50 protein-coding genes and 1 other RNA gene (2 of these 51 cut by a window edge) are annotated in these 57,554 nt (G+C 63.8%); 30 read left to right on the top strand and 21 right to left on the bottom strand.

Annotation, left to right across the window (positions count from 1 at the left end; genetic code table 11):
- The 4 genes from ABQZ00_RS21240 to zwf form a co-directional block, all read left to right on the top strand.
- Positions 1-2,591: the 3' portion of an ankyrin repeat domain-containing protein gene (locus ABQZ00_RS21240; RefSeq protein ID WP_323538990.1), read on the top strand. 730 nt of this gene lie to the left of the window's left edge; 2,591 of the gene's 3,321 nt are visible here — the last part of the coding sequence; its start codon lies beyond the left edge, outside the window; its stop codon occupies positions 2,589-2,591.
- 26 nt (positions 2,592-2,617) lie between these two features.
- Positions 2,618-2,947 (top strand): low molecular weight protein tyrosine phosphatase family protein, encoded by a 330-nt coding sequence (locus ABQZ00_RS21235; RefSeq protein ID WP_323538989.1) that lies wholly within the window; start codon positions 2,618-2,620, stop codon positions 2,945-2,947.
- Between the two features lie 63 nt (positions 2,948-3,010).
- Positions 3,011-4,810 carry a glycoside hydrolase family 15 protein gene (locus tag ABQZ00_RS21230; RefSeq protein WP_323538988.1) on the top strand — a complete coding sequence of 600 codons (1,800 nt, stop codon included), beginning with the start codon at positions 3,011-3,013 and terminating at the stop codon, positions 4,808-4,810.
- Positions 4,807-6,630 carry a glucose-6-phosphate dehydrogenase gene (gene zwf, locus ABQZ00_RS21225; protein WP_323538987.1) on the top strand — a complete coding sequence of 608 codons (1,824 nt, stop codon included), beginning with the start codon at positions 4,807-4,809 and terminating at the stop codon, positions 6,628-6,630. Before ABQZ00_RS21230 ends, zwf begins: the two co-directional genes overlap by 4 nt.
- 193 nt (positions 6,631-6,823) lie before the next feature.
- Here the strand turns inward: zwf and ABQZ00_RS21220 are convergent, their stop codons facing one another.
- The 3 genes from ABQZ00_RS21220 to ABQZ00_RS21210 form a co-directional block, all read right to left on the bottom strand.
- The gene (locus ABQZ00_RS21220; protein ID WP_323538986.1) at positions 6,824-8,635 is read right to left on the bottom strand and encodes a monovalent cation:proton antiporter-2 (CPA2) family protein; all 1,812 of its coding nucleotides are present in this window, start codon (positions 8,633-8,635) and stop codon (positions 6,824-6,826) included.
- A 24-nt stretch (positions 8,636-8,659) separates the two neighbouring features.
- Positions 8,660-8,797: a hypothetical protein gene (locus ABQZ00_RS21215; RefSeq protein ID WP_323538985.1), complete on the bottom strand. Its 138-nt coding sequence runs from the start codon at positions 8,795-8,797 to the stop codon at positions 8,660-8,662.
- Positions 8,798-9,042: 245 nt separating this feature from the next.
- Positions 9,043-9,870 (bottom strand): carbonic anhydrase, encoded by an 828-nt coding sequence (locus ABQZ00_RS21210; protein ID WP_323538984.1) that lies wholly within the window; start codon positions 9,868-9,870, stop codon positions 9,043-9,045.
- 573 nt (positions 9,871-10,443) lie between these two features.
- Here ABQZ00_RS21210 and mgtE point away from each other — a divergent pair.
- The 20 genes from mgtE to ABQZ00_RS21110 all read left to right on the top strand — a co-directional run bounded on the left by mgtE (position 10,444) and on the right by ABQZ00_RS21110 (position 35,002).
- The gene (gene mgtE, locus ABQZ00_RS21205) at positions 10,444-11,811 is read left to right on the top strand and encodes a magnesium transporter (protein ID WP_323538983.1); all 1,368 of its coding nucleotides are present in this window, start codon (positions 10,444-10,446) and stop codon (positions 11,809-11,811) included.
- Between the two features lie 290 nt (positions 11,812-12,101).
- Positions 12,102-14,795, top strand: coding sequence for a bifunctional acetate--CoA ligase family protein/GNAT family N-acetyltransferase (locus tag ABQZ00_RS21200; protein ID WP_323518131.1), 2,694 nt, complete (start codon positions 12,102-12,104; stop codon positions 14,793-14,795).
- 355 nt (positions 14,796-15,150) lie between these two features.
- The gene (locus ABQZ00_RS21195; protein WP_115514222.1) at positions 15,151-16,188 is read left to right on the top strand and encodes a DUF475 domain-containing protein; all 1,038 of its coding nucleotides are present in this window, start codon (positions 15,151-15,153) and stop codon (positions 16,186-16,188) included.
- Positions 16,189-16,358: 170 nt separating this feature from the next.
- Positions 16,359-16,994: a vWA domain-containing protein gene (locus tag ABQZ00_RS21190; RefSeq protein WP_115554883.1), complete on the top strand. Its 636-nt coding sequence runs from the start codon at positions 16,359-16,361 to the stop codon at positions 16,992-16,994.
- 48 nt (positions 16,995-17,042) lie between these two features.
- Positions 17,043-18,098, top strand: coding sequence for a TerY-C metal binding domain-containing protein (locus tag ABQZ00_RS21185; protein WP_115514221.1), 1,056 nt, complete (start codon positions 17,043-17,045; stop codon positions 18,096-18,098).
- A 3-nt stretch (positions 18,099-18,101) separates the two neighbouring features.
- Complete coding sequence (locus ABQZ00_RS21180; protein WP_323538982.1) at positions 18,102-19,739, top strand: protein phosphatase 2C domain-containing protein; 1,638 nt, start codon at positions 18,102-18,104, stop codon at positions 19,737-19,739.
- Positions 19,736-21,268, top strand: a complete 1,533-nt coding sequence (locus tag ABQZ00_RS21175; protein ID WP_323518129.1) for a helix-hairpin-helix domain-containing protein — start codon at positions 19,736-19,738, stop codon at positions 21,266-21,268. The genes ABQZ00_RS21180 and ABQZ00_RS21175 overlap by 4 nt, the downstream gene beginning before the upstream one ends.
- Positions 21,269-21,358: 90 nt before the next feature.
- On the top strand, positions 21,359-22,561 hold the full coding sequence (locus tag ABQZ00_RS21170) for a TerD family protein (RefSeq protein WP_323538981.1): 1,203 nt from the start codon (positions 21,359-21,361) through the stop codon (positions 22,559-22,561).
- A gap of 109 nt (positions 22,562-22,670) precedes the next feature.
- On the top strand, positions 22,671-23,249 hold the full coding sequence (locus ABQZ00_RS21165; protein ID WP_115514217.1) for a TerD family protein: 579 nt from the start codon (positions 22,671-22,673) through the stop codon (positions 23,247-23,249).
- A 125-nt stretch (positions 23,250-23,374) separates the two neighbouring features.
- On the top strand, positions 23,375-23,956 hold the full coding sequence (locus ABQZ00_RS21160; protein ID WP_115514216.1) for a TerD family protein: 582 nt from the start codon (positions 23,375-23,377) through the stop codon (positions 23,954-23,956).
- Between the two features lie 101 nt (positions 23,957-24,057).
- Positions 24,058-25,116, top strand: coding sequence for an ATP-grasp domain-containing protein (locus ABQZ00_RS21155; RefSeq protein ID WP_323538980.1), 1,059 nt, complete (start codon positions 24,058-24,060; stop codon positions 25,114-25,116).
- Complete coding sequence (locus ABQZ00_RS21150; RefSeq protein WP_323538979.1) at positions 25,113-26,282, top strand: phosphoribosyltransferase domain-containing protein; 1,170 nt, start codon at positions 25,113-25,115, stop codon at positions 26,280-26,282. Before ABQZ00_RS21155 ends, ABQZ00_RS21150 begins: the two co-directional genes overlap by 4 nt.
- Positions 26,283-27,038: an HAD family hydrolase gene (locus ABQZ00_RS21145; RefSeq protein WP_323526172.1), complete on the top strand. Its 756-nt coding sequence runs from the start codon at positions 26,283-26,285 to the stop codon at positions 27,036-27,038.
- Positions 27,035-28,129, top strand: a complete 1,095-nt coding sequence (locus ABQZ00_RS21140) for a cysteine protease StiP domain-containing protein (protein ID WP_323538978.1) — start codon at positions 27,035-27,037, stop codon at positions 28,127-28,129. Before ABQZ00_RS21145 ends, ABQZ00_RS21140 begins: the two co-directional genes overlap by 4 nt.
- Positions 28,122-28,997, top strand: coding sequence for an HpcH/HpaI aldolase/citrate lyase family protein (locus ABQZ00_RS21135; RefSeq protein ID WP_323538977.1), 876 nt, complete (start codon positions 28,122-28,124; stop codon positions 28,995-28,997). The genes ABQZ00_RS21140 and ABQZ00_RS21135 overlap by 8 nt, the downstream gene beginning before the upstream one ends.
- A gap of 697 nt (positions 28,998-29,694) precedes the next feature.
- Positions 29,695-32,193, top strand: a complete 2,499-nt coding sequence (locus tag ABQZ00_RS21130) for a ribonucleoside-diphosphate reductase subunit alpha (protein ID WP_055847057.1) — start codon at positions 29,695-29,697, stop codon at positions 32,191-32,193.
- Positions 32,194-32,369: 176 nt separating this feature from the next.
- Complete coding sequence (locus ABQZ00_RS21125) at positions 32,370-33,413, top strand: ribonucleotide-diphosphate reductase subunit beta (protein ID WP_115514209.1); 1,044 nt, start codon at positions 32,370-32,372, stop codon at positions 33,411-33,413.
- Between the two features lie 89 nt (positions 33,414-33,502).
- Positions 33,503-33,988, top strand: coding sequence for a flavodoxin (locus ABQZ00_RS21120; RefSeq protein ID WP_323538976.1), 486 nt, complete (start codon positions 33,503-33,505; stop codon positions 33,986-33,988).
- On the top strand, positions 33,960-34,286 hold the full coding sequence (locus ABQZ00_RS21115; protein ID WP_323538975.1) for a thioredoxin family protein: 327 nt from the start codon (positions 33,960-33,962) through the stop codon (positions 34,284-34,286). The genes ABQZ00_RS21120 and ABQZ00_RS21115 overlap by 29 nt, the downstream gene beginning before the upstream one ends.
- Positions 34,287-34,591: 305 nt before the next feature.
- Complete coding sequence (locus ABQZ00_RS21110) at positions 34,592-35,002, top strand: acyl-CoA thioesterase (RefSeq protein ID WP_323538974.1); 411 nt, start codon at positions 34,592-34,594, stop codon at positions 35,000-35,002.
- Positions 35,003-35,137: 135 nt separating this feature from the next.
- Here ABQZ00_RS21110 and ABQZ00_RS21105 read toward each other — a convergent pair whose 3' ends face one another.
- The 4 genes from ABQZ00_RS21105 to ABQZ00_RS21090 all read right to left on the bottom strand — a co-directional run bounded on the left by ABQZ00_RS21105 (position 35,138) and on the right by ABQZ00_RS21090 (position 38,920).
- Positions 35,138-35,653, bottom strand: a complete 516-nt coding sequence (locus ABQZ00_RS21105; protein ID WP_055847079.1) for a hypothetical protein — start codon at positions 35,651-35,653, stop codon at positions 35,138-35,140.
- 392 nt (positions 35,654-36,045) lie between these two features.
- Complete coding sequence (gene panE, locus ABQZ00_RS21100; RefSeq protein ID WP_323538973.1) at positions 36,046-36,984, bottom strand: 2-dehydropantoate 2-reductase; 939 nt, start codon at positions 36,982-36,984, stop codon at positions 36,046-36,048.
- A 128-nt stretch (positions 36,985-37,112) separates the two neighbouring features.
- On the bottom strand, positions 37,113-37,925 hold the full coding sequence (locus ABQZ00_RS21095) for an ABC transporter permease (RefSeq protein WP_323538972.1): 813 nt from the start codon (positions 37,923-37,925) through the stop codon (positions 37,113-37,115).
- Positions 37,922-38,920, bottom strand: coding sequence for an ABC transporter ATP-binding protein (locus tag ABQZ00_RS21090; protein WP_115529432.1), 999 nt, complete (start codon positions 38,918-38,920; stop codon positions 37,922-37,924). The genes ABQZ00_RS21095 and ABQZ00_RS21090 overlap by 4 nt, the downstream gene beginning before the upstream one ends.
- Before the next feature lie 35 nt (positions 38,921-38,955).
- On the opposite strand from ABQZ00_RS21090, the gene ABQZ00_RS21085 reads away from it, so the two are divergent.
- A complete protein-coding gene (locus ABQZ00_RS21085) occupies positions 38,956-39,783 on the top strand; it encodes a ferredoxin--NADP reductase (RefSeq protein ID WP_323538971.1) in 828 nt (275 codons plus the stop codon).
- Between the two features lie 87 nt (positions 39,784-39,870).
- Here the strand turns inward: ABQZ00_RS21085 and dmeF are convergent, their stop codons facing one another.
- Positions 39,871-40,866, bottom strand: coding sequence for a CDF family Co(II)/Ni(II) efflux transporter DmeF (dmeF, locus tag ABQZ00_RS21080; protein WP_323538970.1), 996 nt, complete (start codon positions 40,864-40,866; stop codon positions 39,871-39,873).
- A 65-nt stretch (positions 40,867-40,931) separates the two neighbouring features.
- Between dmeF and ABQZ00_RS21075 the strand changes: the two genes are divergently transcribed.
- Positions 40,932-41,204, top strand: a complete 273-nt coding sequence (locus ABQZ00_RS21075) for a metal/formaldehyde-sensitive transcriptional repressor (protein ID WP_055847097.1) — start codon at positions 40,932-40,934, stop codon at positions 41,202-41,204.
- Positions 41,205-41,325: 121 nt separating this feature from the next.
- Here ABQZ00_RS21075 and ABQZ00_RS21070 read toward each other — a convergent pair whose 3' ends face one another.
- The 5 genes from ABQZ00_RS21070 to ABQZ00_RS21050 form a co-directional block, all read right to left on the bottom strand.
- On the bottom strand, positions 41,326-42,885 hold the full coding sequence (locus tag ABQZ00_RS21070) for a GH39 family glycosyl hydrolase (protein WP_323538969.1): 1,560 nt from the start codon (positions 42,883-42,885) through the stop codon (positions 41,326-41,328).
- A gap of 372 nt (positions 42,886-43,257) precedes the next feature.
- A non-coding RNA gene (locus ABQZ00_RS21065) (sX9 sRNA) lies at positions 43,258-43,331 on the bottom strand.
- Between the two features lie 218 nt (positions 43,332-43,549).
- Positions 43,550-43,960 (bottom strand): nuclear transport factor 2 family protein, encoded by a 411-nt coding sequence (locus ABQZ00_RS21060; RefSeq protein ID WP_311239340.1) that lies wholly within the window; start codon positions 43,958-43,960, stop codon positions 43,550-43,552.
- Positions 43,961-43,964: 4 nt separating this feature from the next.
- Positions 43,965-44,957, bottom strand: coding sequence for an MBL fold metallo-hydrolase (locus ABQZ00_RS21055; RefSeq protein WP_323538968.1), 993 nt, complete (start codon positions 44,955-44,957; stop codon positions 43,965-43,967).
- Positions 44,899-45,537 carry a DsbA family protein gene (locus ABQZ00_RS21050; RefSeq protein WP_323538967.1) on the bottom strand — a complete coding sequence of 213 codons (639 nt, stop codon included), beginning with the start codon at positions 45,535-45,537 and terminating at the stop codon, positions 44,899-44,901. Before ABQZ00_RS21050 ends, ABQZ00_RS21055 begins: the two co-directional genes overlap by 59 nt.
- Before the next feature lie 81 nt (positions 45,538-45,618).
- Here ABQZ00_RS21050 and ABQZ00_RS21045 point away from each other — a divergent pair, with 81 nt between their 5' ends.
- Positions 45,619-46,563: a LysR family transcriptional regulator gene (locus ABQZ00_RS21045; RefSeq protein WP_323538966.1), complete on the top strand. Its 945-nt coding sequence runs from the start codon at positions 45,619-45,621 to the stop codon at positions 46,561-46,563.
- Here ABQZ00_RS21045 and ABQZ00_RS21040 read toward each other — a convergent pair.
- The 8 genes from ABQZ00_RS21040 to ABQZ00_RS21005 form a co-directional block, all read right to left on the bottom strand.
- Positions 46,550-47,605 (bottom strand): LLM class flavin-dependent oxidoreductase, encoded by a 1,056-nt coding sequence (locus ABQZ00_RS21040; RefSeq protein ID WP_323538965.1) that lies wholly within the window; start codon positions 47,603-47,605, stop codon positions 46,550-46,552. The genes ABQZ00_RS21045 and ABQZ00_RS21040 overlap by 14 nt on opposite strands.
- 515 nt (positions 47,606-48,120) lie before the next feature.
- Positions 48,121-48,732 (bottom strand): FMN-dependent NADH-azoreductase, encoded by a 612-nt coding sequence (locus ABQZ00_RS21035; RefSeq protein ID WP_349777724.1) that lies wholly within the window; start codon positions 48,730-48,732, stop codon positions 48,121-48,123.
- 247 nt (positions 48,733-48,979) lie between these two features.
- Complete coding sequence (locus ABQZ00_RS21030; protein ID WP_323538963.1) at positions 48,980-49,909, bottom strand: amidohydrolase family protein; 930 nt, start codon at positions 49,907-49,909, stop codon at positions 48,980-48,982.
- A gap of 107 nt (positions 49,910-50,016) precedes the next feature.
- A complete protein-coding gene (locus ABQZ00_RS21025; RefSeq protein ID WP_323538962.1) occupies positions 50,017-50,763 on the bottom strand; it encodes an SDR family NAD(P)-dependent oxidoreductase in 747 nt (248 codons plus the stop codon).
- 74 nt (positions 50,764-50,837) lie between these two features.
- Entirely contained in the window at positions 50,838-52,304 is a 1,467-nt protein-coding gene (locus ABQZ00_RS21020; protein WP_323538961.1) for an aldehyde dehydrogenase family protein, read from the bottom strand.
- Between the two features lie 107 nt (positions 52,305-52,411).
- The gene (locus ABQZ00_RS21015; RefSeq protein ID WP_323538960.1) at positions 52,412-53,179 is read right to left on the bottom strand and encodes an SDR family oxidoreductase; all 768 of its coding nucleotides are present in this window, start codon (positions 53,177-53,179) and stop codon (positions 52,412-52,414) included.
- Positions 53,180-53,341: 162 nt separating this feature from the next.
- On the bottom strand, positions 53,342-53,764 hold the full coding sequence (locus ABQZ00_RS21010; RefSeq protein WP_115514197.1) for a nuclear transport factor 2 family protein: 423 nt from the start codon (positions 53,762-53,764) through the stop codon (positions 53,342-53,344).
- A gap of 28 nt (positions 53,765-53,792) precedes the next feature.
- Positions 53,793-55,388: a GMC family oxidoreductase gene (locus tag ABQZ00_RS21005; RefSeq protein ID WP_323538959.1), complete on the bottom strand. Its 1,596-nt coding sequence runs from the start codon at positions 55,386-55,388 to the stop codon at positions 53,793-53,795.
- Positions 55,389-55,523: 135 nt separating this feature from the next.
- On the opposite strand from ABQZ00_RS21005, the gene ABQZ00_RS21000 reads away from it, so the two are divergent.
- The 3 genes from ABQZ00_RS21000 to ABQZ00_RS20990 form a co-directional block, all read left to right on the top strand.
- Positions 55,524-56,450, top strand: coding sequence for a LysR family transcriptional regulator (locus ABQZ00_RS21000; protein ID WP_323538958.1), 927 nt, complete (start codon positions 55,524-55,526; stop codon positions 56,448-56,450).
- Between the two features lie 125 nt (positions 56,451-56,575).
- A complete protein-coding gene (locus ABQZ00_RS20995; protein ID WP_115529422.1) occupies positions 56,576-57,022 on the top strand; it encodes an Rrf2 family transcriptional regulator in 447 nt (148 codons plus the stop codon).
- Positions 57,023-57,168: 146 nt separating this feature from the next.
- Positions 57,169-57,554: the 5' portion of an NADPH-dependent F420 reductase gene (locus ABQZ00_RS20990; protein WP_323538957.1), read on the top strand. It continues 259 nt past the right edge of the window; 386 of the gene's 645 nt are visible here — the first part of the coding sequence; its start codon is at positions 57,169-57,171; the stop codon falls past the right edge of the window.

Below are 57,554 nucleotides of genomic sequence, written 5' to 3'. Positions count from 1 at the left end.
CGCGTAGCGGCCGGGTGGATCGCGCGCTGCAATTGCTGGAGGCCGGCGCCGACCCGCAGGCGATGCCGCTGCCGGAATGGCGCGACCAACGCAGCCTGCCCGCGCTGGCAGCGGTGCTGCCGGATCTGCGCCTGTTGCGCGAGCTGATCGTGCGCCGCGTGGACGTCAACCAGCCGCATCGCGGCATGACGCCGCTGCTGGCCGCCACCCGCGACAGCTGGCATGGCCGCCCGGATGCGGTGATGACGCTGCTGGCCAACGGTGCCGACCCGCGCTCCACCGACAACGACGGCAATACGCCGCTGCATCACGCGGTGCGCAGTTCCGACCCCGGCGTGGCCGCATTGCTGCGCGATGCCGCCGCCGACCTGGACGCGCTCAACAACGAAGGTCATTCGCCGCTGGCGATGGCGTGCCAGGTCGGCAATTGGCGGCTGGCGAAATTTCTGCTGGAACGCGGCGCCCATTCCGAACCGGACGGTGGCGCGCCGGTGTTGCTGGCCGCAGCCGGCACCGAAGAAGACGACCCGGCCGGCGTGCAGTTGCTGCTCAAGCACAAGGCGCGCGTGGATGCGCGCGACCGCCAGCGCCGCAGTGCCTTGCACGAAGCCGCGCTAGCCGGTCATGGCGACATCGTCGAGGCGCTGTTGTCGGCCGGCGCCAATCTGGAAGCGCGCGATCTGCTCGGCCGCACGCCGTGGCTGGATGCCGCGCGTCAGGCGCGCAGCGCGGTGCTCGAACGCCTGGTCGCGCGCAAGGCCGATGTGCTGGCCATCGACGGCGACGGCCGCAACGCGGTGATGCTGGCCTGCGCCGCCGACAGCGTGTCGCCGGCGCTGATCCGCCGCCTGCTCGATCTGCAGGTGCCGGCCGACAGCGTCGATGTGCATGGCCGTCGCGCCGTGGACGTGGCCGCCGAAGCCGGGCGTTGGGCGATCGTGCAATTGCTCGACCCCAACTATCCCTTGCCGGCTGCCGTCAGCGATGCGCATGGCGACACCCCCGGCGTGGCGGTGCTGCCCGATCGCCCGCCGCTGGTGCTGCTGCGCGAAGGCTTGCAGTTCGGCCAACGCGATGGCCTGGACGCGCTGGCGCGACTGTGCGGCCCGGAAGAACTTGGCGGCCTGCTGCACGACGCGCATCTGGCGCTCAACGCCGATGCGGTGGACTGGCTGCTGCGTCACGGCGCCGATGCCGAAGTGCGCGATGCCTGCGGCGACGTGCCGATGTTTGCGCTGCTCTCGCGTGGCGTGGAGGCGGTGCCGGCGCTGCAGGTGCTGCTGCGTCACGGCGTGTCGCCGGCCGGTGCAGGTGGCCTGACCCGGCTGCTCAGCGCCTGCGTGCAGCACGATGCGGCATCGCGCGGGCTGGAACAGTTCGCAGTGGAATTGCTCGAACGCGGCGCCGACCCGTTTGCGCCGTCGGCGGCTGGCGATCCGCCGTTGTCGCTGGCCGTGCGGCTGGGCTGGCTGCGCCTGCAGCAGTGGCTGCTGGAACACGGCGTGGACCGCGAAGCGCGCGACAGCCACGGCATGACCGCGCTGCATCTGGCCACCGCGCTGGGCCGCGATGCCTCGCTGAAATTGCTGGTCAAGCAGGGCGCCTCGCCGGAAGCACGCGCTGCCGACGGGCAGACCCCGCTGGGCGTGGCGCTATCGATCGGCCGGCGCGATCTGGCCGACTGGCTGGACTGGCGGATCTGGTCGCTGCCACGCCGTACGCTGCGCGAAGCGGACGTGCCCGCGGCCGCGATGACTGGCGATACCGATGCGGTGCGACGCCTGATCGACCTCGGCCTGCCGGTGGATGCCGTCGATGCCCAAGGCTGCACCGCGCTGCTGCGTGCGGCCGGTGGCGGCCACCTGGGCGTGGTTGCGCATCTGCTCGGCCGCGGTGCCGACCCGCAGCGCGCAGCCAACAGCGGCGCCACGCCGTTGTCGGCCGCGGTGAGCATGCGCCAGACCGATATCGTCGCCGCCCTGCTGCAGGCCGGCGCGCAGATCGAACATCGCCTGCCCGGTGGCGTGACCGTGCTGATGCTGGCGTGCGCACTCGGCTTGCCGGATATCGTGGCGCGTCTGCTCACGGCCGCAGCCAACGTGCATGCCACCGACGATCAAGGGCTGGCGCCGCTGCATTGCGCGGCGCTGTACGGTTTCACCGCGCGCGACACCACCCGCCTGCTGGCGCTGCTGGACACCTTGTTGCTGGCCGGCGCCGACCCGGACGCGCTCGCCGGTGGGCGGGTCAGCCCGTTGCTGTTGTTGTTGGGCGCGCGCGCCGAACCGGGCACCGCCTGCGACGAAAAGGTGGTGCTGGCCGGGGTCGAACGCCTGCTCGACGAAGACGTCTCGCTGGATGTGGCAGACCAACGCGGCTTCGGCCCGCTGCATCTGGCCGCACTGCATGGCTTGCCGCTGCTGGTGCAGCGCCTGCTGCGCGCTGGTGCCGATGCCGACCGTCGCGATGCGCTCAACCGCACCCCGCGCGAGATCGCCATCATGCGCGGCTTCATCGATGTGGCCGGCCAGTTCGAACCCGCGTTGCCGGGCGTCTCTTCGATGGCGCGCTTCCTGCGCGAAGGCCGCTGAGCCAGCGCGGCGGCACACCGCTGCGGGTGCTGTTCGTATGCAGCCGCAACCGGCTGCGCAGTCCCACCGCCGAGCGCGTGTTCGCCGACTGGCCGGGCGTGCAGACCCAATCGGCCGGGCTGGCCGCAGATGCGCAGGTGCAGGTCACGCCCGAGTTGCTGCAGGAGTCCGACCTGGTGCTGGTGATGGAGCGCCGCCACCTGCAGTTGCTGCGCAAACGCTTCGCCGCGCATCTACTCCATTGCCGCGTGGTGTCGTTGCAGATTCCCGACGACTACACCTATATGGATCCGGCACTGATCCGTCGGCTGGAACACACGGTGCCACCGTTGCTGCGTTTGCCCGCGTATTCGTAACCCGATCCCGACACCGCGCATGTAAGACTGCGGATTCTTTCGCTGGAAGGAAACGCCCACACGATGAGCGTGCGTATCGAGGACCACGCCATGCTGGGCAACTGCCACAGCGCGGCCCTGGTCGACCATCGCGGCACCATCGACTGGCTATGTCTGCCACGCTTCGATTCCGATGCGGTTTTCGCATCGCTGCTGGGCGACGAGCAACACGGGCAATGGGCGTTGTCGCCCGCCGCCGCATTCCGCAGCGAACGCGCTTACGAAGACGACAGTCTGGTGTTGTGCACGCGCATGAGCACCGACACCGGCACGGTGGAACTGGTCGACTTCATGGTCGCCACCGACAAAGGCGACAGCCACCAGCATCTGGTGCGCATCGTGCGCTGCGTGCAGGGCGTGATGCCCATGCACATGCGCCTGACGTTCCGTTTCAACTACGGCCGCACCGTGCCGTGGGTGACCGGCATCGACGGCGGCATTCGCGCGATCGCCGGCCCCGACCAGCTCGCGTTGCGCTCGCCGCAGGAACTGCATGGCGAAGACCTGGGCACCGAAGCCGACTTCACGTTGCGCGAAGGCGAAAGCACCTGGTTTCTGCTCAGTCACGGCGCCTCGCATCAGCCCACGCCGCCGGCGATCGATCCGGAGCAGGCGCTGCAACGCACGACCGCGTTCTGGCATGGCTGGGCACGTCGCTGCACCGATGTCGGCCCGTGGACCAAGCAGGTGCGTCGCTCGCTGGTGGTGTTGAAAGGGCTCAGCTATCTGCCCACCGGCGGCATCGTGGCCGCGCCCACCGCCTCGTTACCGGAGCATCTGGGTGGCACGCGCAACTGGGATTACCGCTACTGCTGGTTGCGCGATTCGGTGTTTACGCTGATCGCGTTGCTGCAAGCCGGCTATCGCGATGAGGCTGCGGCGTTTCGCGACTGGGTCCAGCGCACCATCGCCGGGTCGCCGGATCAATTACAGGCGCTGTATGGCATCGGCGGCGAGCGCCGATTGCAGGAATGGGAAGCGCACTGGCTGCCCGGCTACGAAAATTCCGTTCCGGTGCGCATCGGTAACGGTGCGGTGGATCAATTTCAGCTCGATGTGTACGGCGAGCTGATCGGCGCCTTTCATTACGCACGCGAAAAAGGCGTGGCGCCGCCTGCCGATGACGATGGGTCGTCGGCGTCCTTGCTGGAAAAGATTCTCGACACGCTGGAAACCCTGTGGCGCCAACCGGACGAAGGCATCTGGGAAATCCGCGACGAGCGCCGGCATTTCGTGCATTCCAAAGTGATGGCGTGGCTGGCATTCGATTGCGGCAGTCGCGATGGCATCACCAATGCCGATGCCGACAAGCGCGCGCACTGGGGCCGGCTCGCTGAAGAGATCCGCGCCGAAGTACTGGAAAAAGGCGTGCATCCAGATGGCCACTTCGTGCAGAGCTACGGCTCTGATCGTCTGGATGCATCGCTGTTGCTGATTCCCATTGTCGGCTTTCTGCCGCCGGACGATCCGCGCATCGCCGCCACCGCCGATGCGATCGCGCGCGAGCTCACCATCGATGGCTTGGTCGAGCGCTATCGCGCCGACGACAGCGCCGATGGCCTGCCGGCAGGCGAGGGCACCTTCCTGGCCTGTAGTTTCTGGCTGGTGGAAAACTTTGCGTTGATCGGTCGCACCGATGAGGCGCGCGCACTGCTCGAGCGTTTGCTCGGGCTGTGCAACGACGTTGGCCTGCTCGCAGAAGAATACGACCCGCGCGGCAAACGCATGCTTGGCAACTTCCCGCAAGGTTATTCCCACGTGGCCCTGGTCAATGCGGCATTGCGCCTGCACGGACGCATGGGCGAAAAGGAAACACATCCATGAACGAACAAGCCACAACCCCGCCGTGCATCATCGTGGTCTTCGGCGCCCGCGGCGATCTGACCAAGCGGTTGGTGATGCCTGCGCTGTACAACCTGCGCCGCGCCGGTGCATTGGGCGAGGAATTCGCCATCGTCGGCATGGACCATGGCGACATCAGCGAACGCGCGTGGCGCAGCAACATGGGGCAGTCGATGACGCAGCTGCTGAGCAGCCGCGATGCCGAATTCCAGACCGACGAATTCGACACCGACACCTGGGACTGGCTGCGCGAGCGCATGCATTACCTGCGCGGCGACTTTACCGACCTTGGCGCGTATCAGGCGCTGGACGGCGTGCTGGAGAAACTGCACAAGCGGTATGGCACGCAAGGCAATGTGCTGTTCTATCTCGCCACCGCCGCGCGCTTTTTCGAGCCGGTGCTGTTGAATCTCGGCGAAGCCGGCCTGGTCAAACAGCGCGAAAATCAGGGCTGGCGCCGCGTCATCGTGGAAAAACCGTTCGGCCACGATCTGCCCAGCGCCAAGCATCTCAATGCCACCGTGGCCAAGGTGCTGCATGAGGATCAGGTGTTCCGCATCGATCATTTCCTGGGCAAGGAAACCGTGCAGAACATTCTTGCGTTCCGTTTTGCCAATGGTTTGTTCGAGCCGGTGTGGAACCGCGACCGTATCGATCACGTGCAGATCACCGCCGCCGAAACCATCGGCGTGGAAGGGCGCGGGCGCTTCTACGATCCCACCGGCTGCTTGCGCGACATGGTGCCCAATCATCTGTTCCAGTTGCTGGCGATGATTGCGATGGAACCGCCAGCCGCATTCACCACCGAGGCGATGCATCGCCGCCGCGCCGAAGTGATCGAAGCCGTGCGCCCGATCAAGCCGGAAGACGTGGTGCGTGGTCAATACGCGTCCGGCGCGGTCAATCGCAGCGCCGTGCCCGGCTATCGCGAAGAAGACACCGTGCCGGACGACTCGGAAACCGAAACCTATGTGGCGATGAAGCTGCAGGTCGATACCTGGCGCTGGGCCGGCGTGCCGTTTTATTTGCGCACCGGCAAGCGTCTGCGCGAGCGCACCACCGAGATCGCCATCCGCTTCAAACCCGCGCCGTTGGCACCGTTTCGCAGCACCGAAGTCGGCGGCTACGGCCCCGACTGGCTGGTGCTGCATATTCAACCTGATGAAGGCATTTCTCTGCAGTTCGACGTCAAGCGCCCGGGCGCGCAGGTGGCACTGGCGCCGGTGCGTATGGACTTTCGCTACCGCGACTGGTTCCCCAAGGAATACACCGTGGGTTACGAGCGTCTGCTGCAGGACTGCATGAACGGCGAAGCCGGTCTGTTCCAGGACGCGGCGATGGTGGAAGGCGCCTGGCGCATCGTGCAGCCGATCCTGGATGCCTGGAAACAACCGGCCAGCGACTTCCCCAACTACGCCGCCGGCAGCGCCGGCCCCTCGGCCGCCGACGCGTTGCTGGCCATGAACGGCGGACACGCCTGGCGCGCACTCACCCCAGGCCGCAAACCGCCGCCGCGCCGCCCGCCGGAAGTGCGTGCGGGTGCTGCGACACCGGTGAAGAAAGCCGCCAAGAAGGCCGCGAAAAAGGCGAGCAAGGCGCCAGCCAAACGCGCATCTGCATCTTCAACAAAACCTGTGCGGGCGAGCGAAGCAGCGTCTGCCAAGCCTGCAAAGAAGACGCCAGCCAAGCGCGTGAGCAAGCAGGTGCCGAAGGTCGCGAAAACCGTCAGCAAGGCAGCAGTCAGTCAGGTTGCAGCGAAGAAGTCGGCTGGTAAAACCGCAGCGCGCAAACCGCGCGGCTGAGCAACGCGATCGACAGACGGCCGCTGCAGTCATGCAGCGGCTGTATGCGTCGTCAACATGCAACATAAGAATTGCTGCAGTCGTGCGCGGAGTACCTCCACACGATCTCGCGCGAGGCGCGCTACGGGATTGCCGGTAACGCCTCGTCGCGCGCAGGCACGCTCCCACACAAGCTCAACGATCCTACACAAGCTCAGCGATCGTGCGTCGTCGGTTCCGGCTCAGCATCCACATCCGCCTTGACGTCGGCTTCGAACAGGCGCATCAGGTCTTCGCGCGCATCGCGCGAGGTCTGCAGCACTTTGGCTTCGTCGTCGTAGACCAGGTGTTGCGCACGCATCAGGTCTTCGTCGTGCTTGCGGAAGCGCTCGATGTGTTCGCGCGCGAGCGCATCGCCCACGCCGAGGGAGGTCAGCACGCGTCCGCCCAGTTCCAGGCTGGAGGCGAATACCTCGCGGAATGGTTCGGCGCCCAGGTCCATCAGTTTCCAGGCGTGTTGGCGGTTACGCGCGCGTGCCAGCACGGTGGCCTGCGGGTAGAGGCGGCGGATCAGCCGCACCGTCTTGATGTTGGTTTCCGGGTCGTCCACCGCGATCACGAACACCTTGATGCGATCGGCGCCGGCGGCGCGTAGCAGGTCCGGCCGGGTCGGGTCGCCGTAATACAGTTCGCCGCCGAAGCGACGGATATCCTCCACCGTGTCGGGGTTGTGCTCCAGCGCCACAAACGGCACATGGCGCGAGGTAAGCAGGCGGGCCACCACCTGGCCAAAACGGCCCACGCCGGCGATCAGCACCTGCGGCGACTGCGCATCGATGGTGTCGAAGGGCCGCTCGGACTTGGGCACCTGCACCCGCAACGGTCCATTGAGCAGGCGCTGCATCCCGAGCAGCAGCAGCGGCGTCAGCGCCATGGAGACACCGACGATGGCCACCAGGCGATCGTGATTGGCCGGATCCAGCAGGCCCACGCGATCGGCCTCGTTGAACACCACAAACGCGAATTCGCCGCCCAGCCACAACACGCTGCCCAGCATCAGGCTGCTGCGTAGCGGCAGCTTGGCGACGCTGCCGATACCGACCAGCAGCGAGAACTTCACCACCAACAAGATCGCCACGCCGGCGGCGATCAACCCCGGTTCGGCGACCACGCGATTGAGGTCGATGCCCATGCCCACCGAAATGAAGAACAAGCCCAGCAGCAAGCCTTCGAACGGTTCGATCTGCGATTCGAGTTCGTGGCGGAATTCCGAATCGGCCAGCAGCACGCCGGCGATGAAGGCCCCCAGGCTGGCGCTCAGCCCGGCTTCCTGCATGATCCAGGCGGTACCCAGTACCACCAGCAACGCGCTGGCGGTGAATACCTCCGGCATGCGGGTGCGCGCCACTACGTTGAACAGATAGCGCAACACAAAGCGCCCGCACAGGATCACCAGCGCCAATGCGGCCATCGCCTTGGCCACATCGGGCCAGGCGAGAGTGGCGTTCTTGCTGCCACCGAGCAGCGGGATGGCGGCCAGCAACGGGATCGCGATCAGATCCTGAAACAGCAGGATGGCGAAGGCCAGTCGCCCGTAATCGCTGCCCAGCGCCTTGCGTTCGGCCAGCAGCTGCAGGCCCACCGCAGTGGACGACAACGCCAGCGCCACGCCGACGATGAGCGATGTTTTCCAGCCCAGGTTGCCCAGCATCAGCAGGCCGCCCAGGATCATGGCCGTCACCACCACCTGGGTGGCGCCGGCGCCGAACACCGAATGGCGCATTACTTTCAGGCGGGCCGGCGAGAGCTCCAGGCCGATCACGAATAGCAGCATCACCACGCCGATCTCGGCCGCGCCGCTGATGCGCTCGGCATCCTGCACTACGCCCACACCATCCGGGCCTAGCACCACGCCGGCGACCAGATAGGCCAGCACCGCGCCAAGGCCAAAGCGCTTGAACACCGGTACCGCCACGATGGCGGCCAGCATCAGGACCAGAGCCAGTTCCAGGCCACCGCTATGCATGCACGTTCTCCGTTGAGGTGCGCATTATGCCGCCCGCAGCAGCCGGCCAGCTTGCACCAACGTGCCGGAGTCGCCGCCGATGCGCATCGCATGCCACGCGCGGTGCGGTGCGGTGACGTCCGGCAGCGCCATGCAACCGGCCACGCCGGCACGCGCGGCCATGCGGCGACCGCAGCGCCCAGCATCCGCCAGGCGGAGCTGGTGTGCTGGATGCTCTGAGATCGCATCCTCGAAGCGAGTAAGACCCGCTAGTGCGCCTGCGATAGCAGGACGCCGAGCAGCCTGCGCAGGGCCACTGCGCAGCCGCCAACGGCGTGCGGCCGGTGCGCTGTGCGGCATGCACGACGCATCTCATTGCGCCGTTCATCCCTGCCTTGTGGCCGCGCGCTGCGCTCGGTTGGCTGCGTTCAGTGGCTCTTGAGCAGGAAGCGTCGATCCAGCGGCTGCAGCGGACGAGCGTTGAATGGGTAGACGCGCTCGAAGGCGTTGATCTGCTCTTCGGAAACCTGCACCGGCTGCTCGAGCACCACCCAGTCCACCGTTTCGCTGCACGGCGGGGTGGTCAGCGAGCCTTCGTAGCGATAGAAGCGGCGTTGCTGCTTGGGCGGAAGGAAATCGCTGGCCCGCACCGAGGCGTTGGCGACCTGCCGGGTCTGGTTCTTGTCTTTGGGCATGGCATCCAGCACCCGCTGGAAGGCAGGATTGGCCTTGCCGGTTTCGAAGAAGATCGCCAGCACGCCCAGGGTTCCATCCGGGCCCTGGTGCACGATGTGCGCCTCCATCGGGAAGCGCCGTCCGTTCAACAGGTGCTCGCTCGGGTGATGGAAATGCAGCTGCAACGCGGTGTACTGCTTGCCGCCGATGACCATGGTGCCGCCGTCATGTAACTCCAGCTGGATGGAATGACCGGTGTTGCGCACCGCCAGCGGCACGGCGCTGTAGTCCAGCTCCAGCTTACCGAGGTTGGCGTCGAGCGCGCCTTTCAGATCGATCGGGCTGTTCTGTTGGCCGTTGCCGCACAGCACGTTTTCCTTGGCCAGTTCGGCCCAGTGCTCGGCGCCCTCCGGACCGGTATAGCCCCACTCATGTCCGACGTGTTGGGGGGTCTCGTGCGCCTCCACGGGGGACGTTGCAGGCAGCGTGGTTTGCGCCATGCCGACCGTGACCCAGCCCGCGGCGGCACACAGGCACACCGGGCGGAGACGGCGTAACAAAAACGACATAGAAGACGGCATTGGTGATTCCTGAGCAGCGACGGGAGCGGAGGGACGCGATGGCGCGCGCCCTTCCACGAAAATGTGCGGTGGGTTGGCTGTGCCAAGAAGCGGACTGTACCGATTGCTGTGCCGCACACCACAGGTTTGCGACGGCCGGTGGATTCGCTCCGACCAGCACGATCTCTTGGCGCGGCTGGGCGCATCGCGGCGACAGGGGTGCAGGTGAATGCCTGCACCCCGCGCGGAGGTGCCACGCCGATGCCACCTCCGCGTGCTCGCCTCTTGCGCAGCGTCAGTCGCGCGTTGTCGGCGGGGTGAGCGGCATGGCCTGCGCCAGCGACGTGCAGTGCAGGCTCGGCATGCTGGACGCCCGGTGAAGCGGGGCGGCTGCGAAGGATTGACCAAGCGAGCGCAGGCGCGCAGACTGCGCCGCGCCGCCGCCCGGATCACCGGTCGGTGCGCACCTTTCGGAGCCTTTACTCATGTCCAGCGACAGTCACCCTAGACCCGGGTCGATGACCCAGCTGGCGCGCGCCTGAGGCTCAGGTTCGCCGGCTGTCATCGACGACGGTCGTCACCAGGCGAACCACCATGTACAACGAAACCCTGCGCCTTGCCCAAGGCGTCGATGCCTTGATCGCACCTCTGGCCGAGCTCAACACGGCCGATGCGGTGGAATATCTCAACACGCTCGATCGCGACGATGCGGCACATGTGCTGGCCGCGTTGCCGCCGCCGCGTGCGGTGAAGTTGCTCGAACAACCCGAGCTGCGCGATGCCAGCGCACTGGTCGCCCTGCTGCCAGCCGAGCAGGCCGCATCGCTGCTCGGGCAGATGGCTGACGACCGCGCCACCGATATCTTCCATGGCCTGGATGCCGAGCAGCGCCAGCCGCTGCTGTGGTTGCTCAGTGCCGAAGCGCGGCTGTCGATCCAGGCGCTGATGCGCTACCCGCCCAACACTGCCGGTGCGTTGATGACCACCGAATTCGTGGCGGTGTCGTCCGACTGGACAGTGGGCCGCACCTTGCAGCACATCCGCGAAGTGGAGCGCAGCCGCGAGACCGTCTACGCCATCTATCTGCTCGACCCGCAGACCCGCGTGCTGCAGCAGGTGGTCACCATGCGCCGGCTGATCACCGGCGCGCCGGAGGCACCGATCCTGGACGTGGCGCAGGTCAATCCGCCGGTCACCGTGGACCCGGCGCTGGACCAGGAAGAAGTGGCGCGCCTGATCCGCCGCCACGACCTGCTCGCGATCCCGGTGGTGGATGCGCGCGGGCATGTGCTGGGCATCGTCACCGTGGACGATGTGCTCGACGCATTGATCGCCGAATCCACCGAAGACGTACACAAGTTCGGCGGCATGGAAGCGCTGGACAAGCCCTACATGCACATTGGGTTTGGCCAGATGATCAAGAAGCGCGCCGGTTGGTTGAGCGTGCTGTTTCTGGGCGAAATGCTCACCGCCAGCGCCATGCAGCACTTCGAGGACGAGTTGTCCAAGGCGGTGGTGCTGACCTTGTTCATTCCGTTGATCATGAGCTCGGGCGGCAACTCCGGTTCGCAGGCCACTTCGCTGCTGATCCGTTCGCTGGCGCTGCGCGAAATCCGCCTGGGCGACTGGTGGAAAGTGGCGCTGCGCGAGCTGCCCACCGGGCTGACCCTGGGCGCGATTCTGGGCGTGCTGGCGATCGTGCGCATCGCCATCTGGCAAACCGCCGGCCTGTACGACTATGGCCCGCACTGGCAGATGGTGGCGTTGACCATCGGTGCGGCGCTGATCGGCATCGTCACCTTCGGCTCGCTGTCCGGTTCGATGCTGCCATTCGTGCTGCAACGCTTCGGCTTCGACCCGGCCAGCGCCTCGGCACCGTTCGTGGCCACGCTGGTGGATGTCACCGGGCTGGTGATTTATTTCAGCATTGCGGCGGCGATCTTGAGCGGCACGTTGTTGTAAGACAGGGCGATACAGGCCTGGCGAGCAGTCGCCAGGCCTGTCTCTATGTGGGACGTGTCTAGGTGGACCCAGAGGGTGATGTCTGCGCGCTGCGCGCACGGATATCGATGACTTCGTCCCTGGCGCATCAGATCAGCAGCATGGCGGATCGCCGGATGTGGCAACGCCTGTAGCGCACCCCCGGTTGCGGTAGGTCCCTAGGCTTGGCACACGCGTGCTGCACAGCACGCCCATGCCTGGATCCATCAGTGCGTGTACCGTAGCGCGATGGCAGTGTTCTCCCCCGCACAATGAGTACCTATCACCTGCAACAGGTCTTCCGCCCCAGCACCGTTGCGGTGGTGGGTGGCAGTCCGCGCGATCGCTCGGCCGGGCGGGCGGTGGTGCGCAATCTGCGCGCGGCCGGCTTCCCCGGGCAGATCGGTTGGGTGAGCCCGCGCTATAGCGAGATCGATGGCGTGCGCACGGTGGCGCGCTTGACCGATCTGCCGTGGGTGCCGGACCTGGTAGTGATCACCGCGCCGGCGCGCATCGTGCCGCGCATCGTCTCCATCGCGGCGCGGCGCGGGGTGGCAGCAGCGATCATCCTCACCGCCGGTTTGGGCCGTGGTCCTGGCTCGCCGGCCGCACGCATGGAAGCGGCCGCCCGCGCCAAGGGCATGCGCATCCTCGGCCCGCATTGCCTGGGCGTGATCGCCCCGCATGCGCGGCTCAATGCCAGCATCGCCGCGCACTGCCCACAGGCCGGCGATCTGGCGCTGATCTCCGAATCCAGCGCCATTGCCGCTGCCTTGGTGGAGTGGGGCGTGGCGCGTTCGGTCGGGTTCTCGGCGGTGGTGTCGCTGGGCGATACGCTGGATGTGGACTTCGGCGATCTGCTCGATTACTTCGCCACCGACTACCGCACCCGCGCGATCCTGCTCTACGTCGAACGCATCGGCGATGCGCGCAAGTTCATGTCGGCCGCGCGTGCGGCCGCACGCGCCAAGCCGGTGGTGGTGGTCAAATCCGGCCGGCAGTTCCGCATCAATCCCAATGCCGATACCCACGCGCAGGCGCTGGCCGGCTCGGATGCGGTGTATGGCGCCGCGTTCGCGCGTGCCGGGTTGCTGCGCGTCGGCGCATTGGACGAGTTGTTCGCCGCGGCCGAAACGCTGGGCCGGCTCGGCAGCTTCCCGGGCCGGCGTCTGGCCATCCTGAGCAATGGCGGCGGGGTGGGGCAGCTGGCGGTGGACCAGTTGGTGCTGCGTGGCGGCACGTTGGCCGAGTTGTCGGCCAAGACCCTGGAGCGGCTGGACCAGTCGCTGCCGGAAGGGTGGTCGCGCAGCAACCCGGTGGACATCATTGTCGACGCCGATGGCGCGCGCTATGCCGCGGCGATCGAAGCGCTGCTGGACGACCCCGAAAACGACGCGCTGCTGGTGGTCAACGTGCCCACCGCATTCACTTCCTCGGCCGACGCGGCCAAGGCGCTGACCCGCGCGCTGGAGCAACGCAACCGCTATCAGCGCGACAAGCCGGTGTTCGCGGTGTGGCTGGGCCAGGACGACGCGGCGATCGCCGCGCTCAACGCCGCGCGCGTGCCCACCTACGCCACCGAATCGGATGCGGTGCGCGGCTTCACCCACCTGGTGCGTTACCGCGAGGCGCAGGCGGCGCTGATGGAAACCCCGCCCAGCCTGCCGGAAGATTTCGTGGTGGATGCCGGCATCGCGCGTGCGGTGGTCGATGAAGCCTTGGCTGCGGGCCGGCGTTGGCTGGACCCGGTGGCCACCAATCGGCTGCTGGCCGCCTACGGCATCCCGATCGTGCCGTTGCAGGTGGCCACCACCGCCAACGAGGCCGCCTTGCTGGCCGACCCGCTGCTGGCAATGGGGCGCACGGTCACCTTGAAGGTGTTGTCTGGCGACATCGCGCACAAGTCCGACGTGGATGGCGTGCGCCTGAACCTGTCCAGCGTGGCGGCGGTGCGCGAGGCGGCGGCCGGCATCCTGGCGCGTGCCCGCGCCGCGCTACCGAACGCGGTCATCGAAGGGGTGATCGTGCAGCCCACCGTGCTGCGGCCCAAGGCGCGCGAGTTGATCGCCGGCATTGCCGACGACCCAGTGTTTGGCCCGGCGATCGTGTTCGGCCGTGGCGGTACCGCAGTGGAGGTGATCAACGACCGCGAACTCGCGTTGCCACCGCTGGATTTGCGCCTGGCCCACGAGCTGATCGGCCGCACCCGCGTCTCGCGCATCCTCAAGGCCTACCGCGACGTGCCGGCCGCCGACGAGCGCGCCGTGGCGCTGGTGCTGGTCAAGCTGGCGCAGCTGGCGGCCGACATCCCGGAAATTACCGAGCTGGATATCAACCCGCTACTGGCCGACCGCGATGGCGTGATCGCGCTGGACGCCCGCGTGGCGGTGGCGCCGGCGCGCAAGTTGCATAAGGGCCGCGGCCATCCGCGTTTTGCGATCTTCCCGTACCCGAAGGAATGGGAGCGCCAGATCGCGCTTGGCGATGGCACCCACGCGCTGGTGCGCCCGGTACGCCCGGAAGACGATGCGCTGTTCCGCGCCTTCTTTGCGCGGGTCACCGACGAAGACCTGCGGTTGCGGTTCTTCCAGTCGGTCAAGCATTTCAGCCACGAATTCATCGCCCGCCTGACCCAGCTCGATTACGCGCGCTCGATCGCGCTGGTGGCCATCGACCCCAAGACCGGCGACATGCTTGGCGCGGTGCGCCTGCATGCCGACGCCGATTACGAGCGTGGCGAGTACGGCATCCTGATCCGCTCCGACCTCAAGGGCCACGGCATCGGCTGGCAGCTGATGCGCATCATGATCGAGTACGCACGCTGGCTGGGCCTGAAGCAGATCGAAGGCCAGGTGCTGCGCGAGAACCGCACCATGCTGGCGATGTGCCAGAGCCTGGGCTTTGGCGTACGCCCGGATCCGGACGATGCGACCCTGATGGCGGTGACACTGCCGGTGGCCGGCTGAGGCGCGGGCAGCGGGCGGAGCCTTGCTGGTACTGGGCTGGGAATGGCCGTAGACTCCTGCTGCACGGGATTCCACCCGCAGCCGATTCCGATTTCATGGACGATGTCATGTTGGAAGGCGATGATCGGTCGACGCGCTTCACCCTTGCCGCAGTGCCAGATGTGCACGCGCACGGCGTCATCGGAGCGCGATTTGCCGCCACACGACGGTCGGAGCCAGACAGTGGTGTGGCGCGACGCGTTGGCAGATGGCCTTCCCCCCCTTTTTTGCTCGCTCCGTCCTGAAACGCGTAGGTATTGCCTGCGTACCAAGGTCGTGACCGCTCGTTTTCGTCTCAGCACTATCGGGAGTTTCAATGTTTCGTGATTTTAGAATGTCGTTTGTCATCACCGCGCTCTGTCTGGGCGTCGCGGCGTGGTGGGGCCATAACTCGAGCATGGGGATGTGGCAGGCGTTGTGGCTGTGCGCCGTGCTGAGCGTGCTCGAAGTCTCGCTGTCCTTCGACAATGCGGTGGTTAACGCCGGTGTGCTCAAGCACATGAGCGAATTCTGGCGGAAGCTGTTTTTGACCGTCGGCATCCTGATTGCCGTGTTCGGCATGCGCCTGGTGTTTCCCATCGTGATCGTGTCGGTGGCGACCGGCATGGGCTTGATGCCGGTGATCGATCTGGCGCTCAACGAGCCGGACAAATACAGCCAGGTCCTGACCGACCACTATCCGTCCATTGCGGCGTTCGGTGGCATGTTCCTGCTGCTGGTATTCCTCAACTTCCTGTTCGATCGCGACCGCGAGCTGCACTGGTTGGGTCCGGTTGAGCGGCTGGTCGGCAAGCTGGGCAAGGCGGACGCCATGGCCGTCATCGTCGCCGTCGCCGTGCTGCTGGGGACCAAGCTGTTCCTGCCGCAGGACATCTTCCAGAGCGTGCTGTTTGCCGGCATGGGCGGCATCCTGCTGTACCTGCTGGTCGATAGCGTGGATGCGCTGTTCGAATCCGAAGAGGACGAAAACGGGGTCAGCGTCGCCAAGCGCTCGGGCGTGGCTGCGTTCTTGTACCTGGAAGTGCTGGATGCGTCCTTCTCCTTCGATGGCGTGATCGGCGCGTTCGCGATTACCCGTGACGTGGTCATCATCATGCTGGGCCTGGCGATCGGCGCGATGTTCGTGCGCTCGATGACGGTCTATCTGGTGCACAAGGGCACGTTGGACGAGTTCGTATTCCTGGAGCACGGCGCGCACTACGCTATCGGCGTGCTGGCGATCATCATGCTCATCGGCACGGTGCAGCATGTGCCGGAAGTGCTGACCGGCCTGATCGGTGTGGCTTTCATCGCAGCATCGGTGTGGTCATCGATCCGCTACCGCAAGCGGCATCTGGCTGGCGACAGCGCGTAGCCGACTGTCGTTCGCTGCGTTCGGCAGGGAACGACGCTGGTACGGCCAGGTCCACAGCGTCGCGCGACGCCGGCCTGGCCGGCAGCGCGCTGCGCCTGCCGCATGTCTGGCCAGCGTGTCTGACACGATAAAGCCGCCTTTTCCCCGCATTTCCTTTATCAGGTGAAGTCATGCGTCGTTTGCCCGTCTATCTATTGCTCGATACCTCCGGATCCATGCGCGGCGAGCCGATCGCTGCGGTCAATGTCGGGCTGCGTGCCCTGGTGACCTCGCTGCGGCAGGATCCATCGGCCCTGGAGAGCGTGCACATCTGCTTGATGACCTTCGACGCGGACGTGAAGACCATCCTGCCGCTGACGCCGCTGGACCAGTTGCAATTGCCGGAAATCACCACGCCCGATTCGGGTCCCACCATGCTCGGCAAGGCGCTGGAGCATGTCTGCGAGCGTGTGGATCTGGAAGTGCGTCGTTCCAGCGAAGACGCCAAGGGCGATTGGGCGCCGCTGCTGTTTGTGATGACCGATGGCAGTCCCACCGATCTGCAGGTGTTCGAAGAACAGATTCCCGAACTGCGCAAGCGCAACTTCGCCAACATCATCGCCTGTGCGGCGGGGCCCAAGGCCAAGTCGACGTACCTGTCCATGTTCACCGCCAATGTGTTTGCGCTGGATACGCTGGACAGCGCGTCGTTCACCAGCTTCTTCAAGTGGGTGTCGGCAGCGGTCAGCGGTGGCAGCCGGAGCCAGGGCACCCCGGAGAGCACGGCGCTGCCGCCGCCGCCGAGCGAAATCCAGCTGGTGCTGTAAGCGCAGTTGCCGTGTTGTTGAGTCGCTGTCTTCGTTGCGGAGTTTGAGATGCGTCGCCTTCCGATCTATTTCCTGCTCGACGTCTCCGAGTCAATGATCGGGGAAAACCTGTATCGGCTCGAAGAAGGCCTGTCGCATATCGTGGCGACGTTACGGACCGATCCGCACGCGCTGGAAACGGCGTGGATTTCGATCATCGCCTTCGCCGGCCAGGTGCGCCGGTTGCTTCCACTGACCGAACTGACGAGCGTGGTCGTGCCCAGCCTGCCGGCGGGCGGTGGGACCTCGCTGGGCCGGGCGATGAACTACCTGATGGACGAGGTAGACGCCTCAGTGCGCCGCAACAGCCCTGAGCGCAAGGGCGACTGGAAGCCGATCGCCTTCCTGATCACCGATGGCAAGCCAACCGACGATATCGCGCCGGCACTGTCGCGCTGGCAGCAGCACTACGCCAGCCGCGTCTCCTTGGTGGCGGTCTCGATCGGGCGCAATGCCGACCTGGGAGTGCTCAGCCAGTTCACCGATGCCGACAAGGTGCTGACGCTCGATGACAGCAGCGACGGTGCGTTCCAGCGCTTCATCGCCTGGGTCACGCAATCGGTACAGGCACGTAGCCGCAGCGTGGGCGATGTGGCCAAGGAAGAGCAGCTGCCTGACGCCGATGTGTCGATCCTGAAGAAGCTCAATCTGGACAAGCCGATGGAGCGCGTCGACGAGTCCAACGCCTACTTCGTGTCAAAGTGCCAGCGTAGCGAATTGCCGTATATCTCGCGCTACGAGCCCATGCATCAATCCTTCGATGTCGGCAGCGCGCAACTCAGTGCCACCACGTATCGGCTGGTGGGCTGCTACCCGGTCAAGAACAGTTATTTCGAGATGTCGTCGGAGGCGCCCAACTTCGCCACGGTGGAGTCGGACCAGATCTTCGGCACGCCAAGTTGCCCGCATTGCGGAAACCGGATCGGATTTGCGATGTGTTCCTGCGGCAATACGTTCTGCGTTGCCGGGGAAGGGGAGCAGACCTGCCCATGGTGCAAGCAACGCGCCTATTTCGGCTGTTTCGCCGATGGGGAATCGGTCGAAATCTCGCGTGCACGGGGCTAGCTGATGTCGCCATTGCCACCACCTGCGCCACCGGCGCGCGCACAGGCGCAGGCCGCCCTGGCCGAGGTGCTTGGCAGCTACCTCCGTCAGCATGGCGTTGCGCCGGAACCGGCCCGGCTCCGGCAGCTGCTGCAGGAAGCGCCGGTGCTGGAGTTGCTGCATTGGCTCGACGCCACCGTCTTGCGCATGGCGCCGCCGCTGGCAGGCGCGTTGGCATCCACGCCCCCGCCCGCTCCCTCCCCGACTGCCGCGACGCAGGTTGCAACAGTACCGAGTCAAGCCGGGCAGACCCCGATCGAGTCGATCACGCTGGGCGAGATGGATGCTCCTGCAGTACCGGCGTCGGCTACTGGCGTGGCGGTCGATGCGCTCTTCGTGGCGCCCGCCACCACCGCAGCCACAACGGCGCTGCGGTGGCGATTTGCCAACGCCACTGCGGGCACGCCGTATCGCGCTCAAGCCACGCCGGTCAGCGATCCGCAGCGGCCCCAACTTCAATACCGCCTGGTGGCCGTGGAGGGCCTTCAGGGAAGCGGCTTGCGCTTCGACGCCGCGGACGGCGTCCTGTCCGGTGTGCCGAGCACCGCCACGGCGACCGGTGAAGAAATGCATTTTGCGGCGCGGTTCGTGGCGGTCGACGCCGCATGGGGCGGCCCAGTGCATGCCGGGGTGGCCAGCCTGCTGGTCAATCCAGACCCGCGCGCGCTGTGGAAGCAGCGCGAGCCGGATGCGGCCTTGGGTCTGCGTAAACCGCATACCGCAACGGCGTACGCGCAGATTGCTGGCGCGCAGGTGGTCGCCGCCAGTGTGCGCGGGCGGTCACACGCCAATACGGCCAGCTTCCGCGAAGACGATTTCGCCATTGCCACCGACCGAGATGCACGCTGGCTGGTCTGCGCGGTGGCAGACGGCGCCGGGTCGGCGCCGCTGTCGCGACGCGGCTCGGAGCTGCTGACCCGGCATGCCGTCACCACGCTGGCGGCGCACCTGGATGGCATCGAATGCTGGGCGCACAACCAGGCGCTGCAGTGGCCGCAGCACGCCGAGGTCCTGCCCCGGCTGCAACCACGTCTGTTGCAGGCCGTGTGCGCCAGCCTGGTCTCGGCCAACCAGGCACTGGTCCAACACGCCAACTTGCTTGGTGTCGATGAAAGTGCACTGGCCTCGACGCTGATGCTGACCGCCGTGCGGCCCTGCGGCGCGCAGCTGCTGGTCCTCAGCTACTGGATCGGCGATGGCGCCGCGGCAGCCTACGACGCTGCCACTGGCCAAGTGCAGTTGCTCGGGCATGCCGACGCCGGTGAGTACTCCGGTCAAACCCGGTTTTTCCTTTCCGATGCGTTAGCCGGCGATCCGCAGGCGGCCGTGCAGGCGCGCTTGCGCTGTGTGTGGCTGCCCGCAGGCGCGAAGGTGATCCTGATGAGTGACGGGGTGTCCGATCCCAAGTTCGGCACCGAGCGTGCCCTGCAGGACCCTGCGCAGTGGCAGCACTGGTGGCAGACCGATATTGCGCCGCAGCTGCACGCTGAGCAGGGCAGTGCACGCTGGTTGGACGCGCTGGTGGACTATCTCGGCTTTTGGTGCCCGGGCGAGCATGACGATCGGACCTTGTTGATGATTCAGACGGAGCGGGTGCAATGAGCGCTGCCATCATCCGGACCACCGCTCACGATGGCAGCGCTGTCGAGTTCTACGACCAGCTGCGCGGCAGTGGCGGGCTGAAGGATTGCTATTTCAGCGTGGACGGCAGCTATGTGGTGCTGTTCTTTCGCCAGCCGCCCGATGCCAACGTGCGCGAGCGGATTGCCAATATCGTTGGCCGTTTCCGCGACGGTATTTTTAATCAGGTTGGTGGCGAGTACTGGAGCGGCATGTTCTGTTGGCCGCAACGTACCCTGGAATGGAATGGCCGCTTCGGCCTGGTTGCGCCGATGTACGCGCGGCATTTCTTCTTCGAACATGGCTCGCGCAATGGCGATGTGCTGCAGATCGTCGGCCGCGAGAAAGAAGGCAAGTGGTTTGCCTCTGCCAATAATCGCAGCAAGTATCTGGATCCGCGCGAACTGGGGAGCTGGGCCAGCCACCTGCGCATCTGCCTGCTGATTGCCCGCGCAGTCCGCCGCCTGCATATGGCCGGGCTTGCGCATTCCGATCTGTCCTACAAGAACGTGCTGGTCGATCCGGTTGGCGGCAACGCCTGCATCATCGACATCGATGGGCTGGTGGTGCCAGGGAAATATCCGCCGGATGTGGTCGGGACGCCGGACTTCATTGCGCCGGAGGTCGTCGCTACCGCCAGCCTGCCCAAGCACGACCCGCAGCGGAGCCTGCCCTGCATCCAGACCGATCTGCATGCGCTGGCCACCCTGATTTACATGTACCTGCTGTATCGCCATCCATTGCGTGGCGGCAAGGTGCACGACCCGGATGCCACGCGCGACGAAGAGTTGGCGATGGGCGAACGCGCGCTGTTTGTGGAGGATCCGCAGGATGCGTCCAATCGGGTGCGGTTGAGCGATGTGCGCAGCAGCGAACTGCCTTGGGCCGATACCGCCACGCGCCCGTATACGCTGACAGGCCCCTACCTGTCGCCGCTGTTTCTGCGCGCCTTTACTGTCGGGCTGCGTGATCCGCAGCAGCGGCCGCAGGCCTCGGAGTGGGAAGACGCGCTGGTGCGCACCGTCGATCTGCTGCAGCCATGCACCAATGCCCGGTGCGAGCAGGGGTGGTATGTCTTCGACAACACGTCGCGGCCGCGCTGTCCGTTCTGCTCCACGCCCTATCCCAATGCGTTGCCGGTGCTGGATCTATATTTCTCCACGCACACGCCCGGTCAGTTCCGGCCGGAAAATCATCGTTTGGTGGTGTACACAGGTCAGTCCCTGTTTCCCTGGCATGTCAATCGACATGTCGCGCCCAATGAAAAGCTGGCCCTCGAGCAACGGCGACGCGTGGGCTACTTCGTGCTGCACGAGCAGCGCTGGTATCTGGTCAATGAGGCGATGCCCGAGCTCTACGATGCGTCCGGCGGCATGCTGGTCCCCATCGGCGAGAAGGTGGAGCTGACGCAGGGGCGGCAGCTGCTGCTGTCGCGCGCGGAGGGTGGGCGCCTGCTGCATGTGCAACTGGTCCAGGCCGACGCGGGAGCCAATGCCGCTGCGGTTGACTAGACCTGCGGGGCAGGTCACTCTTTCGACCTGCGGATTGCACACCGGCTGCGCCGGTGTAGCGGTACAGCGTAGACAGGCCAGGGAGGGGCAGTGACGAATCTACAGATCGGACAGAACATCGCCCTTGAGGGCGACCGCCTCGACGCGCAGATCATGGTCGCTGGCGCGCCTTCCGGCATGGACCTGGACGTCAGCGCGTTCGTCCTGAACGCCCAGGGCCAGGTCATCGATGACAGCGCTTTCGTTTTCTATGGGCAGCCGAGCTTTCAGGCAGGCGCAGTCACGCTCGATGCCGCCGCGCGGCGGGTGAGCGTGCAGCTGTCGGCATTACCGGCAGCGGTCGAGCGCGTGGCCGTTGCGATCACCATCGATCAGGGGATACGGCGTGCGCAGCGCTTTGCGCAGCTGCAGCATCTGACCCTGGAGGTGACGGGCGGTGGCCAGGCCTGCAGCTTTGCCCCGCCGCTGGTCGGCATGGCAGAGACGGCGTTGATCCTGGCCGAGTTCTATCGGCGCAACGGCCAGTGGAAGCTGCGCGCGGTGGGGCAGGGATTTACCGGGGGGCTGGGCCCGCTGGCAAAGCATTTCGGCGTGGATGTGGCTGACGATCCGGACGCGACCACTACCACTACCACTACCACCAACACGTCTGCACCTGCACCTGTACCTCCAGCTGTGCCGCCGCCTGTGCCGGTCGCCCCGCCGCCGCCGGTAAATCTGTCCAAGATCGTGCTGGAGAAATCCAAGCCGGTCGCACTGGAGAAAGCGTCAGGCAAGTTTGGTGAGATTGCGGTCAACTTGCGCTGGAGTCGCGGTGGTGGCCTGTTTTCGCGTGCCATCGATCTGGATCTTGGCGCGATGGTGGAAATGCAGGACGGAGACAAGACGGTCATCCAGGCGCTGGGCGGCAACTTCGGCAGCCTGGCGCAGATGCCGTACGTCAAGCTCATGGGCGACGATCGCAGCGGCAGCTCCGGTCAAGGCGAATTCCTGCACCTCAATGGCGATGAGTGGTCGCGCATCAAGCGCGTGTTGATCTTCGCCTTTATCTACGAGGGCACCCCCAATTGGTCCAACGCCAATGGCGTGGTGACCATCCGTACCCCGGGCCAACCTGAGCTGGAAGCGCGCCTGGACAGCCCGAACAATCGCGACGGCATGTGCGCCATTGCCCTGCTCGAAAATAGCAACGGCACCCTTCGTGCAACCAAACAGGTGGAATATTTCACCGGGCACGACACGATGGATCAACGGTTCGGCTTTGGTTTTGAATGGAGAGCCGCTCGCAAGTAGCCGGTTTGTCGCGTCCGGCGGGCGCTGCCGTGTGTCCGTGGACGATCACCCGCGTTTCCCAGGAACCGCAAGGTTCTGATTCTTACCCCGTAAATCTAAGGAGTTCAGTATGAGCGTCAGTCTTTCCAAGGGCGGTAACGTCAATCTCAGCAAGGAGGCACCTGGCCTGAGCGAAGTGGTTGTGGGCCTGGGCTGGGATCCGCGCGCCACCGACGGTAGCGAATTCGATCTGGATGCCAGTGCATTCCTGCTCAAGCCGGACGGCAAGGTGCCCGACGACAGCAGCTTCATCTTCTACAACAACAAGACCTCCGCGGACGGTTCGGTCGTGCATCAGGGCGACAACCGCTCCGGCGCCGGCGAAGGCGATGACGAGCAGATCACTGTCGCGCTCAACGGCGTCCCCGCCGCTGTCGACAAAGTGTCTTTTGCAGTCACCATCCACGAGGCCGAAGGCCGTCGCCAGTCGTTCGGCATGGTGGGCAACGCGTACATCCGCGTCGTCAACAAGGCCGACAACAAGGAACTGGCGCGCTACGACCTGACCGAAGACGGCTCCACCGAAACGGCGATGATTTTCGGCGAGCTGTACCGCAATGGCACCGACTGGAAGTTCCGTGCGGTTGGCCAGGGTTTCAAGGGTGGCCTGGGTCCGCTTGCTGCACAGTACGGCGTCAACATCGGTTGATTCCGCATGGGTCGCTGCGTTGGCGCAGCGGCCACGAAGATGGATCATCAGTGGCCGCGCGAATGCAGATTCGCGCGGCCACCTTCACACCGGGCCCGGCTCGGTGATGACTCAAGGAGACTGCAATGAGCGTTAGTTTGAGCAAGGGACAGCGGATCTCGCTGAGCAAGGAAGGCGGCGCACAGCTGACCAAGGTGGTCATGGGGCTGGGTTGGGATGCAAAGAAGACCAAGGGGTTCTTGGGGTTTGGCCAGCGTGACCAGTCGATCGATCTGGACGCCTCGTGCCTGATGTTCAACGATGCCAATCAGCTGGTCGACCAGATCTGGTTCCAGCAATTGGACTCGCGTGACGGCAGCGTTCGACATACCGGCGACAACCGCACCGGTGATGGCGATGGCGACGACGAGCAGATCGTCGTGCAGTTGGACAAGATTCCGACCGGAATCAAGAGCCTGGTGTTCATCGTCAACAGCTTCACCGGCCAGAGTTTTGCGGAAATCGAAAACGCGTTCTGCCGCCTGGTGGATGCCAACGGCAACAAGGAAGTCGCACGCTACAACCTGTCGTGCCAGGGCAATCACACTGCCCAGCTGATGGCCAAGCTGTATCGCCATGAAAACGACTGGAAGCTGCATGCCATCGGCGAGTCCTGCTCCGGCCGCACGTTCCACGACATGCTGCCGGTCATCAACGGCCAGCTGTAAACGGTTAGTTGTAAACATCCAGGACGGCTGCCGCGCCTGCGGCGCCGTCCTTATCGGTCGGCACCATGCGCGGGGCCGCGTTTGATCTTTCGAGTATCCGTATGTCACTTCCCCACGCACGCGTCTGGTTCAACCGGCACTACGCGACTATTGCGCGCATCATCGATCATCTTCGTGGCGAGGCCGAGCCACTGCCGATCTGGACATGCGTCTCCCATCGGCAGGAGAACTTCCGCGGCTTTGCCCGTGCCGACCATGCCTTGCTCGAACCTGCGGGCCTGAACCCGGCTGACTATCTGCAGTGGTGCTACCAGGTGGTGCAACAGCTGCAGATCACCCACCTGGTGCCCGGCTACGAGCAGAGCCTGCTCACCCGCCACCGCGCGGAGTTTGCGGCGCTGGGCTGCCAGATCGTGCATGCGGCGCCTGCGGACATCCTTCCCAACCTGCATCACAAGCAGTGGGTCTACGCGGCAGTGGACGGGTTGGTACCGCTGCCGGAGTACCGCTATGTAACCACGCTGCCGGAGGCAGTTGAGGCGATCGAGCAGCTGAGCGCAAATGGGGCGGTATGCGTCAAGCCCACCGTGTCGGTATACGGCAAGGGCTTCTATCGACTGGTGGACGCGATCGAGCCGAGCACCTATGCCTGCAGCCCGCAGGAGTGGATCGGGCGCATGCAGCGCCTGCCCGAGTTTGAGCCGCATCTGGTGATGCGCTATCTGCCCGGTGTGGAGTACAGCGTGGACATCGCCGCGCGCGATGGCGAGGTGCTGGCATGTGTGGTGCGCCAGAAGGATCCCAACAGCAAGGTGCAGCAGCTTTCCATGCGCGCGGATCTGGTGGGCTTTGCCACCGCGATGGTGAAGCGCTTTGGCGCCAACGCGCTGATCAACGTGCAGTTCAAGGACGACATCGCTGGTGCGCCGATGTTGCTGGAGATCAATCCGCGTGCGGCCGGCGGGATCGGCATGAGCTGCATGTCCGGCATCAATCTACCGCATATTGCGTACCGCGCCTGCATCTTCCCCGAATTGCCGGTGCATGTTCCTGCGCCGCGCCTGGGCATTCGAGTGACCGAGATCTCGCTCGCGGTGGAGCTGCCCGATGCGCATCCCTTGCCTGGCACGGTGATGTCGAAGGTTGTGGTCGACGCATGAGCACGCTGCAGGTCACCTTGCCCACCGGCACGTTGCACTGCGCCGGCCAGCCCGGCAATCGCCGTGCGCTGACCGATATCTGTGGCGTTGGTGCGCGCCGCAATCCCAAGCGTGGCTTCGTCTTCGTCTCCAAGGTACTGGGCAAGCATTGGCCCGCCTCGCCGTCCACGATGGCGCAAGTGCAGGCCGAGCTTGCGGCGCAGATTCCGGTGCCGGCCGATGAGATGGTCTTGTTTGTGGCGCTGGCCGAAACCGCAACCGGTCTGGGTCACGGGGTGTTCGAAGCGTTCCTGCAACGCGCCGGCAGCCGGGCGATGTTTCTTCAGACCACCCGCTACCCGCTCGACGGCGCGCAGGTGCTGCGCTTCGAGGAAGAACATAGCCATGCCACCCAGCAGTTTCTCTACCTGCCCGAGTCGCCCGCGCTGCGTGCGGCGCTCGAACAGGTGAGCACGGTGGTGCTGGTGGATGACGAGGCGACCTCGGGCCGGACCTTCCTGAACCTGGCAACCGCCTTGCGAGCGGTGTGCCCGCGCCTGCGCACGGTACACCCGGTGGTGCTGACCGATTTTTCCGAAGGCCGCGTGCAGGCGTTGCTGTCCGCGCTGCCAGGTATCGCCGAGGTTGCGCCGATCTCGCTGTGGTCCGGCACGCACCGTTTCGAACGTGATCCTGGGGCTGTGCTGGCACCGGCACCGGTGGCCTACGCAGCGGTGGCCTGCCGTCGGCAGCATGTCAGCGCCTACACCGCCCGCCTGGGCCTGGCCGCCGCCATCGCGCTGCCGGACGTGCTGGTGCAGGCTTGCCATGCGGCGCTGGACCAGCGTCCGGTCCTGGTGATCGGTACCGGCGAATGCATGTATCCGGCGCAACGGCTGGCGCAGGCGCTGGAAGCGCTGGGTCATGCGGTGGTGGTGCAATCGACCACGCGCTCGCCGCTGATGCAGGCCGGCGCCATCGACGATATCGCCATGGTGGAGGACGTGTATGGCGAGGGGATTCCCAACTATCTCTACAACCTGACGCGTTCCCCGGGCGCGGTGCGGATCGTGGTGCACGAAAGCCGCGAGCGCGCCTGCGTTGATCGACTGGTGCAGCAGCTGCAGGCCATCGAAGTGGATCTGGTCGAGCAGCGGGTCACCACGCCGATGCAGGCGGTGGCCTAGATGTATCAGGTGGCCTTGGTCGATCTGGACGACACCCTGTTTTCGTCGTTGCGCAAGCAGCCGCAGGCAGAGGGGCTGGAGCCGGCGGCGTTGTTGGTCGATGGCACCGCGGTGAGCTACACCTCGCCGCGCCAGCGCGTGTTCGCGCAGTGGCTGCGGCAGGCCGATCTGGTGGTGCCGGTCACGGCGCGCACGCTCGATACGTTCGCGCGCGTGCTGCTGCCTTTCCACGGCCCGGCGATCGTGGCCCATGGCGCCACCATTGTGGATGCGCAGCGGCAGATCGACCCGGTGTGGGCAGCAACGATCCAGACCCAGATGCAGGCACAGCTGCCGGTCCTGCAGCAGCTGCAACAGGCCTTGTCGGACCGCTTCGGCGATGCGCTGGAGGTCAGCATTGCCGGCGCGCCGCAGCAGCCGGCGTATCTGGTGGCGCGCGAGCCTTCGCGCGACGAACAGGCGGTGCGCAGGATTTCCGACCAGGTCATCGCGCCATGGGTGGCGCAGCATCCCGGATACACCCATCACGTCAACGGACGCAATCTGGCGGTGCTGCCACCGTGCGTGGACAAGCGACTGGCGGTGCGGTATCTGCTGGATGGGCTACGCCAGCAGCATGGCGAGCTGTTCGTGGTGGGAGCAGGCGATAGCGTGACCGATCTGCCGTTCCTGTCGCTGTGCGATCTGGCGATCGTGCCCACCGGGTCGCAGGCCTGGGCGCAGGTGCGTGGCCTGGTTGACGGGGCGCACGCATGACATCGGTCGGGTTTTCGGGCAGCTATGCGCCAGGTGATGTGACCTTCCTGCTGACCCAGATCGCCGTCGCGCCGATGGCGGATCTGCAGGAAAAAGAACGCTTGATCCAGGGGGGGCACACGCATTATTCGGAAATGCTGACGCCGGAGCAGTTGCCAGCTCCGGAATACTTGGCCTTGTTCCGCAGTGCCGTGGCGCGTCATCTGCCCACCATGGCGCGCGACCTGCTGCAACTGGCGAGCGCGGTGCGGCAACGGCATGCGCGTCCGGTGCTGGTATCGCTGGCGCGTGCCGGCACGCCGATCGGGGTGGCATTGCGGCATGTGTTTGCCAGCCGCTGGGGCATGGACGTGCCGCATTATTCGATCTCGATCCTGCGCGGCCGTGGGATCGACCGCGTGGCGCTGGCCCACCTGTGCGCGCAGCACGATCCGGCATCGTTGGTGTTCGTTGACGGTTGGACCGGCAAGGGAGCGATCACCGCCGAATTGCATGCCTCGGTGGCGGGCTTCAATGCCGCGCAGGGCACGCAGGTGTCGTCAGATCTGTTTGTGCTGGTGGATCTTGCCGGGTGTAGCGCCGGCCACGGCTCAACCGAGGATTATCTGATTCCGTCGGCCATTCTCAATGCCACCGTGTCGGGCCTGGTCAGCCGTACCGTGCTCAATGCCAGCATTGCCCCCGACCAGTTCCACGGCTGCGTGCTGTACCAGGACCTGCGCGCGGGCGACATGTCGCAATGGTTCGTTGCGCAGTTGCTCCAGGCGGCAGCAGCGCTGCCTGCGCCGGTGCATGATGGCACCGCGCAACCGGCGCAACGTCGCGCGGCTGCACTGCGCTGCACCGATAGCCTGCACCAGTTGCGCGCGGCATTTGCGGTGCGCGATGACCACTGCCTGAAAGTGGGCATTGGCGAGACCACCCGGGCAATGCTGCGACGTGCCCCGCGCGCGCTTTGCCTGCAACGCCCGGACGATGCCGATACCGCTCATCTGCGCTGGCTGGCGCAGACCCGCGGGATTGACGTAAACATTCTTTCCAGCCTGCCATTGAAGGCGGCTGCGGTCATCAAGGATCTGCGACATGTCTGAAGCCTATCGGTTGGGCGCCTCGCTGTACGTGCCTGCGACCAACGACAATCTTTCCGAAGTGCTGTCGGGACGTCAGTTTCCGCAGGCGCGTTCGCTGATCGCCTGCACCGAGGATGCGGTGTCGTCCACCGACTTGCCGCATGCGATGAGTCACATCCGACGCACCTTGTCGACCTTGCCACCACGGTCGCACGGCCCGCTGCGGTTCATTCGTCCGCGCAATGCCGAAGTGCTTGGGCAATTGCTGGCGATGCACGACATCGACCGCGTACACGGGTTCGTGCTACCCAAGATCGATACCGACACGCTGGCCGCTTATGAGCGGCAGCTGGCCGATCACGATTTTTGCATCATGCCGACCCTGGAGACGCCGCAGGCGATGGACCCGTTGGGGCAGCGCGAGATCCGTGGCTGCCTGCAGGGCAGCCCGTTGAGTTCGCGGGTGCTGGCTGTGCGTATCGGCGGCAACGACCTGCTGAGCATGCTGGCAATGAAGCGGGTACGCGGCACCACGATCTACGACACCCCGGTGGGCCTGGTCATTCAGCAACTGGTTCTGGCATTCCGGCCGTACGGCTTCCAGCTCACCGCGCCGGTCTACGATTTCTTCGACGATCCGCAGACATTGCGGCGTGAACTTGCCATCGATACCGCGATGGGGCTGGTCGGCAAGACCGCGATCCATCCGATGCAGATCCCCGTGATCGAGGACGGGCTGCGGGTTAGCGAGGAAGACTTACGCGCTGCGCGCGAGGTGCTCGGCGCCACCACGGCCGTCTTCAAATCCAATGGCGGCATGGTCGAGAAGGCCGTTCACACCCGCTGGGCGCAGGCCATCATTGCGCGACAGGCGATCGTGGCGCTGTGAGTCAGTGAGTCGTGGCTGGCCAGTCAGGCCAGCAGGACAGGTGCAGGCTGTGCGTCTAGGCTGGCTGGATCAGCCAGGTGCGGTCCCTTGCTGAGTGCAGGGGCGCTTACAAAACTGTGACCGCCTGCCACCAGTGCGTGTGCGGCAGCCAACCCAACCGAACCCAACTGGTCAGCAAAAATGCCCGTTTGGGCCTTGACTGCGCAGTCGAATTGGCGGGTCCTGCGGCCTAGCGACGACCGTTCGTCAGACAGTGCTTTGTGCCACAAGGGTTTGCGGTTTTTTCCTACATTTGGTGTTGACCCCTCCCAGCTACCCCACTATCTTGGGGGAGTCGGTGGTTGGCTGCCCCAAGCAGCTGGACCTGAAAGAGCACGAACTGCGGTAGGTACGCGGTCGATCAGCCTCCTCGCCGCAACCGCATTCGGTTTCATCCAGTCATCCAGGGCAGCGCCGTGGAGCGGACTGCGTGGGCTGATGGGGTTGCGGTTGTTTCGCCACTGACCACCACGCGACAGCACACCGCGCGGTGGCGGCCGTGGAATCTCCGGTAAGGAGATGGCTGGTGATGGCGATGCCGCCGCAGACTGCGTGTCTTGCGTGCTGGTCGTCCCGCACCGTCATCGCTGTCCAGGGAGTCCGGAACCGGTCGTAGCCCGTCCCCGAGCGGGTTCGTGTGCCTACGCATGGAGGACGCATGACCACCAACGACACCCTTGCCGCGATCGCCGCCGGTACCCTAACCAACACCAGCGTTCCCGCCAGTGTCAGCGCGCCCGCCCGTAGCGCGCCGGAGTTGACCGACCCGTCGGACGTCGTGCCGCCCCCCCGCCAAGCCATTGCAATGCACGCACAGACCATCGAAGAACAAACCGTTTCCACCTGGATCACCAAGGAAGCCGGCAATCGCAAGATTCCGTTCGAGCCGGAGCGCCTGGAGCGCGCCATCGATCAGATCCATGCCGAGTTCCCGCAGCTGGACGTGGCCGACTACAAGCGTTCGGTGTTCGGCTTTGTCGATCGCAAGGACAGCGTCAATGCCGACGACCTGGTCGACCACCTGATCCGCGAGGCCGAAGCCCGCGTCGATCTGACCACCCCGGAGTGGGAGCATTTTGCTGCGCGTCTGTACCTGCGCCGCCTGTACAAGCGCGCCAGCCGCAACCGCTTCTACGACGCCAGCCAGAAGTACGGCTCGTTCGTTGGCCTACAGGAAAGCCTGGCCGACCGTAATGTCTATTCCAACGACATCCTGCGCCGCTACTCCAAGGACGAGCTGATCGAAGCCGGCAAGATGATCGCGCCCGAGCGCGACACCTTGTTCGCCTACAACGGCCTGTACCTGCTGGCCACCCGTTACCTGGCCACCGACAACTCGCGCGGCGTGTTCGAGCTGCCGCAGGAGCGTTGGCTGACGATTGCGCTGTACCTGATGCAGGACGAGATCGGCACCGGCAAGGGTAGCCGCGAGCGCCGCATGCAGCTGGTGGGCGAGGCCTACTGGGCGCTGTCCAACCTGTACATGACCGTGGCCACACCCACCCTGGCCAATGCCGGCAAGGTCGGCGGCCAGCTGTCGAGCTGCTTCATCGACACCGTCGACGACAGCCTGCAGGGCATCTACGACTCCAACACCGACGTGGCGCGCGTGTCCAAGCACGGCGGCGGCGTGGGCGCGTACCTGGGCTATGTGCGTTCGTCCGGTTCGGCGATCCGCGGCGTGTCCAATTCGTCCGGCGGCGTGGTGCCGTGGATCAAGCAGCTCAACAACACCGCCGTGTCGGTGGATCAGCTGGGCCAGCGCAAGGGCGCCATCGCGGTCTATCTGGACATCTTCCACCGCGACATCGAGTCGTTCCTGGATCTGCGCCTGAACAACGGCGACCAGCGCCTGCGCGCGCACGACGTGTTCACCTCGGTGTGCATCCCGGACCTGTTCATGGAAGCGGTCGAGCGTCGCGGCGACTGGTATCTGTTCGATCCGCATGAGGTCAAGCGGGTCAAGGGCTGGTACCTGCAGGATTTCTACGACGAGAAGAAGGGCGACGCCAACAGCAGCTTCCGTCGCAAGTACGAAGAAGTCGTTGCCGACGAGCGCATCACGCGCAAGACCGTCAAGGCGATCGAAATCTTCAAGCGCATCATGGTCAGCCAGCTGGAAACCGGCAATCCGTTCATGTTCTATCGCGATGAAGTCAATCGCAAGAACCCGAACAAGCACGAGGGCATGGTCTATTCGTCCAACCTGTGCACCGAGATTCTGCAGAACATGAGCCCGACGCGGATGATGCAGGAGATCATCAGCGGCAATCAGATCGTCACCACCAAGAAGGCGGGCGACTTCGTCGTGTGCAACCTGTCCTCGATCAACCTGGGCCGCGCGATCATCGCGCAGGACGACCAGGCCGATCTGCTGGGCGCCGACGTGCTGGAGCGGTTGATCCCGATCCAGGTGCGCATGCTCGACAACGTGATCGATCTCAATCAGCTGCCGGTGCCGCAGGCCACGATCACCAACCAGAAATACCGCGCCATCGGCCTGGGCACCTTCGGTTGGCATCACCTGCTGGCGCAGAAGGCCATCCATTGGAATGCCAAGGAAGCCGAGGATTACAGCGACGAACTGTATGAGCGCATCAACTACCTGACCATCCAGGCGAGCATGGAGCTGGCCAAGGAAAAGGGCACCTACAGCGTGTTCCGCGGCAGCGACTGGCATAACGGCGAGTACTTCCGTGCGCGCGATTACAACAGCCCGCAGTGGCTGGAGTTGTCGGCACAGGTGTCGGTCAATGGCGTGCGCAATGCGTGGATGCTGGCCGTGGCGCCGAACATGAGCACCGCGCAGATCGCCGGCTCCACCGCGTCGATCGATCCGATCTACAGCGCGTTCTACTACGAAGAAAAGAAGGACTTCCGTCGTCCGGTCGCCGCTCCGGGCCTGTCGCTGGAAACCTGGCCGTACTACGAAAAGGGCGCCTACAAGGTCGACCAGTTCGCCAGCGTGCGCCAGAACGCGCGTCGTCAGCGCCATATCGACCAGTCGATCAGCTTCAACTTCTACGTGCCCAGCACCATCCGTGCGAGCACGTTGCTGGATCTGCACATGACCGCCTGGCGCGAAGGCCTGAAGACCACGTATTACGTGCGCTCCAACGACATCGATATCAGTGAGTGCGAGTGGTGTTCGAGCTAAAGCGCATTCGCGCTTTAGCTCCCCATGGTTCGCCTTGCGAACCATGGGCCCCGGCTCATCAGCTCCCACACCCCGCGCCTTCGGCGCGCCCCCTAACTTAGGGGGCTTTCCTCCAGCATGATTTGCTGTCGTCGTTCCGTTTGTACGCGCGACGCCTGAAACAAGAGTAGAGACCCATGTCTGCAACACCGCTTGAACGCATCAAGATTCTGGAGCCGCGTCACCCGAACCGTTCGACCAGCATCATCAATGGTCAGACCTCCGGCATCCTCAACTGGAACGATATTCCGTACCCGTCCTTCTATCGGGCGTACAAGGAGCTGTCGACCAACTTCTGGATCCCCGACGAGGTGGACATGAAGGGCGATGCGCGCCAGTACAACGAGCTGTCGTCGCGCGAAAAGAACGCCTACGATTCGATTATCGGCTTGCTGGCTACGCTGGATTCGCCGCAGACGCGCTTCATCTACAACGTCGCCGAATACATCACCGACCCGGCCGCGCATGCCAATGCCGCAATCATCGGCCAGCAGGAAGTGATCCATAACGAGAGCTACAGCTACGTGCTGGCCTCGATCACCGGCCTGGCCGATCAGAACCGCGTGTTCGAGCTTGCGCGCACGCATCCGACCATCATCAAGCGCAATGCGCCGATCATGGGCGCCTACGACGACTTCCTGCGCGACAAGACCGCCGAAACGCTGATCCGCGCGCTGATCCAGTCCTCGATCCTGGAAGGTATCAACTTCTATTCCGGCTTTGCGTATTTCTACAATCTGGTCCGCCAGAATCGCATGACCGGCACCGGCAAGATCATCAGTTTCATCAACCGCGATGAGCTGGCGCATTCCAAGTTCATCAGCGAGCTGATTCGCGCCATCATCGGCGAGAACCAGGCGCTGCAGGGCGACCAGCTCACCGACTACGTGCACAAGGCGTTCGAGCACGCGATCGATCTGGAAACGGTGTGGACCGCCGAAGTGCTGGACGGCATCGACGGCATCGACGTGGACGAAATGATCCGCTACGTGAAGTACCGCGCCAACAAGATGGCCGGCATGCTCGGCATCGAGAAGCTGTACGAAGGCGCCAACGACAACGTGATGCCTTGGATCAAGGCCTACGCCGACAACTTCACCGAAACCAAGACCGACTTCTTCGAGATGCGCAATGCGTCGTACAAGAAGACCAATTCGGATAATGGGTTCGACGATCTGTAAGTAATCGGGAATAGGGAATCGGGAATGGCAAACGCAGACAGCAGCGCGCTCTTCCGATTCTCCATTCTCCATTCCCTGCTCCCCGCCAAATGAACATCCTGCTGGCACTGGCATCGTTGAGCGGCAATACCCGCGATGTGGCGCGCAGTGTCGCGCTGCACTGCGAGGCGGCCGGGCACACGGTGACCTGGTTGGAAACCGATGTGCAGCGGCTGCAACAGGTGCCGCATGCGCCGGGACAGTACGACTTGTTTCTGTTTGGCAGCTGGACCGACAACGGCGGGCGCACGCCGTCGGAGATGAAACGTTTCATCGTCGAACTGGTCGAAACGCTGGGCAAACCGCCGCGTGTTGCCGTCTTCGGGACGGGCGAAACGCAGTGGGGCGAGGACTACTTTTGCGGTGCGGTGCATCGCATCGCACAGTTTTTCGCCAGCCCGTTTCCGCGCTTGACCATCGAACAGATGCCCCACGGCCAGCGCGACGCGCAGGCCATCGCCACCTGGACCGACGAGGTTCTGGCTCAATGCAAACACGATCCCCATGATGCACACCATTACCGTCACGTCGCCTGAGCACTACACCCAGACCCTGGCCGCGCATCCGCGCGCGCTGGTGGATTTCTACAAGGACAATTGCCCGGGCTGCAAGATGCTCGACATGTCGCTGATCAAGTTCGCCAACAGCGATGCGGCCGAAGGCGTGGCCTTGTTGAAGGTCAAGCTGGAAGTGGTGGGCGAAGAATTTTTTCGCGACCTGGGCCTGCGGCAGACGCCGACTCTGGCGCTGTACCGCGACGGCAGCGAAGTGGCGCGCCTGTCTGGTTTCCAGTCGCCGGCGCAGGTAGAGACCGCGGTCAAGACCAGCCTCTGAACCTGCGTCTGTTCGCAACGCGCCGGCACGCCCTAGCGCTCCTGTAGGAGCGGCCCCGGCCGCGAGGGCATTACCGAGATAAGCCATCGCACCAGCCCGTGCAATGGATGCGCGGTGCACCTGCCTGTAGCTGTCAATCGACGGGCCGCTACGTACAAACCGGATGCCTGTGCCCGCCCATGCGGCATGGCCTGCCCTGCGCGCTCGCGCACGCCGCTGCGCCCATTGCGCCGCTTCCCGGCGCCGCCGCTGCTGCAATCGCGTCTGCACGCATCGACCAACCAGTCCTCTCAACGGAATCCGCCATGTCAGACAGCCCGCAGACGCCACCACCGACCGAAGTGCGCATGGTCGAAATCGTGTTCCCCAACCACACCAATCACATGGGCACGTTGTTCGGCGGGCAGGCGTTGGCGTGGATGGACAAGGCCGCGTTTCTGGCCGCCTCGCGCTATGCGCGGCGTGCGGTGGTGACCGCACGCTCGGATCAGGTGGATTTCAAGCTGCCGATCCGTCAGGGCCAGATGGTGGAAACCATCGCGCGCGTGGTGTCGGTGGGGCGCAGTTCGATCAAGGTGGAAGTGGAGCTGATCGCCGAAGACCTGCTCAGCGGCGCGCGCGAGCTGTGCACACGAGGGCACTTCGTCATGATCGCCCTGGATGCCGATGGCAAGCCGACGATGGTGCCGCCGTTGCCAGCTGCTGGGGCTAAATGATCAAGACCAGCGCGGTCACAGCGTCGCGAGCACCCGTCGGCTGCGAGCGGCGAGGGCGCACGCACCGCAGCGCGCTCCCGGCACTCGCCACCGCCACACCCGCTCGATGATTGCGCAGTTGCCAGATCGCCGCTGCTATTCCTGGACCTCGCGGTCCTCGCGCTTGGTTTCTTCCATCGCTTCGGGTTCCAGTTCTTCGGCGCTGCGATTGAGTTTGACGAACACGCCCCAGGCGATCAGCAACAGCGCAGCGCACAGGCCGACGGCAGCGGCATACGGCAGTTTGGCTGGGTCCTCGTGCATCAGCTCGAAGATCGATACCAGCGTTTCGATCGCCAACGCAATCACGATCACCACGAAGAACCGCGACAGGTAGCGGCGCACGCGGGTGGGGCCACTGACTTTGACGTCGCGCAGGATCTCTTCTTCGAAGATGGTCTGGCCCAGTTCCAGCGTCACCAGCGCCACGGTGAGCAGGCCGATCGCCTCCAGCACCACATTGAAGCGGTCGCGCACCACCATGTCGCCGCCCGGGGTGAAGCCATGCCACAACTCCAAGCCGGCCATCCCCACCAGCCCCGCCGCGCACAGCACGAAAAACGCCAGGATCACGAAGTGACCGGCACGGAACAGGTGGCTGAGCAGCTTCATGGGAGGCTACGCGGGTGATGGGACGCAGAGCATCGTGGGCAACGCGTCGTTGCAGCGCGAAGGCTACGCGAACCCGGCGCGCCCTCATCCGGCGCTTTGCGCCACCTTCTCCCGCGAGCGGGAGAAGGGATGTGCCAGAGCAGCGAGGTGTAGCTCCCGCGTGCGGGAGAAGGGATGTGCCAGAGCAGCGAGGTGTAGCTCCCGCGTGCGGGAGAAGGGACGTACCAGAGTAACGAGGTGTAGTGGAGACGGAGACCATCGGCCCAGTGCCGTGTAGTTACCATCATCCTTGCTCCCCGCTCCCTTCCCCCGCCTGCGGGGGAAGGTGCCCGAAGGGCGGATGGGGGCACGGTCTACACGTAGCCCAGCCGCTCGCACGCACTCCAACAGCCTCAGCTATGCCGCAACACCTGATACGCCTGCAGATGCACATTCGCCGCCATCAGCAGCGGTGCATTGCGACCGGTCTCGCGCACCCGTTTCAGCATGTCGCCAACGATCTGCGCCGCTTCCACATCCTGGCCGGCTTCCAGATCGCGCAGCATCGACGCCTTCAACGGCGAATCCACCTGCAACAAGGTCTGCAAAGCTTTCGCACGCGCCGGCTCGGGAATCGTCTGGCCGGCCGCATCGGCGGCCCATAGGCATTCGTTGTACACGCCGTTGATCAACGCACGCCCATCGTCGGTGGCGACAATCGCGCCGACCGGTGCGCGCATCAGGCAGGTGGCCGCTGCCAGTGCGGTGAGGAAGCTGTATTTATTCCACTGCTCCTGCGCGATCTGCGCGCTGGCCACATGGTCAATACCCGCCTGCGTACACGCTGCGGCAAACGCCTGCACGCGCGCCGAGTCTGCGCTGCCATCGCGCTCGCCAAAGGTGATCGCTGCCGGCTTGCCCAGATGCAGAATCTCGCCGTGTTCGCCCTTGGTGGCGCTGATGAAGCACAGCCCGCCCAGCACCCGCGCCGCGCCGAAGCGCTCGTCCAGCGCCGCGTAATGGCGCAGCCCGTTGAGAATCGGCAGTACCGTGGTGTGTTCGCCCACGGCCGGTGCAATCGCCTCAAGCGCGCTATCCAGGTCGTAGGCCTTGCAGCTGAGGATCACCAGGTCGAACGGCTGCTGCGCCACCAGCGCCGGCAAGGCAGCGGCAGTGACATGCGCCACTTGCAGATCCGCATCGCCCAGCGGGCTGCGGATGCGCAAGCCATCGGCCTGCAACTGCGCCGCGCGCGCATCGCGCACCAGGAAGGTGACGTCCACGCCGGCCTGCGCCAGACGTCCGCCGAAGTAGCCGCCGGTGCCGCCGGCGCCGAGAATGAGCATGCGCATGATGTGATCTGTCCTCAGTCAATCTGGTCTTGTCCTTCCCCCGCAGGCGGGGGAAGGTGCCCGAAGGGCGGATGGGGGGAAGCGCGTCCGCCAGCAACCGGCGTTCCCAATAAAATCCGCGCCCGGCGTTAGCTACGCAACCCCACGCCACGCCGCAGCAGCCACAGCGCCAGCGCGCTGAGTACTGCGACAAAGCCCAGCATCAGCGCGTAGGCCACCCAGATCGGCACGTCGGAGCTGCCGAGCAGGCCGTAGCGGAAGGCGTTGACCATGTAGAAGATCGGGTTGGCATGCGTGGCCGCCTCGGCCCAGCCGGGCAGCAATTTGACCGAATAGAACACACCGCCCAGGTAAGTCAGCGGGGTCAGGATGAAGGTGGGCACGATCGCCACGTCATCGAACTTCTTGGCGTACACCGCGTTGACGAAGCCGGCCAGCGAAAAGATGGTCGCGCCCAGCAGCACGGTGGTCAGCGTCACCAACGGATGCGGGATGCGCACGGGGGTGAAGAACATGGCGATGATCAGCACCAGCGCACCGACCATCACCCCGCGCAGCACCGCGCCGGACACATAACCCCACAGGATTACCCAGTTGGGCATCGGGCTGACCAGCAGTTCTTCCACGTGGCGGCCGAACTTGGCGCCGAAGAAGCTCGATGAAATGTTGCCGTAGCTGTTCTGGATCACGCTCATCATCACCAGGCCGGGCACGATGAACTGCATGTAGGTGTAGCCGCCCATGTCGCCCACGCGCGAGCCGATCAGCCCGCCGAAGATCAAAAAGTACAGCGTCATGGTGATGGCTGGCGGCACCAGGGTCTGGCCCCAGATGCGCAGGATGCGCTGCACTTCGCGGCGCACGATGGTGCCCAGCGCAATCCAGTTGCGTTGGCGGGGTGTTGCGGGAACAGCGGACATCGAAGGCTCCGGGGAACTCATGGGTGACCTGCCGGGCGCACGGGCGCCGCTGTAGCAGGAGCCGGGTCGGCGAGGGTTTCGCCGGGTCCGGTCAGACGAACGAACAATTCTTCCAGCCGGTTGCTCTTGGTACGCATCGAGCGCACCCGGATGCCGGCATCGCCTAGCGCGGCGAACACGCGGTTGAGGTCCATCGCGCGCGGCATGTCCAGATCCAGCGTGTGGCTGTCGATGGCGGTGAGCGTGGTGCCTTCGATCGCCGGCAGCTGAGTAGGCAGGTCACCGTCGATGTCGAACAGGAAGCCTTCCACGTCGAGCTTGGCCAGCAGCTCGCGCATCGGCCCCTGGGTGACGATCTGGCCGTGGTTGATGATGGCCAGGTTGCGGCACAGGTGCTCGGCTTCTTCCAGGTAATGCGTGGTCAGGATGATGGTGGTGCCGGCGGCGTTGATCTCTTTCAGCACGCGCCACATGTCGCGGCGGATCTCGATATCCACGCCGGCGGTTGGTTCGTCCAGGATCAGCAGGCGCGGCTGGGTCATCATCGCGCGGGCGATCATCAACCGCCGTTTCATGCCGCCGGACAGCGTGCGGCTCATCACCTGGGCCTTTTCCCACAGGTGCGCGCGGCGTAGCTCCACTTCGGCCAGGCGCTCGGCTTCTGCACGCGGCATGCCGTAGAAACCAGCGTAGTTGACCAGGATGTCGAAGGGCTTTTCGAACAGGTTGAAGTTGACCTCCTGCGGCACCAGGCCGATCAGCCGCATCGCCTCGCTGCGATGGGCGACCAGATCGGTGCCGAACACTTCCACCTGACCGCCGGACAGATTCACCAGCGAGCTGATGATGCCGATCAGGGTCGATTTGCCGGCGCCGTTGGGGCCGAGCAGGGCGAAGAAATCGCCTGGCGCCACATCCAGCGACACGCCCTTGAGCGCCTGGGTGCCGTTGTCGTAGGTCTTGCGCAGATCGCACACGCGCAGGGCGGGTGCGGTGATCGGAGATGGGGAATTCAAGGTGTTCCTTCGCGTCAGCGTGACGGCGCAGCGAGTTGCAGGCCGTTATTATAGAAGCCCGCGGGGGCAAGCCCCGATCACAGACTGTCCTAAATACGTTCGTGCCTGTTCAATTTCCCCTCAAGCTTGTCGACCGGCGCATGATTGCGCCCACCGTGGCCCACTGCCAGTTCGTGCGTGACGACGGGCAGCCGCTGGATTTCCAGCCCGGGCAGTTCATCCAGATCCACTTCAATGGCGCCGACGGCACCCCGACCAAGCGCAGCTATTCGCTGGCGACCATCCACGACCATGCGCTGGGACCGGGCGAGGCGGTGGATATCGCAGTGAGCTTCGTGCCCGGCGGCTCGGCCACCGCGCTGTTCGAAGGCCTGCAGATCGGCGACCAGTTGCAGGCCAGCGGCCCGTATGGCCGTTTCTGCCTGCCGCCGGGCGATGCCAACCAGCGCTATGTGCTGATCGCCACCGGCACCGGGGTCACCCCGTACCGGTCGATGCTGCCGTTGCTGGCCGAGGCGATCGCCAGCCGTGGCGTGCAGGTGGTCTTGCTGCAGGGCGCGCGCACCCCGGCCGAGCTGCTGTACGGCGAGGATTTCCGCGCGTTTGCCGACGCGCACCCGCAGTTCCGCTACGTGCCGTGCTTGTCGCGCGAGCTGCCTGACTCGCCGCATGCCGATGTGCGGCACGGCTATGTGCAGCAGCACCTGCCCGAATTCGCGCCCGATGCCCAGACCGATATCGCCTATCTCTGCGGCAACCCGGACATGGTGGACACCTGCGTCGAGGCACTGAAGGCCGCCGGTCTGCCGAACGCGCAGATTCGTCGCGAAAAATACGTCAGTCCGCCACCTGCGAAGACCTGAGGACCGCCGGCGCAGCGACGATGGCGCCGGTAACCGCAGGCACGCTGCACCGTCATGCAGCGTGCCTGCGGTTGCGCACGCGCGAGGCTACGCCCGCGCTGTGTGCAGTGGCGGGCGTTGCAGCTCGACGGTGATGTGCACCAGTTCTTCGTGAATCTGCAAGGCGTTGCGCACCGTGTCCGCATCGATGTCTGCGTCAGTCACCAGGCTGAGCACGCAGGCATAGCGATCGCTGCCGACGCGCCACACATGCAGGTCGGCGATGGTGATCGCATGCGGAAGCTCGGCGATGACCTGCTTCACTTCCGCCACCACCGGCGCGTCCATCTCCGCATCCAGCAGCACGCGGCCGGTACTGCGCAGCAGTCCCCACGCCCACACGGTGACCAGCACCGCGCCGACGATACCCATGAGCGGGTCCAGCCACGTCACCCCCCAATGCATGCCGGCGACCAAGGCCACGATCGCCAGCACCGAGGTGGCGGCATCGGCGACCACGTGCAGATACGCGGCACGTAGATTCAGATCGGCGTGACCGTCGTGGTGGTGAGCATGCTCACCATGCGCGTGACCGTGACCATGATGCGCGTGCTCATGCGCATGGCTGTGATCGTGCCCGTGCGCATGCGAGTCGCGTAACCACCACGCGCAGATCAGATTGACCACCAGGCCGATCACCGCGATGACCGTGGCTTCCTGATACTGGACGGGCTGGGGCGAGAACAGCCGTTCCACCGACTGGAAGGCCATCAGGCCGGCTACGCCCAGCAACAGCAGCGCGCTGCTGTAGCCGCCCAGCACCTCGACCTTCCAGGTGCCGAAGGTAAAGCGCGGGTCGGTGGCATGCCGCCGCGCAAAGCGGTAGGCGAACAACGCCAGCCCCAATGCAAGCGCATGCGAGCTCATATGCCAGCCATCGGCGAGCAAGGCCATGGAGTTGAGTGTCCAACCGCCGACGATTTCCACCACCATCATCACCACGGTCAGGATCACGGCCTTGCGGGTGTTGCGCTCGGCCAGCGGGTTGGTGCTGGCAAAGCGGTGCGACTGCGCGCAGTGGGGCGTGGTGTGCGTGATCGACATCGGTGTGAGCTCTGGCTACGATACCCCCGTAGGGTATCTGAGATACCCCCGTGGGGTATAGGGCAATGTCACATCTGAACCACGATAAATCCAAGCTCCTGGCGCGCGTGCGCAGGATCCGCGGGCAGGTGGAAGGGCTTGAGAAAGCCTTGGCGCAGGATGTGGACTGCACCGCGCTGTTGACCCAGGTCGCCGCGTTCCGTGGTGCGGCGCAGGGGTTGATGGTCGAGTTGCTCAGCGAACATCTCAAGCATCACGTGGCCGCGCCGGATGCGCTGGGCGACCGGGAGCTGGCGGTCGACGATGTCGCCGCCATCCTCAAGACCTATCTGAAGTGACGCCGCTGCTGGCCTGATACCGTGCGCGGATTACCTGCACAGCGGCGCCAATCGCAGCATCCATCCCTGCGCGCTGCCAGCCACGGCGATGACGTGACTGGCAACATCGGCGATGCATCGCTCAGCACGGCTGCAAGGTCACCAGCACCACATCGTTGCTACGCATCGGCACATTGACCTTAACCAGGCCATCGGCGCCGACACGGATGCGAGTGTCCTGCTCGGGCGTGTCGCGTGTGGCTTGTTGCAGCTGGGTCAACTGGGTCTGGTTCAAGGCCTTGGGCAGGCCCATGTCGATGTACAGCGACAGCGGGTCGTTACGGCGGTAGCCGGTCTTGCGCACCTGCAAGGTGTAATTGCCTGCGGGCACGTTGGTCATGCGCAACTGCAGCGGTGCGCTCTCGGTGGCGGCCACCAGTTTGGTATAGAACGGCGTATTGCTCACCGCCTGTACCGGCTGCTGCCAATCCCACACCAGCGCGGCGATGCGCTTGCCATCCACCGCTGCCAGCGCATGCGCATCGGGTAGCGGAATTTCGCGGCCCTGCAGCGCGTTCAAATATTTGTAGGCAAACCACGCCGGCTTGCGAATGCCTTCGCGATTCATCAGCCCGAACCCGCCATGGAACGGCGTCGGCGGCGGGCCGGGTTCTTCGAACAGATCGGTATAGGTCCAGTAGCTCATGCCCTGCACCAGCCCTTGCACCTGCTTGAGTTTGGTCAGAATGTAGGGCGCACTGATATAGCTGTCGTGGACATAATCGCGCGGTGTGTAGCTGCTGCTCCACTCAGTGAAATACAGCGGCAACTGCGGAAACGGCGATGCCTTGATCTGCGCATGCACGCGACGCACATCGCCCACGATGGCATCCGGCGATGCGGACAGCTTGACGTCCTGCTTGCCGTCTTCATCGAGAAAACCGCCGTCCACTCCATAGGTATGCGTGGTGACGAAATCGATGGGGAGTGTGTTCTTGGCAACGAAGGCCAGCAGCTCCGGCACCCAGTCCGCGCCAGCAGTGGACGGGCCACCGACGCGCAGCTGCGGATCGATCGCCTTGATGGTGCGCGCGGTGTTGGCATACAGATCGAAGTAGGCCTGCTGGTCGGCATTTTCCCAGAAGTCCTTCAAGTTCGGCTCGTTCCACACCTCGAAATACCACTGCCGTACTTCATCGGCGCCGTAGCGGTCGCGGATGTGCCGCACATACGCATCGATCAACTGGGTCCACTTGGCCGGATCCGGGTGCGAGGTATTGCCCTTCCAGTAGAACAATGTCTGCTCAGAGGTTTTCATCGCGCTTGGGGTAAAGCCCAGCTCGACAAACGGGCGGATACGCTTGGCCAGCAATGCGTCGTACAGCTGGTCCAGCTTGGTCCAGTCGTACACCAGCTTGCCGTCCACTTCTTTGACGGTGCCAAGCGCATCGTGGAAGACATCGTGGAAGCGGATGTAGCGAAATCCCAGTTCCTGCACGGCAGGCACCAGATGCGCTTGCGTCTCGGCGCGGATCAGCGTGCCCGGAAAATCCGAGCCCACCGACAGCGTGGCGAAGCGATCCACCGGCTTGCCGGCGGTGGAGAGATCCACTGCAATGTCGCGCGGTGCGGCGGCGTGCGCCGGCGCCGGTAATGCCGTGCTGCAGGCCAGCGTCATCGCAAGCAAGATGGGTAACCGCATCGTCTCTCCTGATGGTGTGTGCAGCGGCTTATGCAAATGCACGTGCGCGATGACGCGCGCAGGCGTTTTGCTGGTGACCGTCGCCGGGCGCTCAAGAATAACGGAATGCATGTGCTGACTATCGCGGCTAGCCGTGGGATGTTCGTGCGCAGGGATGCGCACAGTCGCGTTCGTTAGCGGTCGCATCGATTGCAGGGGGCGAGCAGTGGCGCCACCATTGCAGCAGCGCGGTGTGATTGTGTGTGAGTGCAGATTGTCTTAGCACGCTTGGCAGAATGAATGCTCAGCAGCGGTGCCGCACATCGGCGCGGCCGCTGCCGGGACCCTGTCGTAGCTGATCGACTTCGCCACAGCGCTTGAGCACCTAAGAGCAGCTAATAAAACCTAGCGAGCAATCGTCGGGGATGTGGATTGCGCGTAGGGACCGGAGTGGACGCGTGTTCCATGCCGCACCGAGCACAGGCCGAACCCGCCTGGCGGTGAGTACAGTCGTTTTGCTAGCTGCGCTACATCATCGCGACCGCCAGCGTGGGCCACTTGGCCAATGCAATCTGGCTGAGTCGGGCGCGCAGCTGCAATCGGCCGTGGTCTTTCGAACGTGGTCTTGACGATGCCAGACATCGTCAAGACCACTGCCCGCACCAACACGTCCGCAGATCTGCTGCTAACCCTGCGGTTCCTCGGCGACTGCGATCGCCCGGTGAACCATCAAGCTATCGACATACTGCTCCATGCTCTGGATCTTGCCGTCCTTGAGCCGATACAGATGCGCGAAGGTTGCGCGCATGAATTTCCCGGTCTTTGCGTAGGTGCCGGAATACGTGCCAAATGCTGCGACGTAGTCCTTGTCGGCCAAGTACGTGTGAACCTCGGCCTTGTAGCCCACCCACTCGGTCGCCAGCCGATGAAACACCTGTTCGAAGACTTCTGCGGGACCGGTATAGGTCCCCGCGTAAGGGAAGCCTGCCGCCTCTGTCCAGGTGGCCTCAGGCGCTAGCGCTGCGGACAGGTGCTTGCCGTTCTCTTCGGAAGAGCCTTCATAGGTTGCCCGGATGATGTCCAGATTGGTCTTCATCGGATCAACCCCACTTCATCTCGCCCTTGGCGACTTTCGCACCGATCTGCAGCGCCGTGCCCATGCCGGCTCCCGGATAGCGCTTGGTCATGGCCTCGATGAGCGCGGCGCTATTGGACGCCTTGCCCAACTCTTCTTCGAATGCCAACAGATAGTCGCGCGTGTAGTGGATCGCCGACACGTCGGTCGCGGCGCCCGGTGCCATATGTCCAGGAATCACCAGCGCCGGTTTGCGGGCCGCCATCGCATCCAGTGTCTTGATCCATGCCTTACGTCCTTCCGCACTCGGCGTGTCGGCCGTCCATACATGCACGCCAGAGAACACCAGCACGCCACCGAAGATTGCATCGAGCGATTTGAGTGCGAGGTAACGGCGGTTGGCCAGGCCGTCTGCATCCACAATGGCGATGGATTGACCTTCCAGCGTGATTGCGTTGCCATCGAATGCGTCCGGCATGACGATGTCTGCAAGTGTCTGCGGCCCGTTCTCCTTGAGCTGGGGGCCCCAGGTTGCAAGCTTTTTCTCGACGCTACGCTTGATGGCCGCAACGGTGGCAGATGCAGCGATGATGCGTGCATCAGGAAACGCGGCCTTGATCGGGCCCAGGCTGAAGTAATAGTCAGGGTCGCTTTGGCTGACGTAAATGGTGGTCAGCGTTTTGCCACCGGCCTTGATTGCATCAGCCAGCGCTTTGCCATCGGGTAGCGTGAAGCCTCCATCGATCAGCACCGCTTCGCGCGCGCCGGAGATCAGGACCGGGGCGCGAAAAAACCCGTTTTCACCCGCGGGAAAATGCTGCAGCTTTAAAGGCGCCTGTGCGGCGATTGCAGTGTTGACGGCGGGGACGGCTGAGGCGATACCTGCCACGGCAATGGTTTTGATGAGCTCTCTGCGTGTCGTCATGGTTCGTTCCTTTTGGAAAGATGCAACGGTGTTTTCAAGCGGCCTGAAGTTGACGTACGAATGCGCTTGGATCGGTATAGGCGGCATGTGCATCGATCTGCCATCGCTTCCCGCCGGATTCTGCGATGAACGTCGGTACGCCTTGGACGCCGAACTCGCGCATCAGTGCTTGCGCACCTTCAATGCGCGTCCGATCCACGGCGAGAAGCTCGGCATCTGCCTGCGCCAGCCGTGTGGCGGCGTCCGCAAGGTGCAGGTCTTCTAGAAGCCTGACCAGCCCGGCAGTGGTGGTCACGTCTTTCCCGTCAACGTAACGGGCCTGTTGAATGGCCGTCAGTGTCGTCAGTTGCTGTGCCGGTGCTACCAGGGAGACAGCGGTCAGCGCCAATGTGGCTGCACCACTGTCGAACTGGTGCTGGCGATCGCCGAGAACCTGCTGGCGATAGCGCTCAGTGAAACGCTGCCCAGTCAGATGTTCGATGCGCTGGTCGTTCGCCCAGGCAAACGCGGCGAATTGATCGTCCATCGTCCGTGCGCCCTTGCCGGCGAACAACCCGGAAGGCTGCAGTTGAACAGCGATGCCAGGTGCGGTGGCCAGTGCGGAAATGGTCGACGCTGCGCCATAGCACCAGCCGCAGAGTGGGTCGAACAGATAGTGCAAAGTGGTGTTCATGCGCTTTCCTTGTGACTGTGGGACCCATCCTAGGGATCGATCATTGATCGATAAATACATACGTGGTAAATGCATCGTATGTTGAAAGCATCCAATCAAATGGGAGACGGACCCGGCGACCTCGGCAATCTCCGCCGCCTGGCGTACTTCGTCGCCGTGGTAGAAACCGGCTCGTTCACCGCTGCGGCCGAGCGTCTGGGCATTACCAAGGCGGTAGTGAGCCAACAAGTGGCTCGACTGGAACGCGAGTTCCGAACCTCTCTGCTGGTGCGCACCACACGTAAAGTGCAAGCCACCGAAGTGGGGCAGGAGTTTTACGCGCGCTGCGCATCGATTCTGCGGGAGGCCGAGCATGCGTTTGACGGCTTGGCCGATCGATCCGCCGAGCCGTCGGGGATGTTGCGGCTCACTGCACCGTTCGACTATGGCGTGGGCGTGGTAGTGCCTGCGATCGCTGCATTCACCAAGCGCTATCCCCTGTGCAAGGTGGATGCGGTGCTCAGCGACCAAACACTGGATTTGATGTCCAGTCATATCGAAGTTGCCATCCGTGTCGGATGGCTGGCCGAAACAAGCGAGCAAGCGCGAAAAATTGGCACCTTCCGCCAGCTGCTTGTCGCTTCCGCATCCATGGCAGCAGAGCTTGCAACGCTCGATAGCCCGGCTGAGATCATCTCGCTGCCCTTTGTCGCCAACACTGCGTTGCGTGATCATTTGCGGTGGACCTTCTCGTCGAATCAGCGACAGACCCAGGTGGTACACGTGCAGGCATCCATTTTTCTGGATGCCACGATGGCGGTACGCGAAGCGGTGTGCCAGGGCGCCGGCTTGTCCGTGCTTCCAGACTATGTAGTTGCAAACGACCTCGCTGCAGGGCGCCTGATTGAAGTACTGCCGCATTGGCGCCTGCCTTCGGGCGGTATCCATGCGGTATTTCCTGCCGCCCGTTATCGCCCGACCAAGGTCCGCGCATTTGTGGACATGCTGGTCGAGCGAGAAGCCTTGCGACAATCTACCCAACGCTAAGTCGCGGTTTTCCAAGTGCGGCCTTGACCGCAGGCGCCACCTCAGTGCCGAGCAAGACGATCGAACGCTGCATGGCCTCCGGCTCCAGCATGGCGGAGCTCATCTGGAAGGTGAGGCGCGCGATACCGCCGAGCGCCTCATTCGCTGCAAGAATCTTCTCGCGCACTGTGTGCGGAGCGCCGATGAGAAAAGCGCCGCCAGGGCCGCACATCGCGTCGAACTGACCGCGTGTGGCGGTCGACCAACCTCGCTCGCGGCCTATCTCGGTAAACATGTGCGCCCAACCTGGGAAAAACGCATTCCGCGCATCGGCATCGGTGTCCCCCACAAAGCCCATGGCATGGATGCCTACCTTGAGCACGTCCGGTGCATGTCCTGCGTTGCGGCCCGCTTCCCGGTACAGGTCGACAAGCGGACGAAAGCGCTCGAAGCTACCACCGATGATCGCAACCATCAGCGGCAAACCCAGGCTGCCCGCGCGGACGAACGATTGCGGCGTGCCGCCAACGCCGAGCCAGATCGGTATCGTCGTCTGGTGCGGCCGCGGAAAGACGCCCTGACCGCTAAGCGGCGGTCTGAAGCGCCCGCGCCAGGTGACCTGAGTGTCGCCACGCAGTTTCAGTAGTAGGTCGAGCTTCTCCGCGAACAGTGCGTCGTAATCCTCCATCGCAAAACCGAACAAGGGATAGGCTTCGGCGAATGAGCCGCGGCCGACGACAATTTCTGCGCGACCCTTGGCGATCAGATCGATCGTCGCGAATTCCTGAAAAACCCGCACTGGATCAGCCGCGCTGAGTACCGTGACGGCGCTTGCGAGCCGGATGCGTTGCGTGCGGGCTGCTGCGGCTGCAAGAATGACAACGGGCGCGGAATCCAGAAACTCCTTGCGGTGATGTTCGCCGATGCCGAACACATCGAGGCCAACGCGGTCGGCAGTTTCCACCTCCGCAAGCAGTGCAGCCATCCGGTCCGTGGGCGACACCATGTGCCCTGTCGCCGGATTGGGGATGGTTGCGGCAAAACTGTCGATTCCGATTTCCATGGAAATTCCTCTCAGTCGAGTTCTACATTGAATTTTCGCTGGTCTCGCCCTTTGTGTATCCCAGGCCACCGCTGGTAAGCCTGTCTTGCTTGCGATCAACGTCAATGCTTGCTGGGAGGCCGCCTACTACTTCGGTCATCTAGGCAAGGCCGCTGTGCCGCCATCGCATACAGCATGACCGTCGAATCACCACACTGTCAGCCACATCGCGTTCTCTGCCATGGGCAGCTTCCTGTGCTGGGTTGCGATTACGATGTGCGTGATGAAAGTCAGTCCAGTTTCCTTGGCGACGGCGGCGAGGCCACATGTAGGGCCCCGCTCAGCAGGTCGAGAGCTGCCTTGATGACGGAAATGCTGGCTACACCTGTCTCTCGGGATGTCTGCCCGACAACCAGGGGTAGCCTGGCGCGCCACCATCAAAGGACTCAAGAGGCTTCGATGCCGCCGATGGCGCAGACCAGGACCCAGTAGGCCGATGGACGTTGTGACGCGCGCCAGCACCGACGTTACGTACCTCAGGCAGCGAGTGCTTGAATCTGCGTGTGGGCCGCGTCGATGGCGGTGACTTTGGAATCGTCGCCCAGCGCAAGACCTTCCGCTCGAATGATGGTGAGGTCAGTCACGCCGATGAAGGCGAGTGCACCACGCAGATAGGTTTCCTGGTGGTCGAGGCTGGCAGCAGGGCTGCTGCCGGTATAGACGCCGCCGCGCGTAGACGCCACAAACGCCCGCTTGCCGTGGACCAGACCTTCTGGACCATTGGGGCCGTACTTGAAGGTGCGTCCTGCGACACTGACGCGGTCGACCCAGCCTTTAAGCTGCGAGGGAATCGAGAAGTTGTACATCGGCGCGCCGATCACGATGATATCGGCGGCAAACAGCTCGTCCAGATAAGCGCTGCCGGTGGCTAGATCCTGGCCGAGCGCCGGGCTACCGACTTCCCCGCCTTGATAGACAGCCAGATGCGCACCGGACAGATGCATGGCCGCATCGACAACGAGATCGCGCCGAATCACGCGTGTGTCGGGATGCAGCGCTTGCTGCCTGGCGACGATGGCAGCCGTCAACGCGCGGCTCACGGAGTACGCGCCAAGAATGCTGGAGTCGATATGCAAAATGGTGGTCATGGGTCGATCCTTTGGCCGCGAGGTTGCGGCAATGGTGAGAAAAAAAGCTTTAGATCTTGCTGAACTTTGTCGATCAACATCGGCGGCAGGCGCTTCGAACACGCCGCGCTCTTTGGTGCCGCACAACGCTGTTTACCCGGCTCGCTTCAGAGCCATACGGCTTCTAGCCAACAGGAGCGTGCAACACGGCGCGCAAACCACCACCTGTCAGGTGACAGCGCGCCACGCGGCGTGTGACGGCTAAGCATCACGGCGTTCTCCCAAGTAGGCGAGCGGCGTTCTGGCGGTAGATCGCCGGACGCGATAGCCCGGTGACCTCCATGGCTTCAAGCGCCGCGCTGAATGTGTCGAGGCCGACGTCCGGTGTCATCGGGAAATCGGTCCCGAACAGGATGCGCTCAGGATCTGCCACCTGCGCAAGCGCGGCAAACGTCGCCGCGCCCGCCGCCAGCGCGGTGTCGTAATAGAAGGCGCGAAATGCCTGCGCCGGGTCGCCGATCCGGTCGATGACACCCGGCATCATCTGCAAGCTGAGCGCGATACGCGGGAACAGGAACGGCAGCGTACCGCCTGCATGCGACAGAATGAAACGGATCCCGGGAAAGCGCGACAGCACTCCGGCAATGATCAGGCTGGTAGCGGTGCGCGTGGTTTCGAACGGAAATTCCAGAACGGACGCCGGCGCCACGACAGGCAAACTGTAGGACGGCTCGTTCGGATGAATCAGCACCACCGCGCTACGGCGGTTTAGTTCTTCCCATAATGGGGTGAAGCGCTCGTCGCCAAGGTACGCGCCTTCATAGCTTGTGAAAACGATGAAACCGTCGGCCTTGAGCGTCTCCATGGCGTAGGCGACTTCCGCGAGGCTTGCGTCCAGGTCCGGCAATGGCAGGCTGGCAAATGCGCCGAAACGGCCTGGATAGTTCTGGCGTAGATCGGCCGCGGCCTCGTTGCAGCCACGCGCGATCGTTCCCTGACGGTCCGTCATCGGGACCGACGACACCGACAAGATGCCTTCGGCGATGCCAGCGGCATCCATCATTGCGATTGCTTTGTCAGGCGACCACTCGGGTGCGCGCTTGTTCGGCATCTGAGCTGCAAGGACATCCATGCCGACCGCGTCGATATAGACCTTTGGGAAGAAGTGCTGGTGGGTGTCGATCTTGTTGAATGACATGGCGGTTCCCTGGTGTATGCCGCGACACGAGATGGTAGAAATGTCGTCGCGGCCTGGCGTTGAGCATTTGAAGGTTCGCCGCCTGATCGGTGACGAGTGCGCGCTTCTCAGGAAATCTTGTACTGCCCGCCATCCACCGGAAGCGCCTGGCCAGTAATGAACGCTGCATCATCGCTGGTGAGAAAGCACACGGAGCCCGCAATATCCTCCGGCTCGGCAAAGCGCTTGATCGCCTGGTGCTGCCAGGTCTGACGTTTCTCTTCCTCTGGCATGTCTTGCGTCAGGCGCGTGTTGGTGATGGACGGAAGTACGGCATTGACAGTGATGCCGGAATCGGCGACATCGTTAGCCAACCCCCGCACGAAGCCGATGACTCCCATCTTCGAGGCCATGTAGTGACTCATGCCGGGGATGGCGAGCCCGATGGAGTTGGACGATATATTGACGAAGCGGCCCCAGTTGTTCTTCCGCATCTGCGGCACGAACTGTTTGGCGCTCAGAAAGTGCGCGTCGAGATTGATGGAGAAGGTCCTTTTCCATTGCTCCCAGTCCAACTCGTCGATAGGCTTCGGACTGCCGATGCCCGCATTATTCACAACAATGTCGGTGCGGCCGAAGCGCTGTTGAACGTGTTGGTCGATGCGCTCCCAATCCGCAGCGCTCGTGACATCGCCGGTAACGATCAGGCTATCGCCGGCGAGCATGCCAGCGGTGTCGTGTGCTTGCTCGATATCTACCAACACCAGCCGCGCGCCATGCGCGGCGAGTTTGACTGCAATGGCTTGACCAATCCCGCGGGCAGCGCCTGTCACGATGGCAACGCGGCCATCGTGACTCGATTTCGTCGGTTTCATGTTGGGTTCCTTGAACGCAAATCTTCAGTGCGCACTACAAGCGCAGCCAGCGGCGCGGTGCTTTCGCACTACGATCAGAATGGGTATTGCTCTTCGTTCTTGCTGTGACGGGCGTTGATCCAGATCGTATCGGTGAAATCATTCATGCAATCCGGCCCGGTGCGACCCCACCCGCTATCGCGCACGCCACCCATCGGCACATGCGCCTCATCGTTCACCGTTGCGGTATTGACGTTGACCACGCCGGCCTGGATCCGCGGTGCCAGTTCCAGGCCACGGTAGGTGTCGCCACTCAGGATCGATGCAACCAGGCCATAAGAAGTACGGTTTGCCACCGTGACAGCATCTTCGACCGTATCAACGGGTTCGACGATCACCACCGGACCGAAGGTCTCCTCATTGGAGATGGTCGCCGCATAGGGAACATTGGTCAGGATGGTCGGTTGATAGACCTGGCCCTCAAATGTCCCGCCCGTTTCGATTCGCGCGCCCATCGCGACGGCTTCCTGGACACCTTTGTGGACTTTCTCGATCGCAGCCTTGTTGATCAGCGGCCCGATCAGCGTGGCAGGATTGGACGGGTCGCCCATGGGGAGCTGACGGGCGCGCTGGATGAACTTTTCAAGGAATTCATCGTGCAGCTCGCGTGCAATGATGATCTTGCGCGTGTTCATGCAGATCTGTCCTTGATGGAAGAATGCTCCGAACGTTGCGGTGCGCACCGCAAAATCCACATTCACATCGTCCAGTACGATCAGCGGGTTGTAGCCGCCCAATTCCAGCACGGTACGCTTTAGCGTGCGCCCGGCACGCTCGGCGAGTATCCGCGCAGTCTGTACGCCGCCGATTAAATTGATACCACGCACATGTGCCGATGCGAATACTGCATCGGAGATCACGCCGGCGCCGCCAGGCGCATGCGGCACGACGTTGATGACACCGGGAGGAAAGCCGGCTTCTTCGGTAATGCGCGCAACCATCAGTCCTGCCGAAACCGGCGCGAATTCCGATGGTTTGATAATGACCGTATTGCCTGCAGCAAGCGGCCCAAGCGCCGCACGCCAGGACAGGATATTGGCCCCATTCCAGGGAGTGAAGCAGGCGATGACGCCGAGCGGGCGACGGATGCTGAAGGACAGGCGACCGGCGACATCGCTCGGAAAGGTCTCGCCCTTGGGGTTGTAGATCCAGCCCGCCGCCGCTTCCAGATTTTGGACGACCAGGCTTTGCTGGAAGCGTGCAAAGGAAATGGTGCTACCTGTTTCACGCGACAAGACATCTGCGATTTCTTCCGAGCGTTGCCGATAGATGGCGGCTGCCTTCAGAAACAACGCGGCCTTCTTGGCAGGCGGCATCGCTGCCCAGGCCGGAAAGGCCTGCTGGGCTGCTTCGATGGCAGCATTCGCTTCATCCGCGCCACAGTTGGCAACATGCGACATCAGCTTGCCGCTGTAAGGCTCGAACACATCGAAGGTGGCCTTGCCGGACGACTGTTTCCATTGGCCACCGGAAAAGTAGCCGTGATTTTGAATTGTGCTCATTTCACACCTTTATCGGGTTGGTCAGATGCTTGAATGCGGACGTCGAGATTCATCGCGCCACGGTCGTGCTGCGGCGCGTTTTTTTGCCACACTGATTGCGCGACGTTCTAGATGAACATGCCGCCAGAGGCTTCGATGCGTTGTGCGTTGATCCAGCCATTGCCTTCTGACAGCAGTCCGGCAATCACCGGTCCAATGTCGTCTGGCAGGCCCACACGACCAAGCGCGGTCTGCGCGGAAATCAGCGCGTTGAGCCCTGCGTTGTCGCGCACCACACCACCGCCGAAATCGGTCTCGATGGCGCCTGGTGCCACTACATTGACGGTGATGCCGCGCGGGCCCAGTTCCTTGGCCAGATAGCGGGTGAAGACCTCGATGCCGCCTTTCATCATCGCGTAGGCCGCATACCCCGGCAGCGCGAAGCGGGTCAATCCACTCGACAGATTGATGATGCGGCCACCATCTGCGATGACCGGCAGCAACGATTGGGTGAGGAAGAAAACGCCCTTGAGATGGGCTGCCATCAATTGATCGAACATGGCCTCCGTGCTTTGTTCGATTGGCGCTGCCAGACCGATACCTGCGTTATTCACCAGGAAATCGATGTAGCCGCGCGACCATGTTGTGGCCAAGCTTGCACGTAATTCCTTGACGAACGCGGGAAAGGAGCCGATCTCGGCGGTATCGAGTCGAAGCACCGCTGCCTTTCTGCCAAGCTGCTCCACTTCGCGCGCGACCTCACGCACGCTGTCTTCCTGCGACTTATAGGTCAGCACCAGATCGACCCCGTTGCGTGCAAGGGCCAGTGCAGTGCTACGGCCGAGTCCGCGGCCGCCGCCCGTGATCATTGCTAACTTGGTTGTATTTTCCGCCATTGTCTTTTCCTCGAGGCGTGCGCTGCCTTACCGCGTTGCCGCCATCTACCCTGGCCCTGGCAGTCATGCAGAGATGTTCACTAGAGGCCGGTCGCTGCGGCCGGTGAAAACCTGCATGCCTGGCCTGGGCGATGCATGCAGGTTCTCCAACCGAGCGCGCGCTTAGAACTTTGCGTCGCTCAGTGCTGCAAGAAACGCCATCGGATTCCAGTACTCGCGGTAATTGACCACCAGGCCATCCTTGAACGTCACCACCGTGGCATAACTCATTTCATAGGGGTTGCCGTTGGAGATGACCGTGCCGGACGCACTCCATTCGGCGATGGCCACGTTGGGATCGTCGGTGGCATGGATCTTCAGGCTCGGGATGGTCTTGACGTCGATCACGTTCGGGTAATTGCGCAGATACTCGTAGATAGCGGCGCGACCTACCAGTTTCCTGGATGACACATCGGGTGCGAACGGAAACTCAACGACCACGTTCTCGTCGCAGAGCTCGGACCAACCTTTCATATCCTTGGCGAGAAACGTGTCCAAGGTGCGTTGTAGAAGTTGGACAGCGGTGTGGGTGCCTGGCGTGTTCATGCGTTGCTCCGGTGGGTTGGTGGTGTGGTCAGGCTTTTGGCCAGATCCAGTTGGATGCGATACGTTCGGCCAGCATCATGGTTGGGAATGCGGTCGCGACCGAAGGCACGTCGGGCCAGATCGATGCATCGACAACACGCAATCCCTCAATCCCGCGGACGCGGCCATCGATGTCGACCACGGCAGTCGGGTCGCGCTCGCCTCCCATCGGCACAGTGGAGGTTGGATGTTGGTAGGTCGCCACGCTGGCGGGCAGGGTGGCATCCAGCGCGGCGCGATCGCTCACAGCTGCGCCCGGCGCGAGCTCGCCGCCGACCACATCTGCAAACGGCGTGTGCCGCGCGATTTCCCGGATCAATTGCACGCCGTCGATCAAGCGCTCCCGATCGCCCGCGTCGCTGAGGAAACCCAGATCGATGATCGGTGGCGCCTGCGGGTCGCGACTGGCGATGGTGACAGAGCCGACCGACCGCGGGCGCACCAGCGCCGCGAACAGCAGGAACATGGCGTTGTCGGATGACTGCCCATCGTCGGGCAGCGCTGCAGTGCTGATGTTGAGGTCGGCCTCATCCCCGACGGCATGCTGCGATCGCGTCCACAGCATGGCGCCGATGGGCGGATACGGCAGGCCGACGGCCTCCTTTTTAATCGACCACACGGTCGGAACCAGCAGGTGGTCCTGCAGGCGACGGCCCACCGGCAGATCGGCCACCACGTCGATGCCGAGGTTGCGCAGCGTGTCGGCAGGACCGATCCCCGAGCGCATCAGAATCGCCGGGCTGGCGTAGGTGCCTGCCGATAAAACGACTGTGTCAGCGCTGATCACCTCGCCATTGGCCAGACGCACTCCGGTGGCGCGCGTACCTTCCAGCACGACGGCATCGACCAGCACCTGGTCGCGGATGGTCAGGTTGGCGCGGGCACGCACCGCCTCGCTCAGCAGGGTCATGCCGGTCGTGAGCCGCACGCCCATGCGGGTGTTCATGACATAGGGACCGACGCCCAGTGGGTGCGCGGTCGCAAACCCGGCCGAGCGTTCATGGCCTGCAGCGACCGCGGAGGCAATGAAGGCGCGGTGCTGGTCTGACACTTCTTCGTCGCCGAGCTGATGCACGGGGAAGGGGCCGTCATGGCCAGTGCCACCGGTCCCGGAGGTACGCTCCAGCGACTGGTAGAACGGCTGTGTAGCGTCCCAGCTCAGTGCCGCCAGATCGTGTTCCCGGGCCCAGCGGTCGTGGTCTGATTTTGGTAACCGCATCGCCACTGCACCGTTGATCGCGGACGACCCTCCCAGCACCTTGCCGCGATTGAGTGGCATGCGCCTGCCGAGCAGGCCAGGCTCTGATTGAAAGCCCCAGTCGTGCTGTGGATCGCCGCCCACCAGATCCTGGCGCCGTACTGCGTCCGGATACGCGTTAGGTGCATAGGCCACGCCTGCCTCGATCAACAGCACGCGACGCGATGCATCGGCACTCAGACGGTTGGCCAATACTGCGCCGGCGGACCCGCCACCAACGATGATCAGGTCGTATGTAGCACCTGATGCATCGATGATGCCTGCCGCATTGGAATGGGGCTGCGGCAGATCCTTGCCGGTGCTTCCAGCGTCGTTGCGATCGATCATCGAGAGTGGCTTAAGAAGAGGTGGCGGCGATGCTGACACCTGGGTGTTACTGCCAACAAGCCTGTATTTTTCGATGCGATCCATCGTTTAATCCGTTGGATGGGCAAGTAAGCAAAAATCACATAAGGCGCCACCATGCTGGATGGTTTATCGCTCGATCAACTGAGAACTTTTATCGCCGCAGCCGAAGAGGGCAGTTTTTCATCCGCGGGCAGGCGCCTTCGACGTACCCAATCCGCCGTCTCCGAAACAATGAATAACCTCGAGACGCGTCTCGGCGTCCGCCTGTTCGATCGGCAGGGTCGATATCCCAGGCTGACCCCGGAAGGGAAGGTGTTGCTCTCGGATGCAAGGTCCATCATCGCAGGCGTCGAGAACCTGAAAGCCCGGGCGAAAGGGATATCCGGCGGCCTGGAGCCTGAACTCGTCGCAGTGATCGACGTCTTTTTCCCGATCACTGCCATGGCAGAAGCCGCGCACGAATTTCGTGTCCAGTTCCCAGACACGCCGCTGCGGTTATTTGTCGAGGCGCTTGGCGGCGCGATGCAGCCGGTGGTCGATGGCCGCGCCAGCTTCGGTGTTGTCGGGTCCTTGCAGATGTTGCCCAGTGGCCTGGAGTCGGAACAAATTGCCACGATCAACTTTGTCAGCGTGGCGGCCAGTCACCACCCGCTGGCCGCTTATGACGGGCCGATCCCGCGCGAGGAGCTCGCCAAGCATGTGCAACTGGTATTGACGGACCGCTCCAGCATCTCGGAAGGGCAGGAGTTCGGTGTGCTGTCTCCGCTGACCTGGCGGTTGGCGGATCTGTTTGCCAAGCATGCTTTTCTTCTCAGTGGTCTGGGGTGGGGCGGCATGCCGTTTCACGCGGTCTCCAACGACATCGCCGAAGGACGACTTGTTGTGCTTCCGATCGAGGCCACACCGGTCGGGGGATATCACATGCCCATCTCGGCGATCTACCGCCTCAGCGCGCCGCCGGGCCCTGCAGGCCGCTGGATGATTGAGCGTCTAAAGCATTGCACCAGGGGCCGGCAGGTCGCCACGGACCTCCCGGACTAGCGGGGCATTGGACGGTTGGTGCGTCGAATGGCGCCCAGACAGGCAGAGATCGAACAAAAAGATAGACACGCTCAAATATATGTATTAGTGTTTGTTACACACATTCACTAGATCCACTTCAACCCATGCCCACCAGCAGCCGTTTCGCCGTCGCCACCCATATCCTGACTGCGCTTGCAGTGGGCGATGGCACGCCGATGCGCTCGGAGGACCTGGCGTATTCGGCCAATACCGGTGCTGTGGTCATCCGTGGCCTGCTGTCGCGCCTCAGCGAGGCGGGGCTGACGCGTTCGCAACTTGGCGCCGGCGGTGGCGCGATGCTGGCCAAACCGGCCAAGCAGATCAAACTGCTCGATGTCTATGCGGCGGTGGAGGATACGGAGCTGTTTGCGGTGCATCGGACGCCGCCCTGCAAGAGTTGTGCGGTGGGCGGTAACATCCTGGCCGCGCTTGAACCGACATTGACCCGAGCTCGCAGAGCACTTGAAAGCGAACTCGGAAAAACCACCATCGCAGATGTGGCCACCGACGTCGCGCGGCTGGGAAAATTCTCGATCCCTCTGGTCTGGTAATTTTTTAGCTTAAATGTCGATAAGTCGACGACACATATATATTTCGGTAGATCACGTCGACATCAGAGCCGCCAGTGTTTTGGGGTGCTGGCAACCTCTCTCACTTTAGAACCCCTCAACTTCAATCACATCAACAGGAATAGATCATGAGCATCGGCATTATTGGTTCTGGCGCGCTTGGCGCCAACGTCGCACGTGCACTCGCCAAGAAAGGGATTGCAGCATCGATTTCAAACAGCCGTGGACCGGCTTCGCTCGCTGCGTTGGTCGATGAGCTTGGCCCTTCGATTACCGCAGTCACCGCTGCCGAAGCGGCGAGCGCCGACATCGTGATCGCCGCGGTACGCTGGGTCGATGCCGAGAAAGCCATGACTGGCCTGCCAGCGTGGAATGGGCGCATCGTGATCGATGGCACCAATCCGGTCGAGTTTATCGACCCGGCTTCTGCGGACGCCAACGATCCCAGCAATCCACTGGCGGCCTACGGCATCAAGGCCGTGGATCTGGCGGGCAAGCATTCGAGCGAGGTGTT

The organism is Xanthomonas sp. WHRI 10204 (assembly GCF_040202875.1).
Taxonomy (GTDB): domain Bacteria; phylum Pseudomonadota; class Gammaproteobacteria; order Xanthomonadales; family Xanthomonadaceae; genus Xanthomonas.
This window is presented reverse-complemented; position numbering and strand designations above follow the sequence as displayed.

Bases quoted from the DNA above. Each gene is read 5' to 3' on its own strand.
- ABQZ00_RS21130 (WP_055847057.1), top strand. From the start codon at position 29,695: ATGACCACCAACGACACCCTTGCCGCGATCGCCGCCGGTACCCTAACC.
- ABQZ00_RS21200 (WP_323518131.1), top strand. From the start codon at position 12,102: ATGAGTACCTATCACCTGCAACAGGTCTTCCGCCCCAGCACCGTTGCG.
- ABQZ00_RS21075 (WP_055847097.1), top strand. From the start codon at position 40,932: ATGTCACATCTGAACCACGATAAATCCAAGCTCCTGGCGCGCGTGCGC.
- ABQZ00_RS21025 (WP_323538962.1), bottom strand. From the start codon at position 50,763: ATGAAACCGACGAAATCGAGTCACGATGGCCGCGTTGCCATCGTGACA.
- ABQZ00_RS21070 (WP_323538969.1), bottom strand. From the start codon at position 42,885: ATGCGGTTACCCATCTTGCTTGCGATGACGCTGGCCTGCAGCACGGCA.
- ABQZ00_RS21040 (WP_323538965.1), bottom strand. From the start codon at position 47,605: ATGGAAATCGGAATCGACAGTTTTGCCGCAACCATCCCCAATCCGGCG.
- ABQZ00_RS21060 (WP_311239340.1), bottom strand. From the start codon at position 43,960: ATGAAGACCAATCTGGACATCATCCGGGCAACCTATGAAGGCTCTTCC.
- ABQZ00_RS21135 (WP_323538977.1), top strand. From the start codon at position 28,122: ATGTCTGAAGCCTATCGGTTGGGCGCCTCGCTGTACGTGCCTGCGACC.
- ABQZ00_RS21050 (WP_323538967.1), bottom strand. From the start codon at position 45,537: ATGAACACCACTTTGCACTATCTGTTCGACCCACTCTGCGGCTGGTGC.
- ABQZ00_RS20995 (WP_115529422.1), top strand. From the start codon at position 56,576: ATGCCCACCAGCAGCCGTTTCGCCGTCGCCACCCATATCCTGACTGCG.
- ABQZ00_RS21035 (WP_349777724.1), bottom strand. From the start codon at position 48,732: ATGACCACCATTTTGCATATCGACTCCAGCATTCTTGGCGCGTACTCC.
- ABQZ00_RS21165 (WP_115514217.1), top strand. From the start codon at position 22,671: ATGAGCGTCAGTCTTTCCAAGGGCGGTAACGTCAATCTCAGCAAGGAG.
- ABQZ00_RS21160 (WP_115514216.1), top strand. From the start codon at position 23,375: ATGAGCGTTAGTTTGAGCAAGGGACAGCGGATCTCGCTGAGCAAGGAA.
- ABQZ00_RS21230 (WP_323538988.1), top strand. From the start codon at position 3,011: ATGAGCGTGCGTATCGAGGACCACGCCATGCTGGGCAACTGCCACAGC.
- ABQZ00_RS21115 (WP_323538975.1), top strand. From the start codon at position 33,960: ATGCACACCATTACCGTCACGTCGCCTGAGCACTACACCCAGACCCTG.
- ABQZ00_RS21155 (WP_323538980.1), top strand. From the start codon at position 24,058: ATGTCACTTCCCCACGCACGCGTCTGGTTCAACCGGCACTACGCGACT.
- ABQZ00_RS21015 (WP_323538960.1), bottom strand. From the start codon at position 53,179: ATGGCGGAAAATACAACCAAGTTAGCAATGATCACGGGCGGCGGCCGC.
- ABQZ00_RS21150 (WP_323538979.1), top strand. From the start codon at position 25,113: ATGAGCACGCTGCAGGTCACCTTGCCCACCGGCACGTTGCACTGCGCC.
- ABQZ00_RS21095 (WP_323538972.1), bottom strand. From the start codon at position 37,925: ATGAGTTCCCCGGAGCCTTCGATGTCCGCTGTTCCCGCAACACCCCGC.
- ABQZ00_RS21120 (WP_323538976.1), top strand. From the start codon at position 33,503: ATGAACATCCTGCTGGCACTGGCATCGTTGAGCGGCAATACCCGCGAT.
- ABQZ00_RS21215 (WP_323538985.1), bottom strand. From the start codon at position 8,797: ATGGCCGCGCGTGCCGGCGTGGCCGGTTGCATGGCGCTGCCGGACGTC.
- ABQZ00_RS21195 (WP_115514222.1), top strand. From the start codon at position 15,151: ATGTTTCGTGATTTTAGAATGTCGTTTGTCATCACCGCGCTCTGTCTG.
- ABQZ00_RS21140 (WP_323538978.1), top strand. From the start codon at position 27,035: ATGACATCGGTCGGGTTTTCGGGCAGCTATGCGCCAGGTGATGTGACC.
- ABQZ00_RS21005 (WP_323538959.1), bottom strand. From the start codon at position 55,388: ATGATCGATCGCAACGACGCTGGAAGCACCGGCAAGGATCTGCCGCAG.
- ABQZ00_RS21190 (WP_115554883.1), top strand. From the start codon at position 16,359: ATGCGTCGTTTGCCCGTCTATCTATTGCTCGATACCTCCGGATCCATG.
- ABQZ00_RS21105 (WP_055847079.1), bottom strand. From the start codon at position 35,653: ATGAAGCTGCTCAGCCACCTGTTCCGTGCCGGTCACTTCGTGATCCTG.
- zwf (WP_323538987.1), top strand. From the start codon at position 4,807: ATGAACGAACAAGCCACAACCCCGCCGTGCATCATCGTGGTCTTCGGC.
- ABQZ00_RS21020 (WP_323538961.1), bottom strand. From the start codon at position 52,304: ATGAGCACAATTCAAAATCACGGCTACTTTTCCGGTGGCCAATGGAAA.
- ABQZ00_RS21030 (WP_323538963.1), bottom strand. From the start codon at position 49,909: ATGTCATTCAACAAGATCGACACCCACCAGCACTTCTTCCCAAAGGTC.
- ABQZ00_RS21000 (WP_323538958.1), top strand. From the start codon at position 55,524: ATGCTGGATGGTTTATCGCTCGATCAACTGAGAACTTTTATCGCCGCA.
- ABQZ00_RS21185 (WP_115514221.1), top strand. From the start codon at position 17,043: ATGCGTCGCCTTCCGATCTATTTCCTGCTCGACGTCTCCGAGTCAATG.
- ABQZ00_RS21210 (WP_323538984.1), bottom strand. From the start codon at position 9,870: ATGCCGTCTTCTATGTCGTTTTTGTTACGCCGTCTCCGCCCGGTGTGC.
- mgtE (WP_323538983.1), top strand. From the start codon at position 10,444: ATGTACAACGAAACCCTGCGCCTTGCCCAAGGCGTCGATGCCTTGATC.
- ABQZ00_RS21055 (WP_323538968.1), bottom strand. From the start codon at position 44,957: ATGCACATGCCGCCTATACCGATCCAAGCGCATTCGTACGTCAACTTC.
- ABQZ00_RS21125 (WP_115514209.1), top strand. From the start codon at position 32,370: ATGTCTGCAACACCGCTTGAACGCATCAAGATTCTGGAGCCGCGTCAC.
- dmeF (WP_323538970.1), bottom strand. From the start codon at position 40,866: ATGTCGATCACGCACACCACGCCCCACTGCGCGCAGTCGCACCGCTTT.
- ABQZ00_RS21220 (WP_323538986.1), bottom strand. From the start codon at position 8,635: ATGCATAGCGGTGGCCTGGAACTGGCTCTGGTCCTGATGCTGGCCGCC.
- ABQZ00_RS21180 (WP_323538982.1), top strand. From the start codon at position 18,102: ATGTCGCCATTGCCACCACCTGCGCCACCGGCGCGCGCACAGGCGCAG.
- ABQZ00_RS21145 (WP_323526172.1), top strand. From the start codon at position 26,283: ATGTATCAGGTGGCCTTGGTCGATCTGGACGACACCCTGTTTTCGTCG.
- panE (WP_323538973.1), bottom strand. From the start codon at position 36,984: ATGCGCATGCTCATTCTCGGCGCCGGCGGCACCGGCGGCTACTTCGGC.
- ABQZ00_RS21110 (WP_323538974.1), top strand. From the start codon at position 34,592: ATGTCAGACAGCCCGCAGACGCCACCACCGACCGAAGTGCGCATGGTC.
- ABQZ00_RS21175 (WP_323518129.1), top strand. From the start codon at position 19,736: ATGAGCGCTGCCATCATCCGGACCACCGCTCACGATGGCAGCGCTGTC.
- ABQZ00_RS21010 (WP_115514197.1), bottom strand. From the start codon at position 53,764: ATGAACACGCCAGGCACCCACACCGCTGTCCAACTTCTACAACGCACC.